Source organism: Halomonas sp. ND22Bw, assembly GCF_003011945.1.
Taxonomy (GTDB): Bacteria; Pseudomonadota; Gammaproteobacteria; order Pseudomonadales; family Halomonadaceae; genus Halomonas; species Halomonas halophila.
In genome coordinates this window covers 226,335-283,249 of sequence record NZ_PXWD01000003.1, presented here as the reverse complement: position 1 = coordinate 283,249, position 56,915 = coordinate 226,335, and the positions used below count along the sequence as shown (strand labels likewise).

53 protein-coding genes (2 of these 53 cut by a window edge) are annotated in these 56,915 nt (G+C 66.0%); 22 read left to right on the top strand and 31 right to left on the bottom strand.

What is annotated here, in order from left to right; all coding sequences use genetic code 11:
* Positions 1-1,523: the 3' portion of an MFS transporter gene (locus CVH10_RS06360; RefSeq protein ID WP_106488137.1), read on the top strand. 25 nt of this gene lie to the left of the window's left edge; only the last 1,523 of its 1,548 coding nucleotides appear in the window; its start codon lies beyond the left edge, outside the window; the stop codon is at positions 1,521-1,523.
* Positions 1,520-2,587, top strand: coding sequence for an HlyD family secretion protein (locus CVH10_RS06355; RefSeq protein WP_106488136.1), 1,068 nt, complete (start codon positions 1,520-1,522; stop codon positions 2,585-2,587). Before CVH10_RS06360 ends, CVH10_RS06355 begins: the two co-directional genes overlap by 4 nt.
* 104 nt (positions 2,588-2,691) lie before the next feature.
* Here the strand turns inward: CVH10_RS06355 and CVH10_RS06350 are convergent, their stop codons facing one another.
* The 18 genes from CVH10_RS06350 to argC form a co-directional block, all read right to left on the bottom strand.
* Positions 2,692-3,123 carry a F0F1 ATP synthase subunit epsilon gene (locus CVH10_RS06350; RefSeq protein ID WP_035594491.1) on the bottom strand — a complete coding sequence of 144 codons (432 nt, stop codon included), beginning with the start codon at positions 3,121-3,123 and terminating at the stop codon, positions 2,692-2,694.
* 24 nt (positions 3,124-3,147) lie between these two features.
* Positions 3,148-4,524, bottom strand: a complete 1,377-nt coding sequence (gene atpD, locus CVH10_RS06345; RefSeq protein ID WP_016854219.1) for a F0F1 ATP synthase subunit beta — start codon at positions 4,522-4,524, stop codon at positions 3,148-3,150.
* Between the two features lie 66 nt (positions 4,525-4,590).
* The gene (atpG, locus tag CVH10_RS06340; protein ID WP_035594494.1) at positions 4,591-5,472 is read right to left on the bottom strand and encodes a F0F1 ATP synthase subunit gamma; all 882 of its coding nucleotides are present in this window, start codon (positions 5,470-5,472) and stop codon (positions 4,591-4,593) included.
* Between the two features lie 71 nt (positions 5,473-5,543).
* Positions 5,544-7,088, bottom strand: coding sequence for a F0F1 ATP synthase subunit alpha (gene atpA / locus CVH10_RS06335; protein ID WP_035594496.1), 1,545 nt, complete (start codon positions 7,086-7,088; stop codon positions 5,544-5,546).
* Positions 7,089-7,104: 16 nt separating this feature from the next.
* A complete protein-coding gene (locus CVH10_RS06330; RefSeq protein ID WP_035594498.1) occupies positions 7,105-7,644 on the bottom strand; it encodes a F0F1 ATP synthase subunit delta in 540 nt (179 codons plus the stop codon).
* 14 nt (positions 7,645-7,658) lie between these two features.
* Complete coding sequence (locus CVH10_RS06325) at positions 7,659-8,129, bottom strand: F0F1 ATP synthase subunit B (RefSeq protein WP_026068332.1); 471 nt, start codon at positions 8,127-8,129, stop codon at positions 7,659-7,661.
* 75 nt (positions 8,130-8,204) lie between these two features.
* Positions 8,205-8,432, bottom strand: coding sequence for a F0F1 ATP synthase subunit C (gene atpE, locus CVH10_RS06320; protein WP_016854214.1), 228 nt, complete (start codon positions 8,430-8,432; stop codon positions 8,205-8,207).
* A gap of 58 nt (positions 8,433-8,490) precedes the next feature.
* The gene (atpB, locus tag CVH10_RS06315; RefSeq protein ID WP_035594500.1) at positions 8,491-9,315 is read right to left on the bottom strand and encodes a F0F1 ATP synthase subunit A; all 825 of its coding nucleotides are present in this window, start codon (positions 9,313-9,315) and stop codon (positions 8,491-8,493) included.
* Positions 9,316-9,329: 14 nt separating this feature from the next.
* A complete protein-coding gene (locus tag CVH10_RS06310; protein ID WP_369335743.1) occupies positions 9,330-9,677 on the bottom strand; it encodes an ATP synthase subunit I in 348 nt (115 codons plus the stop codon).
* A gap of 254 nt (positions 9,678-9,931) precedes the next feature.
* Entirely contained in the window at positions 9,932-10,858 is a 927-nt protein-coding gene (locus CVH10_RS06305; protein WP_035594505.1) for a ParB/RepB/Spo0J family partition protein, read from the bottom strand.
* Positions 10,859-10,895: 37 nt separating this feature from the next.
* Positions 10,896-11,666, bottom strand: a complete 771-nt coding sequence (locus tag CVH10_RS06300; RefSeq protein ID WP_035594508.1) for a ParA family protein — start codon at positions 11,664-11,666, stop codon at positions 10,896-10,898.
* A gap of 64 nt (positions 11,667-11,730) precedes the next feature.
* A complete protein-coding gene (rsmG, locus tag CVH10_RS06295; RefSeq protein ID WP_035594510.1) occupies positions 11,731-12,384 on the bottom strand; it encodes a 16S rRNA (guanine(527)-N(7))-methyltransferase RsmG in 654 nt (217 codons plus the stop codon).
* On the bottom strand, positions 12,381-14,276 hold the full coding sequence (gene mnmG / locus CVH10_RS06290) for a tRNA uridine-5-carboxymethylaminomethyl(34) synthesis enzyme MnmG (protein ID WP_035594513.1): 1,896 nt from the start codon (positions 14,274-14,276) through the stop codon (positions 12,381-12,383). The genes rsmG and mnmG overlap by 4 nt, the downstream gene beginning before the upstream one ends.
* A gap of 536 nt (positions 14,277-14,812) precedes the next feature.
* Complete coding sequence (locus tag CVH10_RS06285) at positions 14,813-15,586, bottom strand: amino acid ABC transporter ATP-binding protein (protein ID WP_046078872.1); 774 nt, start codon at positions 15,584-15,586, stop codon at positions 14,813-14,815.
* 14 nt (positions 15,587-15,600) lie between these two features.
* Positions 15,601-16,272 (bottom strand): amino acid ABC transporter permease, encoded by a 672-nt coding sequence (locus CVH10_RS06280; RefSeq protein WP_035594515.1) that lies wholly within the window; start codon positions 16,270-16,272, stop codon positions 15,601-15,603.
* A gap of 95 nt (positions 16,273-16,367) precedes the next feature.
* Positions 16,368-17,126 (bottom strand): transporter substrate-binding domain-containing protein, encoded by a 759-nt coding sequence (locus CVH10_RS06275; RefSeq protein WP_035594518.1) that lies wholly within the window; start codon positions 17,124-17,126, stop codon positions 16,368-16,370.
* 114 nt (positions 17,127-17,240) lie between these two features.
* Positions 17,241-17,594, bottom strand: a complete 354-nt coding sequence (gene erpA, locus CVH10_RS06270; RefSeq protein WP_035594520.1) for an iron-sulfur cluster insertion protein ErpA — start codon at positions 17,592-17,594, stop codon at positions 17,241-17,243.
* A 129-nt stretch (positions 17,595-17,723) separates the two neighbouring features.
* Positions 17,724-18,758: an N-acetyl-gamma-glutamyl-phosphate reductase gene (argC, locus tag CVH10_RS06265; RefSeq protein WP_035594523.1), complete on the bottom strand. Its 1,035-nt coding sequence runs from the start codon at positions 18,756-18,758 to the stop codon at positions 17,724-17,726.
* Positions 18,759-18,887: 129 nt separating this feature from the next.
* Here argC and CVH10_RS06260 point away from each other — a divergent pair, with 129 nt between their 5' ends.
* The 9 genes from CVH10_RS06260 to CVH10_RS06220 all read left to right on the top strand — a co-directional run bounded on the left by CVH10_RS06260 (position 18,888) and on the right by CVH10_RS06220 (position 28,357).
* Positions 18,888-20,663: a chloride channel protein gene (locus CVH10_RS06260; protein ID WP_035594525.1), complete on the top strand. Its 1,776-nt coding sequence runs from the start codon at positions 18,888-18,890 to the stop codon at positions 20,661-20,663.
* A gap of 8 nt (positions 20,664-20,671) precedes the next feature.
* Entirely contained in the window at positions 20,672-21,103 is a 432-nt protein-coding gene (gene hemJ, locus CVH10_RS06255) for a protoporphyrinogen oxidase HemJ (protein WP_035594529.1), read from the top strand.
* Entirely contained in the window at positions 21,103-21,954 is an 852-nt protein-coding gene (locus CVH10_RS06250) for a hydroxymethylpyrimidine/phosphomethylpyrimidine kinase (RefSeq protein ID WP_106488135.1), read from the top strand. The genes hemJ and CVH10_RS06250 overlap by 1 nt, the downstream gene beginning before the upstream one ends.
* Before the next feature lie 197 nt (positions 21,955-22,151).
* Positions 22,152-23,441, top strand: a complete 1,290-nt coding sequence (gene hemL / locus CVH10_RS06245) for a glutamate-1-semialdehyde 2,1-aminomutase (protein WP_106488134.1) — start codon at positions 22,152-22,154, stop codon at positions 23,439-23,441.
* A 36-nt stretch (positions 23,442-23,477) separates the two neighbouring features.
* Positions 23,478-24,713, top strand: coding sequence for a bifunctional aminoglycoside phosphotransferase/ATP-binding protein (locus CVH10_RS06240; protein WP_106488133.1), 1,236 nt, complete (start codon positions 23,478-23,480; stop codon positions 24,711-24,713).
* A gap of 566 nt (positions 24,714-25,279) precedes the next feature.
* Positions 25,280-26,419 carry a hypothetical protein gene (locus CVH10_RS25595; RefSeq protein ID WP_181244368.1) on the top strand — a complete coding sequence of 380 codons (1,140 nt, stop codon included), beginning with the start codon at positions 25,280-25,282 and terminating at the stop codon, positions 26,417-26,419.
* 102 nt (positions 26,420-26,521) lie between these two features.
* On the top strand, positions 26,522-26,908 hold the full coding sequence (locus tag CVH10_RS06230; protein WP_146142910.1) for a hypothetical protein: 387 nt from the start codon (positions 26,522-26,524) through the stop codon (positions 26,906-26,908).
* 49 nt (positions 26,909-26,957) lie between these two features.
* Positions 26,958-27,671 (top strand): C39 family peptidase, encoded by a 714-nt coding sequence (locus CVH10_RS06225; RefSeq protein ID WP_081945802.1) that lies wholly within the window; start codon positions 26,958-26,960, stop codon positions 27,669-27,671.
* A 23-nt stretch (positions 27,672-27,694) separates the two neighbouring features.
* On the top strand, positions 27,695-28,357 hold the full coding sequence (locus CVH10_RS06220) for a hypothetical protein (protein WP_106488131.1): 663 nt from the start codon (positions 27,695-27,697) through the stop codon (positions 28,355-28,357).
* A gap of 233 nt (positions 28,358-28,590) precedes the next feature.
* On the opposite strand, the gene CVH10_RS06215 is transcribed toward CVH10_RS06220, so the two are convergent.
* The 3 genes from CVH10_RS06215 to CVH10_RS06205 all read right to left on the bottom strand — a co-directional run bounded on the left by CVH10_RS06215 (position 28,591) and on the right by CVH10_RS06205 (position 32,117).
* The gene (locus CVH10_RS06215) at positions 28,591-29,667 is read right to left on the bottom strand and encodes a transporter (RefSeq protein WP_052052415.1); all 1,077 of its coding nucleotides are present in this window, start codon (positions 29,665-29,667) and stop codon (positions 28,591-28,593) included.
* A 218-nt stretch (positions 29,668-29,885) separates the two neighbouring features.
* Positions 29,886-31,316 (bottom strand): sigma-54 dependent transcriptional regulator, encoded by a 1,431-nt coding sequence (locus CVH10_RS06210; RefSeq protein ID WP_106488130.1) that lies wholly within the window; start codon positions 31,314-31,316, stop codon positions 29,886-29,888.
* A gap of 126 nt (positions 31,317-31,442) precedes the next feature.
* Entirely contained in the window at positions 31,443-32,117 is a 675-nt protein-coding gene (locus CVH10_RS06205) for a LuxR C-terminal-related transcriptional regulator (protein ID WP_035594550.1), read from the bottom strand.
* A 385-nt stretch (positions 32,118-32,502) separates the two neighbouring features.
* Between CVH10_RS06205 and CVH10_RS06200 the strand changes: the two genes are divergently transcribed.
* The 4 genes from CVH10_RS06200 (at position 32,503) to CVH10_RS06185 (ending at position 35,951) form a co-directional block, all read left to right on the top strand.
* Positions 32,503-33,111: an XTP/dITP diphosphatase gene (locus CVH10_RS06200; RefSeq protein ID WP_106488129.1), complete on the top strand. Its 609-nt coding sequence runs from the start codon at positions 32,503-32,505 to the stop codon at positions 33,109-33,111.
* Positions 33,108-34,274 carry a radical SAM family heme chaperone HemW gene (gene hemW, locus CVH10_RS06195; protein WP_106488128.1) on the top strand — a complete coding sequence of 389 codons (1,167 nt, stop codon included), beginning with the start codon at positions 33,108-33,110 and terminating at the stop codon, positions 34,272-34,274. The genes CVH10_RS06200 and hemW overlap by 4 nt, the downstream gene beginning before the upstream one ends.
* Positions 34,275-34,359: 85 nt before the next feature.
* Complete coding sequence (locus CVH10_RS06190; RefSeq protein ID WP_035594558.1) at positions 34,360-35,031, top strand: OmpA family protein; 672 nt, start codon at positions 34,360-34,362, stop codon at positions 35,029-35,031.
* Between the two features lie 74 nt (positions 35,032-35,105).
* On the top strand, positions 35,106-35,951 hold the full coding sequence (locus CVH10_RS06185) for a 23S rRNA (adenine(2030)-N(6))-methyltransferase RlmJ (protein WP_106488210.1): 846 nt from the start codon (positions 35,106-35,108) through the stop codon (positions 35,949-35,951).
* Between the two features lie 127 nt (positions 35,952-36,078).
* Here CVH10_RS06185 and mnmE read toward each other — a convergent pair whose 3' ends face one another.
* From mnmE to rpmH, 4 genes are all read right to left on the bottom strand, one after another.
* Entirely contained in the window at positions 36,079-37,449 is a 1,371-nt protein-coding gene (mnmE, locus tag CVH10_RS06180) for a tRNA uridine-5-carboxymethylaminomethyl(34) synthesis GTPase MnmE (protein WP_106488127.1), read from the bottom strand.
* A gap of 111 nt (positions 37,450-37,560) precedes the next feature.
* A complete protein-coding gene (yidC, locus tag CVH10_RS06175) occupies positions 37,561-39,246 on the bottom strand; it encodes a membrane protein insertase YidC (protein ID WP_035594564.1) in 1,686 nt (561 codons plus the stop codon).
* A gap of 204 nt (positions 39,247-39,450) precedes the next feature.
* Positions 39,451-39,846 (bottom strand): ribonuclease P protein component, encoded by a 396-nt coding sequence (rnpA, locus tag CVH10_RS06170; protein WP_081945803.1) that lies wholly within the window; start codon positions 39,844-39,846, stop codon positions 39,451-39,453.
* A gap of 13 nt (positions 39,847-39,859) precedes the next feature.
* Complete coding sequence (rpmH, locus tag CVH10_RS06165) at positions 39,860-39,994, bottom strand: 50S ribosomal protein L34 (RefSeq protein WP_008959105.1); 135 nt, start codon at positions 39,992-39,994, stop codon at positions 39,860-39,862.
* Between the two features lie 516 nt (positions 39,995-40,510).
* Here rpmH and dnaA point away from each other — a divergent pair.
* From dnaA to gyrB, 4 genes are all read left to right on the top strand, one after another.
* Positions 40,511-41,977, top strand: a complete 1,467-nt coding sequence (gene dnaA, locus CVH10_RS06160; RefSeq protein ID WP_035594567.1) for a chromosomal replication initiator protein DnaA — start codon at positions 40,511-40,513, stop codon at positions 41,975-41,977.
* 64 nt (positions 41,978-42,041) lie between these two features.
* Entirely contained in the window at positions 42,042-43,145 is a 1,104-nt protein-coding gene (dnaN, locus tag CVH10_RS06155; RefSeq protein WP_035594570.1) for a DNA polymerase III subunit beta, read from the top strand.
* A 4-nt stretch (positions 43,146-43,149) separates the two neighbouring features.
* On the top strand, positions 43,150-44,265 hold the full coding sequence (recF, locus tag CVH10_RS06150) for a DNA replication/repair protein RecF (protein ID WP_106488126.1): 1,116 nt from the start codon (positions 43,150-43,152) through the stop codon (positions 44,263-44,265).
* Between the two features lie 11 nt (positions 44,266-44,276).
* Positions 44,277-46,697, top strand: a complete 2,421-nt coding sequence (gyrB, locus tag CVH10_RS06145; RefSeq protein ID WP_106488125.1) for a DNA topoisomerase (ATP-hydrolyzing) subunit B — start codon at positions 44,277-44,279, stop codon at positions 46,695-46,697.
* Between the two features lie 197 nt (positions 46,698-46,894).
* Here gyrB and gmhB read toward each other — a convergent pair whose 3' ends face one another.
* The 3 genes from gmhB to glyQ all read right to left on the bottom strand — a co-directional run bounded on the left by gmhB (position 46,895) and on the right by glyQ (position 50,804).
* Positions 46,895-47,479 carry a D-glycero-beta-D-manno-heptose 1,7-bisphosphate 7-phosphatase gene (gene gmhB / locus CVH10_RS06140; protein WP_035594580.1) on the bottom strand — a complete coding sequence of 195 codons (585 nt, stop codon included), beginning with the start codon at positions 47,477-47,479 and terminating at the stop codon, positions 46,895-46,897.
* Positions 47,480-47,791: 312 nt separating this feature from the next.
* On the bottom strand, positions 47,792-49,858 hold the full coding sequence (gene glyS, locus CVH10_RS06135) for a glycine--tRNA ligase subunit beta (RefSeq protein ID WP_106488124.1): 2,067 nt from the start codon (positions 49,856-49,858) through the stop codon (positions 47,792-47,794).
* Position 49,859: 1 nt separating this feature from the next.
* Complete coding sequence (gene glyQ, locus CVH10_RS06130) at positions 49,860-50,804, bottom strand: glycine--tRNA ligase subunit alpha (RefSeq protein ID WP_035594586.1); 945 nt, start codon at positions 50,802-50,804, stop codon at positions 49,860-49,862.
* A gap of 272 nt (positions 50,805-51,076) precedes the next feature.
* On the opposite strand from glyQ, the gene rfaD reads away from it, so the two are divergent.
* On the top strand, positions 51,077-52,033 hold the full coding sequence (gene rfaD, locus CVH10_RS06125) for an ADP-glyceromanno-heptose 6-epimerase (protein ID WP_035594590.1): 957 nt from the start codon (positions 51,077-51,079) through the stop codon (positions 52,031-52,033).
* Positions 52,026-53,039, top strand: a complete 1,014-nt coding sequence (waaF, locus tag CVH10_RS06120; RefSeq protein WP_106488123.1) for a lipopolysaccharide heptosyltransferase II — start codon at positions 52,026-52,028, stop codon at positions 53,037-53,039. Before rfaD ends, waaF begins: the two co-directional genes overlap by 8 nt.
* Positions 53,040-53,046: 7 nt before the next feature.
* On the opposite strand, the gene CVH10_RS06115 is transcribed toward waaF, so the two are convergent.
* From CVH10_RS06115 to CVH10_RS06105, 3 genes are read right to left on the bottom strand one after another with little or no spacing between them, the layout of a single operon-like run.
* Positions 53,047-54,630: a sulfatase-like hydrolase/transferase gene (locus CVH10_RS06115; RefSeq protein WP_181244365.1), complete on the bottom strand. Its 1,584-nt coding sequence runs from the start codon at positions 54,628-54,630 to the stop codon at positions 53,047-53,049.
* A gap of 43 nt (positions 54,631-54,673) precedes the next feature.
* Positions 54,674-55,441, bottom strand: coding sequence for a glycosyltransferase family 2 protein (locus CVH10_RS06110; protein WP_035594596.1), 768 nt, complete (start codon positions 55,439-55,441; stop codon positions 54,674-54,676).
* Positions 55,438-56,526, bottom strand: coding sequence for a glycosyltransferase family 9 protein (locus CVH10_RS06105; protein WP_035594598.1), 1,089 nt, complete (start codon positions 56,524-56,526; stop codon positions 55,438-55,440). The genes CVH10_RS06110 and CVH10_RS06105 overlap by 4 nt, the downstream gene beginning before the upstream one ends.
* Positions 56,527-56,562: 36 nt before the next feature.
* Between CVH10_RS06105 and CVH10_RS06100 the strand changes: the two genes are divergently transcribed.
* On the top strand, positions 56,563-56,915 hold the start of the coding sequence (locus CVH10_RS06100; protein WP_369335742.1) for a glycosyltransferase family 4 protein. 790 nt of this gene lie beyond the right edge of the window; 353 of the gene's 1,143 nt are visible here — the first part of the coding sequence; it begins with the start codon at positions 56,563-56,565; the stop codon falls past the right edge of the window.

Genomic DNA, 56,915 nt, shown 5'->3' with positions numbered 1-56,915 from the left:
TGGTAGGCATGCTGCTGGCCTGTATCGGCGCGGATATCAACCAGGAAGCGACCTCGCTGGCCCTGGCGGATATCCGCGGCGCCTTCGGATACAGTGTCGATCAAGGCAGCTGGTTTACCACCCTCTACAGTATCGGTGCCGCCATGGGCATGCTGGTCGCGCCGTGGCTGGCCATGACCTTCTCGGTACGCCGCTTCGCCGCCGTGGCCGCCGTCTCGCTGGGCCTGCTCGGGCTGGCCTGCGCCGCCACCGAGTCGCGCTCGCTGCTGCTGATGCTGCGCTGGTGCCAGGGGCTCACCACGGGCTTTCTCATCCCGCTGCTGATGATGGTCGCCCTGCGCTTCCTGACCCCGGCGCTCAAGCTGTTCGGCCTCGCCGCCTACGGCCTGACGGCCACCTTCGCGCCCAACATCGCCATGCCCGTGGTCGCCTGGGCCCACCACGGTCCGGGCATCGGCTTCGTGTTCTGGGCGGTCCTGCCGCTGTGCCTGGTGGCGTCGGGGCTGATCCTCCATGGCCTGCCGCAGGATCCGCCGCGCCTGGCGCGCTGGCGGCAGTTCGACTGGCTCGGCTGGGGGCTGGGCTGGGCACTGTGTGCCAGCGTCGTGACCCTGTTCGCCCAGGGCGAGCGCCTGGACTGGCTTCACTCGCCGCTGATCCGCGGGCTGGCCCTGGCCAGCCTGGTGCTGCTGCCCCTGTTCCTGTGGCGCTGTGCGTTCGGGCCTGCGCCGCTGATCCGTCCGCAACTGCTCAGACGCGTCAATTTCGGCTTCGGCGTCTGCATGCTGGTCGGGGTGATCGCCCTGGGCGCCTCCAGCGCCTCCCTGCCCGCCGAGTTTCTCGCCGAGGTCCAGGGCTATCGCCCGCTGCAGAGCCTGCCGGTGACGCTGGCCGTCGCGCTGCCGCCGCTGATGATCCTGCCGCTCGCGGCCTTGGTGTTGAATGTCGAGCGCATCGACTCGCGCTGGATCATGGCATCGGGGCTGCTGCTGATGGCGGCGGCCAGCTGGTCGAACAGCCACGTCACCCTGGCGTGGATGCGGGAGCAGTTCTACGTCGCCCAGGTGGTCTTCGCGATTGGACAGTCCATGGTCGTGGTCGGCCTGCTGATGACCGCCACGGCGGTCGTCGATCCCATGGAAGGCCCCTTCGCCTCGGCGACGATCAACACCTCCCGGGCGCTCGCCGGGCCGGTGGCCGGCGGCCTCATCGGGCACTACCTCGCGGTCGCCATCGATCGCCACGCCCATGCCCTGATGGAACGGCTGGGCACGATGCGCTTCTCGCTGATGCAGTCGGCGCCGCTGAGCGGCCACGGCCGCGAGGCGTTGAGCTGGCCCATGGGAGGCCCAGGCGGCGAGGCCTTGCTGCAGCTTCATGAACGAATCGATGCGCAGGCGACGGTCCTGGCCTATGCCGATGCCTGGCGCCTGATGGCGCTGCTGGCCCTGCTGCTGGTGCCGCTCTGCCTGCTGCCCAAACGCACCCACGCACCGCGGTTCAACCGCCCCCGACCGATATGACCGATACCCAGACGCCCCAAGCCCCTTCCCGCTCCCTCGCCCCACGCCTCATCGGCGCCGCCGCGCTGCTGTGCGTGACCCTGGGGGGCGCCTTCCTGACCGCCCCCTGGTGGATGAACGACGGCCGAGCCTGGACCAACAATGCCAAGCTGGATGCCGACTATACGGTCATCTCGCCGCGCGTCGACGGCGATATCGTCGCCGTGCACGTCGAGGATCACGAGACGGTGTCGCGAGGCGACGCCCTGATCGACATCGACCCGCGCGACTATCGTGCCGCCGTCGATGCCGCCGAGGCCCGGGTGGCGTCGGCGCAGGCCAGGCTGGCGGAGATCGAGGCCGAACTGGCCAGGCAGCCGTCTCGAATTCGCCGCGCCCAGGCCGTGGTGGACGAGGACATCGCCAACGTCGACTACGCCCGCCTCGACGCCGAGCGCTACCGCCGCCTGCGTCATGACGGCAATGCCTCGCAGCAGAACGCCCAGCAGGCCACCGCCAACGCCTCGGCACTGGACGCCCGCCGCCAGGCGGACCAGGCCAGCCTGGACGACGTGCGTCATCAGACTCAGGTCCTGGAAGCGCGGCGGGCGAGTGCGCAGGCGACGCTGGCCCAGGCCCGGGCCGAGCGTGAGCAGGCCCGTCTCTCGCTGTCTCACACCCGAGTGACGGCGCCTCGAGACGGCATCGTGGCCGAACAGGCCGGTCGCGTCGGCGCCTGGACCGAGGCCGGCGGGGCGCTGATGGCGATCGTGCCGACCGATGCGATCTACGTCACCGCCAACTATCGGGAGGTCGAGATCACCGAGGTTCGCGTCGGCCAGCCGGTGACGATCTCGGTGGATGCCTATCCCGGGATGACGCTCGAGGGCCACGTCGACAGCCTCGCCCCGGCCACCGGCACCACCTTCTCGCCGATCTCCCACGACGATGCCTCGGGGAACTTCACCAAGATCGTCCAGCGCCTGCCGGTGCGCATCGCCATCGAACCGGATCAGCCCGGGCTCGACCGGCTCAAGGTCGGCCTCTCGGTCGAGACGACCATCCATACCGACGCCGACGGCTGAGCCTCGCAGAGCCTTCCCGCCGCCATCGCCCCGCCTGCCGACCAAAAAAAGCGCCCCCCGACTGAGTCGGGGGGCGCTTTCATCGCACGGGGCGTGGCGCGACCTTAGCCGCTGCGACCCACCTTGCGACGCAGCTGCTGGATGGTCCGCAGCTGGGCCGCAGCCTCGGCCAGTTCGGCCGTGGCGCGGGTGTAGTCCATCTCGGCGGACTTGTCCTGCATCGCCTTGAGGGCCTGCTGGCGGGCCTCCTCGGCGGCGGCCTCGTCCAGGTCGTCGGCGCGCACGGCGGTATCGGCGAGCACGGTGACGACCTCGGGCTGGACCTCGAGGAAGCCGCCCGAGACGTAGAAGTGATCCTCTTCACCTCCGCCACGGACGATGCGCACCGGGCCGGGGGCCAGTTCGGTGAGCAGCGGCGTGTGCCCCGCCAACACCCCGAGATCCCCCGCGCGACCGGCTGCCACGACATGCTCGGCTTCGCCGGAGAAGATCGACGCCTCGGCGCTGACGATCTCGCACTTGAAGGTTTTCGTCATGATGACGTCTCCCAGGTGGAGGGATTACTTCATCTGGTTGGCTTTCTCGACGGCCTCGTCGATGGTGCCGACCATGTAGAAGGCCTGCTCCGGCAGCTCGTCGTACTCGCCGTCGAGGATGCCCTGGAAGCCACGGATGGTTTCCTTCAGCGACACGTACTTGCCGGGGGCGCCGGTGAAGACCTCGGCGACGAAGAACGGCTGCGACAGGAAGCGCTGGATCTTACGCGCCCGGGACACGGCCAGCTTGTCCTCGTCGGACAGCTCGTCCATGCCCAGGATGGCGATGATGTCCTTGAGCTCCTTGTAGCGCTGCAGCACGCCCTGCACGCCGCGAGCGGTCTTGTAGTGCTCCTCGCCGACGACCAGCGGATCCAGCTGACGAGAGGTGGAATCCAGCGGGTCGATGGCCGGGTAGATACCCAGCTCGGCGATGGAACGCGCCAGTACCACGGTCGCGTCGAGGTGCGAGAAGGTGGTGGCCGGGGACGGGTCGGTCAGGTCGTCCGCGGGCACGTACACCGCCTGCACGGAGGTGATGGAGCCGGTCTTGGTGGAGGTGATGCGCTCCTGCAGGACGCCCATCTCCTCGGCCAGGGTCGGCTGGTAACCCACCGCGGAGGGCATGCGGCCCAGCAGTGCGGACACCTCGGTACCGGCCAGGGTGTAGCGGTAGATGTTGTCGACGAACAGCAGCACGTCGCGGCCTTCATCGCGGAACTTCTCGGCGATGGTCAGGCCGGTCAGGGCCACGCGCAGACGGTTCCCGGGCGGCTCGTTCATCTGGCCGTAGACCAGCGACACCTTGTCGAGAACGTTGGACTCCTGCATCTCGTGATAGAAGTCGTTGCCCTCACGGGTACGCTCACCGACACCGGCGAACACGGAGTAACCGCTGTGCTCGGTGGCGATGTTGCGGATCAGCTCCATCATGTTGACGGTCTTGCCGACACCGGCGCCGCCGAACAGGCCGACCTTGCCGCCCTTGGCGAACGGGCACACCAGGTCGATGACCTTGATGCCGGTCTCCAGCAGCTCGCTGGTGGCCGCCTGGTCGGCATAACCCGGTGCCTTGCGGTGGATCGGCATGCGCTCTTCTTCGCCGATCTCGCCCGCCTCGTCGATGGGCTCGCCGAGCACGTTCATGATCCGACCCAGGGTCTCCTTGCCGACCGGCACGGAGATGGCGGCCTGGGTGTTGGTGACGTCCATGCCACGCTTGAGGCCCTCGGTGGAGCCCATGGCGATGGTGCGCACCACGCCGTCGCCCAGCTGCTGCTGGACTTCGAGAACGGTCTCGGCATCCGAGACCTTCAGCGCGTCGTAGACCTTGGGAACATCGTCCCGCGGAAACTCTACGTCAATCACCGCGCCGATGATTTGTACGATACGTCCGCTCATCTTGGTTCCTCTCAAATACCTGCAAATGAAACCCGGTTGCCGGAAGGGATTCGCCCTTCCTCGGCGTTATACGGCGGCGGCGCCACCGACGATCTCGGAGATTTCCTGGGTAATGGCCGCCTGACGGGCCTTGTTGTACACCAGCTCCAGGTCGTCGATCAGATTGCCGGCATTATCGGTGGCGCTCTTCATGGCGATCATCCGCGCGGCCTGTTCGCAGGCCACGTTCTCGACCACCGCCTGATAGACCTGCGCCTCGACGAAACGCACGAGCAAGCTGTCCAGCAGCTCCTTGGCATCCGGCTCATACAGGTAGTCCCAGTTTCCGGGACGCTTGTTTTCTTCGTTCTGCTCTTCGGCACCCATCTCGGGCGACAGGGGCAGCAGTTGGCGAACCACCGGCTTCTGCGTCATGGTGTTGACGAATTCGTTGAACACCACGTACAGACGATCCAGCTTGCCCTCGTCGTAAGCGTCCAGCATCACCTTCACGCTGCCGATCAGCTCGTCGGCTTCCGGCGCCTCGCCCAGGCCGCTCTTGGCCGCGACCAGGCTGCCGCCGTACTTGCGGAAGAAGCTGGTGGCCTTGCTGCCCAATGCGCAGAAATCCAGCTCGGCGCCACTGTCGCGCCAGGCCTTGGCCTCCTTGACGACGGCCTTGAACATGTTGACGTTCAGGCCACCGCACAGGCCGCGGTCACTCGACACCACGATGTAGCCGACCCGCTTGACCTCGCGATCCAGCATCCACGGATGCTTGTACTCGGGGTTGGCGTCGGCGACGTGGCCGACCACCTTGCGGATCTGCTGGGCGTAGGGCTGGCTGGCCTTCATCCGGTCCTGCGCCTTGCGCATCTTCGACGCAGCGACCATCTCCATGGCACTGGTGATCTTCTGCGTGTTCTTGATGCTGCCGATCTTGGTGCGTATCTCTTTTGCAGCTGCCATAGCGATCTACTCCGTTCGTGGCCCTCAGAAAGCTCCAGGGCCCGCTCCCCGGGAGGAGCGGGCCGGCGGGGTCACCAGCTCTGAGTGGCCTTGAACTTGTCGAGACCGGCCTTGAGGCCGCTCTTGATGTCGTCGCTGTAGTCGCCGGACTCATTGATCTTGTCGAGCAGCTCGGCGTGCTCGGCCTTCATGTAGTCCTGCAGGGCACGCTCGAAGTCCAGCACCTTGCTGACCTCGACGTCTTCCAGGTAGCCCTCGTTGGCGGCGTACAGGGAGACGGCCATCTCGGCCACGGACATCGGCGCGTACTGGTTCTGCTTCATCAGCTCGGTGACGCGCTGACCGTGCTCCAGCTGCTTGCGGGTGGCCTCGTCCAGGTCGGAGGCGAACTGGGCGAAGGCCGCCAGCTCACGGTACTGGGCCAGGGCCAGACGCACGCTGCCGCCGAGCTTCTTGACGATCTTGGTCTGGGCGGAGCCACCGACACGAGACACCGAGAGACCGGCGTTGATGGCCGGACGGATGCCCGAGTTGAACAGATCGGTCTCGAGGAAGATCTGACCGTCGGTGATGGAGATCACGTTGGTCGGAACGAACGCGGAGACGTCGCCACCCTGGGTCTCGATGATCGGCAGCGCGGTCAGCGAGCCGGTCTTGCCCTTGACTTCGCCGTCGGTGAACTTCTCGACGTAGTCGGCGTTGACGCGCGCGGCGCGCTCGAGCAGACGGGAGTGGAGATAGAAGACGTCACCCGGGAAGGCTTCACGGCCCGGCGGACGACGCAGCAGCAGGGAGACCTGACGATAGGCCACGGCCTGCTTGGACAGATCGTCATAGACGATCATGGCGTCTTCACCGCGATCGCGGAAGTACTCGCCCATGGTGCAGCCGGAGTAGGCGGCCAGGAACTGCATCGGGGCCGGATCGGCGGCGCCGGCGGCGACCACGATGGTGTGCTCCATGGCGCCGTGCTCTTCGAGCTTGCGCACCACGTTGGCGATGGTCGACTGCTTCTGACCGATGGCCACGTAGACACAGGTGACGCCGGTGCCTTTCTGGTTGATGATCGCGTCGATGGCGATCGCGGTCTTGCCGATCTGGCGGTCGCCGATGATCAGCTCACGCTGGCCGCGGCCGATCGGCACCATGGCGTCGATGGACTTGAAGCCGGTCTGGATCGGCTGGTCGACGGACTGACGGGTGATGACGCCCGGGGCGACCTTTTCCACCGCGTCGGTCTTGTCGGTGCCGAGGTCGCCCTTGCCGTCGATCGGGTTACCCAGGGCGTCGACCACGCGACCGCGCAGCTCGGGGCCCACCGGCACCTCGAGGATGCGGCCGGTGCACTGGGCGGTCATGCCCTCTTCGAGCTGCAGGTAGTCGCCCAGCACCACGGCGCCGACGCTGTCGCGCTCGAGGTTCAGCGTCATGCCGTAGATGCCGCCGGGGAACTCGATCATCTCGCCGAACATCGCGTCGGTGAGGCCGTGGATCTGCACGATACCGTCAGACACGCTGACGATGGTGCCCTGGTTGCGGGCTTCGGTCGCGACATCCAGCTTCTCGATACGCTGCTTGATGATGTCGCTGATCTCGGAAGGATTCAGTTGCTGCATGCCATGTCCCTCAGACTCAGGCGGAAAGGGCCTCGTGGAGGCGGTTCAGTCGACCGCGCACCGACCCGTCGATGACGGTGTCGCCGGCGCGCAGGATGACGCCTCCCAGGAGGGTGGAATCCACCTGAGTGGTAATGGAGATTTCGCGGTTCAGACGCTTGGCCAGCGCGCTCGCGAGCTTGTCCTGCTGCGCTTCGTCCAGCGGGAAGGCAGAGACGATGTCGACGTCCATGCGCTTCTCCTCCTGGGCCTTGAGCAGCTCGAATTGCTCGGCGATGACCGGCAGGGCCGTCAGGCGACCCTGCTGGCCGACCAGACGCAGGAAGTTGCGCACGTCGTCGTCGACGGCATCGCCGCAGATCTCGACGATCGCATCCACCTTCTGTGCGCTGGAGAGTCGCGGGTTGCCCAGCACTCGACGGCGCATGTCGTCGTCTTCGACGACATGCGCCACGGTGGTGAGCATGCCGGACCAGTCCTCGAGCGCCTTACGTCCGACGGCGTGTTCGAAGGCCGCCTTGGCGTAGGGGCGAGCGACGGTAGACAGTTCCGCCATGGGTCACCTCCTCCTCAAAGCTCTTCGGCAAGTTGGTCAACGAGCTTGCCGTGCTGCTTCTCGTCGATGGAGGCTTCCAGGACCCGCTCGGCGCCGACGATGGCGAGCCGCGAGACCTGGCCACGCAGCTCTTCCTTCGCGCGGTTCACTTCCTGGTCGATCTCGGACTTGGCCTGGGCGATCATGCGCTCGCCTTCCTGGCGGGCCTGATCGCGCGCCTCGTCGATCATCTGGGTGGACCGCTTGTGGGCCTGCTCCAGGATTTCGGCCGCTTGCTCCTTGCTTTCACGCAGGGTCTCGCTGGCCTGCTGTTCGGCCAGTTCGAGGTCGCGAGAAGCACGGCTGGCAGCATCCAGGCCATCGGCGATCTTCTTCTGGCGCTCATGGAGCGCATTGCTGATCGGCGGCCACACGTACTTGGTGCAAAACCAGACGAAGATCGCGAAGGCGATCATCTGTCCGATAAGCGTCATGTTGATATTCACAGGGGCGTACCTCTGACAGATTCGTGGCGACCGGAAACAAGCAAACCGAGCGCAGCGCGCTCGGTATGCCAATCGTTAGCCGGCGACGACGAAGATCAGGTACATCGCGATACCAACGCCGATCATCGGCACGGCGTCCAGCAGGCCGGCCATCAGGAAGGTCTTGGTCTGCAGCTGGTTGCCCAGCTCCGGCTGGCGAGCGGTGGTCTCGAGCAGCTTGCCGCCCAGCAGAGCGAAGCCGATGCCAGTACCCAGAGCGCCCAGGCCGATCATGAGGGAAGCGGCGATGTAGACGAGTTCCATGATGATACTCCTTACGAGTTGAGGTTAAGTTTCAAGGGTTTATCGGGTATTACGCGATTCAGTGATGCTCGTGAGCAGCGTTCAGGTAGACCACCGTCAGCACGGTGAAGATGAACGCCTGCAAGGTGATGACCAGGATGTGGAAGATGGCCCAGGGAACGTTGAGGGTCCAGGACACCCAGAACGGCAGCAGGGCGATCAGGATGAAGATCACCTCGCCGGCAAACATGTTACCGAAGAGACGCAGGCCAAGGCTGAGCGGCTTGACGAGCAGGCCGATGATTTCCATCACCAGGTTGAAGGGGATCAGCAGCCAGTGGTTGAAGGGCGTCAGCGACAGCTCCTTAGCGAAACCACCGAGGCCCTTGACCTTGATGCTGTAGTAGATGATCAGGCAGAACACGCCCAGCGCCATGCCCAGGGTGGCATTGGGGTCGGTGGTCGGCACGAGCTTCATGTACTCGACCCCGAAGCGGGCGAACAGGGCGGGCGCGAAATCGACCGGCACCAGCTTGAGCAGGTTCATCAGGAAGATCCACACGAACAGCGTCAGCGCGATCGGGGCGATCAGCGGGTTCTTGCCCTTGAAGGCGCCGCGTACGGTGGATTCGATGAACTCGAAGACCATCTCGATGGCGTTCTGCAGCTTGCCGGGCACGCCGGTGGTCGCGGCCTTGCCGACCTTGCGGAACAGCCAGATGAACAGCGCGCCCATGGCCAGCGACCAGCCCATGGTATCCAGGTGAATGGCCCAGAACCCCATGTCCTGAGCCTCGGCAGCGGAGTGCGCGATGGACCAGCCGTTCTCGGGGTGGTAGCCATATGTCAGGTTTTGCAGATGGTGCTGGATATACTCCACAGGAGTCGGGTTATTGCCTGCCATGAGCTGCCTCGATTTCAGTGGGGTAATGGTCGCGTGCCCAGCCAGGCGGCCAGCCAGTGAACGAACAGCATCACCACATAAACGCCAAAGAATAAAGCATGATTTGAGGGGGGCACTGCGATGAACACCACCGCGAACAGAGCCACCGTCAAACCAAACTTACCCGCCTCCGCCTGATAGAGGCCGCTTACCATCCGGCGCGCCTGGCGGCCGCCCCGGTGACGAAACATTCGCCAGGCGAAGTAGCCGTTGGCGATCAGCGCCACGCCGCCACCCAGCAGGATCGAGACCGCATCTCCCGGGCTTCCCAGAAGCCATCCCAGGCCGGACAGCGCACCGAGCATAGCAACCTGCGCGGCCATCAACCATCCGAGAATCGGGCGCCTGTACCTGGCTGCCATGGGATCTCCGTGCACGTTGCCGACATTGGGGCCGACGTCGGCGTCCCGTTTCCTCGCGCTCTGCCGTTGGCGGTAGCCAATGGCGAGCCCGGCGCGATTATAGGGAACCCCCTCGATGCCTTCAACCGATCGCGGCCCGATATCGCGCGAAATCGCCCCAGCTTACGACTAAAAGTCGATAAGTTTCGAAAAACTGTTTAGCACCCTAACAGGGTCTACTTGATGTGGCCGAGGATGCCGTCCAGCTCGTCCAGGCTCGAGTAGCGAATGGTCACCTTCCCCTTCCCGCCGCGGCCGTGCTGGATCTTCACCGGTGCCCCGAGCAGGTCGCCGAGACGCGACTCCAGGCGCGCCACGTCGGGGCTCGCGGCCGGGGCCTCCGCCTTGGCCGGCTGCCCCTCGGCGAGCCGCTTCACCAGCGCCTCGGTGGCGCGCACCGTGAGGTCCTTGTTGACCACCTCATGAGCGGCCTGGCGCTGTTTGGGGCCCGACAGCGCCAGCAGCGCCCGGGCGTGCCCCATGTCCAGGTCGCCGCGTTCGAGCAGCGTCTGCACTTCGGGGTCCAGCGCCAGCAGGCGCAGCAGGTTGGCCACCTGGGCTCGTGAACGGCCCACCGCATCGGCGGCCTGCTGCTGGGTCAGCTCGAACTCGTCGAGCAGCCGCTTGAGCGCCAGCGCCTCCTCGATGGGATTGAGGTTCTCGCGCTGGATGTTCTCGATCAGGGCCAGGGCCAGGGCGACTTCGTCGGTGACCTCGCGGATCACCGCCGGGATGACGTCGAGCTCGGCGAGCTGGGCGGCCCGCCAGCGCCGTTCGCCGGCGATGATCTCGTAGCGCTGCTCGCCGATCGGCCGCACCACGATCGGCTGCATCACGCCCTGGGCGCGGATCGAGTCGGCCAGCTCCTCGAGGGCCTCGGGCTGGATGTCGCGGCGCGGCTGGTACTTGCCGCGGGACAGCTGTCCCAGCGGGAGGCGCTCGAGTCGCTCGTCGGCGGCGGGAGCCAGCGGCTCGGCGCCGTTGAGCTCGCCCTCCTCCGTCGCCTCCTCTGCCCCGGGCAGATCCAGGCTTTCGCGGCGGCGAGCGCCGGCGCCGATCAGGGCATCCAGCCCGCGTCCCAGAGCGCGTTGTTTGCGCGTCATCGAGTTCCCCTCATCGGTAAGCACCAAACGGTGTCGGCTACAGCGACAGGCGGCGAATCAGTTCCTTGGCCAGCACCCGGTGCGCCTGGCTGCCCCGCGAGAAGCGGGCGTACTTGGTGACCGGCAGGCCGTGGCTGGGCGCCTCGGCGACCCGCACGTTGCGCGGAATGGTGGTCTTGAGCAGGGCGTCGCCGAAGTAGTCGCGCAGCTGCTTGCTGACATCGCGGGTCAGGCTGTTGCGGCCGTCGAACATGGTCCGCAGGATGCCATGGATCTCGAGGCCGGGATTCACGCTGGCCTTGATCTGCTCAACGGTATCGAGCAGCGCCGAGAGCCCTTCGAGGGCGTAGAACTCGCACTGCAGCGGGATCAGCACGCCATCGGCGGCGGTCAGGCCGTTGACGGTCAGCATGTTGAGCGACGGCGGGCAGTCGATCAGCACCACGTCGTATTCGCCGGCGACCTCGCCCAGCGCCTTGACCAGGCCCTGCTCGCGCCCTTCCTCGCGGTCGAGCAGCTCGACCTCGGCGGCGGTCAGGTCGCCGTTGCCGGGCAGCAGCGCGTAGCCGGCCTCGGGGCAGTCCAGGATCACCTCGGTGGCCCGCTTCTCGCCCAGCAGCACGTCGAGCACGCTGCCGTCGAGGGCATGCTTGTCGACGCCGCTGCCCATGGTGGCGTGGCCCTGGGGGTCCAGGTCGACCAGCAGCACGCGCCGCTCCAGGGAGGCCAGGCTGGCGGCCAGATTGACGGCGGAGGTGGTCTTGCCCACGCCGCCCTTCTGGTTGGTCAAGGCGATAATCTTGGTCACGGCGACATCCTTGCGTTGGGAGACAGGGTTCACGGCGGCGCCCGGCGGCCTCCCCGGGCGCGGCTCAGCGCTCGCCGGGGGCGCGTTCGAGGATCACCAGGCGGCGATCGCCCACCGAGAAGGGCACCCTCAGCGTATGGCGGGCCACCGCCGCGATCCCTTCCGGCAGGCCGGCGAGCTCGTCCTCCACGGCGGGCCCCTTCATCGCCAGCCACTGTCCCCCCTCCCCCGGCAGCTCCCGGCTCAGGGCGAGGAAGTCCTCGAGGCTGGCGAAGGCCCGCGAGATGACCTGATCGAAGCCGCCGGCGGGGGCCTCGAAAGCCTCCACCCGGGCCTGGACGGGCGTGACCCGCGCAAGGCCCAGCTCCATCACCGCCTGACGCTGGAAGCGCACCTTCTTGCCGTTGCTGTCGAGCAGCGTGACGTCGAGCTCGGGCGCGAGAATCGCCAGCACCAGCCCCGGCAGGCCCGGGCCGGCGCCCACGTCGAGCAGGCTCGGGCCGGTCACGAAGGGCAGCACGGCGGCGCTGTCGAGCACGTGCCGGGCGACCATCTCCTCGGGATCGCGTACCGCGGTGAGGTTATAGGCGCGATTCCACTTGTGCAACAGCCCCACCAGCGCCACCAGCCGCTCGCGGCGATCCGCCGGCACATCGAGGCCGAGCTCGGCCAGGCCGCGCTCGAGGCGGTCGTTCAGGATCGTATCGTTCGGGGTCATCCGTTGGCCACTCGGGTGTCGTCCAGCAGGCGTCGCTTCTTGAGGTGGATCAGCAGGATCGAGACCGCCGCCGGGGTCACGCCGGAGATGCGACCGGCCTGGGCCAGGGTCTCGGGGCGCGCCTCGATGAGCTTCTGACGGATCTCGTTGGACAGCCCCTCGACCTGCTCGTAATCGAAGTCGTCGGGCAGCCGGGTGGCCTCGTGGCGCTTGAGCTTGTCGATCTCGTCCTGCTGACGGTCGATGTAGCCCTGGTACTTGGCCTGGATCTGCACCTGTTCGGCGATGCGCTCGTCCTCGACCGGCTCACCGACCAGGCCGGCCACGTCGGCGTAGCCGAGCTCCGGACGCTTGAGCAGGTCCAGCAGGTTGTATTCGCGGGCCAGGGGCTGGCCGGTCTTCTCGGCCACGCGGTCGGCGGCCTCGGTCTTGGGCTGCACCCAGCTGGCCTTGAGGCGCGCGCTCTCGGCCTCGATGCCCTCGCGCTTGGCGCTGAAGGCGGCCCAGCGGCGGTCATCGATCAGCCCCAGCCCCCGGGCGGCCTCGGTCAGGCGCAGGTCGGCGTTGTCCTCGCGCAGCAGCAGGCGATATTCCGCCCGCGAGGTGAACATCCGGTAAGGCTCCTTGGTGCCCAGGGTGATCAGGTCGTCGACCAGCACGCCGAGGTAGGCCTCGTCGCGCCGCGGCCACCAGGCCTCGAGCCCGCTGGCCCGACGGGCCGCGTTGAGGCCGGCCAGCAACCCCTGGGCGCCGGCTTCCTCGTAGCCGGTGGTGCCGTTGATCTGCCCGGCGAAGAACAGGTTGTGGATAAATTTCGTTTCCAGCGAGTGCTTGAGGTCTCGCGGATCGAAGAAATCGTACTCGATGGCGTAGCCGGGACGAGTGATGTGGGCGCTTTCCAGGCCCTTCATCGAGCGCACGACCTGCAGCTGAACGTCGAACGGCAGCGAGGTCGAGATGCCGTTGGGATACAGCTCGTGGGTATCCAGCCCTTCCGGCTCGATGAAGATCTGGTGGCTCGCCTTGTCGGCGAAGCGGTGCACCTTGTCCTCGATGGACGGGCAGTAGCGCGGCCCGACGCTCTCGATGGTGCCGGAGAACATCGGCGAGCGATCCAGGTTGGCGCGGATGATCTCGTGGCTGCGCTCGTTGGTCTGGGCGATGTGGCAGCTGATCTGGCGCGGATGCATCTCGCGGCTGCCGAGATAGGACATCACCGGCGTCGGGGTATCGCCCGGCTGCTCCTCGAGCGCCGAGAAATCGACGCTCTTGGCATCGATGCGCGGCGGGGTGCCGGTCTTCAGGCGATCGACCCGGAACGGCAGCGCACGCAGGCGCTCGGCCAGGGCGTTGGAGGGCGGATCCCCGGCGCGACCGCCACGGCTGTTGTCCAGCCCGATGTGGATCACCCCGCCGAGGAAGGTACCGGTGCACAGCACCACGGTCTCACCCATGAACCGCACGCCGGTCTCGGTGACCACGCCACGCACGGTGTCGCCGTCGACGATCAGGTCGCCGGCGGCCTGCTGGAAGATCGTCAGGTTGGCCTGGTTCTCCAGCATGCCGCGGATCGCCGCCTTGTAGCGCACGCGGTCGGCCTGGGCACGGGTGGCGCGAACGGCGGGACCCTTGCGGGAATTGAGTACCCGGAACTGGATGCCGCCCATGTCGGTGGCGAGTCCCATGGCGCCGCCCAGCGCATCGATCTCCTTGACCAGATGACTCTTGCCGATCCCGCCGATGGCGGGATTGCAGGACATCTGACCGAGGGTCTCGATGTTGTGGGTCAGCAGCAGGGTCCGGCAGCCCATGCGAGCCGAGGCCAGGGCGGCTTCGGTCCCGGCATGGCCACCGCCGATGACGATGACGTCGAAGCGGTCGGGGTACTCCAAGGTTCACCTCGATCGGCGCCGTCGCGCCGAATGTTGCGGTTCAGGGGTCGAATCAGCCCGCCAGTATAACCCCCTTGTGGGTAATCGTCAGGGTTTTCCACACCCGTTCCGGCCGATCCGCCTTCCTTCCGCCGAGACTTAAATAAAAAAACATATAGATAAAAAGAAGTTCTGTTGTGGTAGTGATTACTGGTGTGGACATTTCTCGTGGATAACTGATTTTACAGCTTACTTATCAACATCTTGTAATGTTGACCGAAGCAAGGACAAGGCGCGGACCGCCTGCGGAGGGCATGTTCGGGGCCTGTGGGTAACACCTCGGGTTACCCACAAGCCAGCGCGAACACGGCTTGTCCACCGAGTTCTTCCGGGCTTGTCACCGCGGCTGTGAACAACCACCTCGTTCTGTCCCCAGCCCCGGCATGGCCCGCGTGAGCGACGAATGGCGAAGAATCTTGTCCACAGGCCGAAAAACGCCCAAAAAAAGGCCCTGTCGCTGACGACAGGGCCCTTTGAGGCGGGAGGCATGGCGCTTGTCAGTGCTTGAGCACCCGGGACAGGAACTGCCGGGTGGGCTCGGCCTGAGGCGAGTCGAAGATCGTCTCCGGTGGCCCTTCCTCGGCGATCTCGCCCTTGTGAATGAAGATCACCCGGTCGGCCACCTCACGGGCGAAGCCCATCTCGTGGGTGACGATCAGCATGGTCATGCCCTCGTTGGCGAGCTCGCGCATGGCGTCCAGCACCTCGCCGATCATCTCCGGGTCCAGCGCCGAGGTCGGCTCGTCGAACAGCATCAGCCGCGGTTCCATGGCCAGCGCCCGGGCCAGTGCCACGCGCTGCTGCTGGCCGCCGGAGAGCTGGGTCGGATACTTGGCGGCCTGATCGGCGATGCCGACCCGGTCGAGCAGGCGCTCGGCGGTATCGGTGGCCTCATGGCGGCCCAGACCCCGCACCTTCATCGGCGCCAGGGTGACGTTGTCCAGCACGCTCAGATGCGGAAACAGGTTGAACTGCTGGAACACCATGCCGACCTCGGTGCGGATCTTCTGCAGCGCCTGGGTGGCCTTGCCGTGGGGCTTCAGGGGATTGCCGTCGACCTCCAGCTCGCCCTGCTGGAACTCCTCCAGGCCGTTGATGCAGCGGATCAGGGTCGACTTGCCGGAGCCACTGGCACCGATGATCACCACCACCTCGCCGGGAGTGACCTCGAGATCGATGTTCTTCAGCACGTGCAGGTCGCCGAAGGACTTGTTGAGCTTCTCCATGCGGACGATGCGCTCGCCGCCGGAGGGGGACGTCGGTTGGTTCATGTGCGTGTCTTCCTTCATTGTCCGACCAGGCCCTTGCGCTCGAGCAGGCGCAGCGCCGCCGAGAGCGACAGGGTGATGACCAGGTACAGCATGGCCACCATCAGATAGACCTCCAGGGCGTTGAAGGTGGTGGCGATATAGACCTGGCCCTGGCGGACCAGCTCGCCCACGCCGATCACCGAGAACAGTGAGGTGTCCTTGATGCTGATGATGCCTTGGTTGCCGAGCGACGGGATCATGCGCCGCAGCGCCTGGGGCCAGATGATGTAGCGGAAGGTCTGGCGCCGGGACAGGCCCAGCGACAGCCCCGCCTCGCGCTGGCCGCGCTCGATGGACTGCACGCCGCCGCGGACGATCTCCGAGATATAGGCACCGGAATTGACCGCGATGGCGGCGATGCCGGCCACCAGGGCGTTGATGGGGCCGCCGAGCAGCTGCGGCAGGCCATAGAAGATGAACAGCACCTGCACCAGCACCGGCGTGCCGCGGAAGACCTCGATGTAGGCCACCGCGGGCACCCGCAGCCAGCGCGACGGGCTGATGCGCAGCAGGCCGAACAGGATGCCGATCAGGAAACCGATCGCCAGGCCGGCGAAGGAGATCAGCAGCGTATAGGGAATCCCCGTGAGCAGATGGGGAATGGAGGCGAAGGCCGCCTGCCAGTCGAATTGAAAGGTGACGTCCACGTGGGAACTCCGTCAGGATGCGCAGGAGAGTGACGAGCCGAAATGCAACGGGGCCGGGTCATGTGACCCGACCCCGTTCAGGCGTTGGGCGACGATTACTCGCCGCTGGCGCTGCCGAACCACTTGCTGTGGATCTCGTCGTAGGTGCCGTCTTCCTTCATCGAGGCCAGGGCCTCGTTGACGGGCTCGACCCAGTCGCTGCCCTTGACCAGCACGATGCCGTACTGCTGGCCCTCGTAGAGCGGGCCGACGACCTTGGCTCGGCCCTCGCCCTGGGTCTGGGAGAAGTAGCCGACGTTGGGCGCGTCGTAGAAGACCGCGTCGACGCTGCCGCCGAGCAGCGCCATGTACATGTCGCTGGAGCCCGGATAGGGGGTGATGTCGGCGTCGTCGCCCAGGTTCTCCTGGAGATAGTCGTAGCTGGTGGAGCCGATCTTGGTGCCGACCGACTTGCCTTCCAGGTCCTCGATGGACTGGATGCTGTCGTCGTCGGCGTTGACCAGCAGGCGCAGGCCGCTGTCGTAGTAGGGATCGGAGAAATCGACGATCTCGGCGCGTTCGTCGGTGATGGTGATACCGGCGATGGCGATGTCGACGTTACCGGTCTGGACGGCGGGGATGATGCCGTTGAAGTCCATGGTGCGCAGGTTGTACTCGAACCCGGCCCGCTCGGCGACTTCGGCGACGATGTCCATGTCGAAGCCGACCATCTGGCCGGTTTCCTGGTCCATCATCTCGAAGGGCACGAAGCTCGGGTCGGTGACGACGTCCAGGGTCTCCTGGGCGTGGGCCGAGGTGGCGAGGCCCAGGGCGAGACAGGACGCCAGCGAGGCGACCGTGAATTGACGCTTCATGTGCTTCTCCATTGGAGTGATTTGTTGTGGAGTACAAATCAACCATGGCGAGTTGCCGTGAGAGCGTCAAGTCTCGGCAAATGTTGCGGCGGGGCTGGTCGTCAACGCTGCGGTTCAGACCATGAAGGAGGCGCCACAGCCGCAGGTGGTGGTGGCGTTGGGGTTCTGGATCAGGAAGCGCGCGCCGGCCAGACCTTCCTCGTAGTCGACCGTGGAGCCGACCAGGTACTGGTAGGAGAGCGGGTCGACCACCAGCGCCACGTCGCCGAACTCGATCAGGGTGTCGTCGTCGGCGATGTCCTCGGCGAGGTCGAAGCCGTACTGGAAGCCGGAGCAGCCGCCGCCGGTCACGTAGACCCTCAGCGTGAGCCCGGACTTGCCTTCCGCCTCGCCGAGGGCCTTGAGACGGGCCTTGGCGCTGTCGGAGAGCAGCAGAGGGGTAGGAACGAAGGATGCGGCACCGCTCATGGGTGACCTCCCCGGAAATCGATGAATGTCGTGCAGGACGACGATTATCCATAACCCTTAGCAAAAGGGTCAACTATTGAGGAGGGAGCTCTGCCCCCGGCGCGATGGCGACGGGGGCAGGCGATGGCCTCAGGGCATCATCGCCGGGGCGTCGAGGCCGGCGAACTCGTCGAGGCCGAACATCAGGTTGAGGTTGTGCACGGCCTGGCCGGAGGCGCCCTTGACCAGGTTGTCGATCACCGACAGCACCACCACGGTGTCGCCGTCGCCGGGGCGATGCACGGCCATCCGGCAGACGTTGGCGCCCTTGACGCTGCGCGTCTCCGGGTGGCTGCCCGCGGGCATGACATCGACGAAGGGCTCGTCGGCGAAGCGTTGCTCGAACAGCGCCTGCAGGTCGCCCGGCTCCCCTTGCAGGCGGCCGTAGAGGGTGGCGTGGATGCCGCGGATCATCGGCGTCAGGTGCGGCACGAAGGTCAGCCCCACCGGGCCGTTCGCGGCATCGCCCAGGCCCTGGCGGATCTCGGGCAGGTGGCGATGGCCGGAGGCGCCATAGGCCTTCATCGACTCGCTGGCCTCGGCCAGCAGCGACGGCACCTTGGCGCCGCGGCCGGCGCCGGTGACGCCGGACTTGCAGTCGGCGATCACGTGATCGGCGTCGATCAGGCCGGCCTCCAGCAGCGGCAGCAGGCCGAGCTGCACGGCGGTGGGGTAGCAACCGGGCACGGCGATCAGGCGCGCCTGACGAATCCGCTCGCGGTTGACCTCGGGCAGGCCGTAGACGGCCTCCTCGAGCAGTTCGGGCGCGCCGTGGGGCTGGCCGTACCAGGCGGCCCACTCGTCGGCGTCGCGCAGGCGGAAGTCGGCCGACAGGTCGATGACCCGGGTGCCGCGCTCGAGCAGATCAAAGGCCAGGGCGTGGGCCACGCCGTGGGGGGTGGCGAAGAACACCGCATCGCAGGCTGCCAGGCGCGCCGGATCGGGCTCGCTGAAGCGCAGCGCGTCGTAGTGGCCGCGCAGGTTGGGATACAGTTCGCTGACCCCGAGCCCGGCTTCGCTGCGCGAGGTGATGGCCTCGACGCTGACCTCCGGGTGGCGAGCCAGCAACCTGAGCAGTTCGACGCCGGTATAACCGGTGCCGCCGACGATTCCGACCTTGATCACGATGGGGCTCCTCGATGGTGGACGCTGGGACCTGAGTGGGAGGATATGATACACAAGAGGAAGGGCTCCCACCCAGCCTCGCAGGGGCCAGGGTTGAAATAGGGGCCGGGGTCTAACAGGAAGGACACCTTGCCGCGTTTTCCACTTCCCCGCTTCAGTCTCGATCGTTTCCGCCGCCAGCTGGCCAGCGTGGATGCACTGCCCCAGCTCTGCGTGCTGGGACTGGTCTCCGGCCTGATCACCGGCGGTCTGATGGTGCTGTTCCGCCTGGCGCTCCAGCTGGGCGCCATGATCTTCCTGCCGGGTGGCAATCCCGAGAACTTCGAGGCGCTGTCGCCGCTGACGCGTGCCCTGCTGCCACTGCTGGCGGTGACGCTGATCGGTGCCTGGCTATGGTGGTTGCGGCCCGCCGGCCGACAGATCGGCATCGCCCACGTGATCGAGCGACTGACCTACCATCAGGGGCGCTTCCCGGTGCGCAACTGGTTCACCCAATGGTGGGTGGGCCTGATCTCGGTGCTGGGCGGGCTCTCGGCGGGGCGCGAGGGGCCTGCCATCCATCTGGGCGCGGCGGCCTGCAGCGGACTCGGCCAGCGCCTGCGCCTGCCGCACAACAGCCTGCGCGTGCTGGTGGCCTGCGGCACCGCGGCGGGCATCTCGGCCTCGTTCCATACGCCGGTCGCCGGTGTCATCTTCGCCATGGAGGTGGTGATGATGGAGTACACCATCACCGGCTTCATGCCGGTGATCCTGGCCTCGACCATGGGCGCCGTGGTGTCCCAGGCGGTGTTCGGCTTCGAGCTGCCTTTCGAGGGCACCGGTCTCGCCCTGGGGTCGCTGCTCAACCTGCCCTGGATCGTGCTGAGCGCACTGGGCATCGGCCTGCTGGCCGGCGGTTTCGTGCGCGTGGCGCGTGCCGGCGATCGCCTCAAGCGCGTGCCCTTCGCGCTGCGCTTCGCCCTCGCCGGAGGCGTGGTCGGCGCCATGGCCTGGTGGTACCCCCAGGTGCAGGGCATGGGCTACGACACCCTGGGGCTGACCATCGGCGGCTCGCTGAGCCTCGACGTGCTGCTGGCGGTCGCCATCGGCAAGCTGTTGATCACTGCCTTCACCGTGGCCTGCGGCATCCCGGTGAGCATCATCGGCCCGGTGGTGGTGGCCGGCGGAGCGGCCGGCGCCCTGTGCGGCCTGCTCGGCGCCCAGCTGCTGCCGGATCTTGCCGCCGGCCCCGCCGTCTACGCCATGCTGGGCATGGCCGCGATGATGGGGGCCGTGTTGCAGGCGCCGCTGGCGGCGCTGATGGCGCTGCTGGAGCTGACCCATAACCCCAACCTGATCCTGCCCGGCATGCTGGCGGTGGTGGTGGCCGGTCTGACGTCGCGTCAGCTGTGCGGCTGCGACGGCTTCTTCATCAGCGTGACCCGCCACGGCCTGCATCCGCTGCAGCAGCCGCTGATGCAGGCCCTCAGCCGGGTCTCGGTGCCGGCGGTGATGGAGCGCGATCTGGTACGCTCGCGCCGTCGGGTGACCCTCGACCAGGCCAGTGCCCTGCTCGTGGCGAAGCCGGTGTGGATCGTGATCGAGCGCTCCAGCGATGCCAAGCCGACCCTGGCGCTGAAGGCGGCCGATCTGGCGCGCTGGATGCTCGAACATGACGAGACCGACAAGCTGATCGACAAGGAGGGCCGCCTGGACCTGCTGGAGATCCCCGGGCAGCGCCTCGACCTGGCGCCGATCCACCTGCAGGCGACGCTCTCCGAGGCCTTCTTGCGGCTCAATACCAAGCATGCCGACGCCCTCTACGTGGAGCACGGGCATCGGCCGAAGCAGAAGCGGATTTCCGGTATCATCACCCGCGACGCCATCGAGCGTTACTATCGCTACAGCGATGCACCCCCCGGCTAGGAGTCGACATGTACCTCTGGATCAAGGCCCTGCACCTGGTGGCCGTGGTGACCTGGTTCGCCGCCCTGTTCTATCTGCCGCGCCTCTACGTCTACCACGCCATGGCCCGGGATCGCGGCGAGTCGCAGGCCATCGAGTATTTCAAGACCATGGAGCGCAAGCTCTACCGGGGCATCATGACGCCCTCGATGATCGCCGTGCTGGTGTTCGGCGGCGGGCTGCTGGCGCTGAATCCGGGCTGGCTGTCCCAGGGCTGGATGCACGCCAAGCTGACCCTGGTGGCGGCGCTGGTGGCCTATCATCACGTGTGCCTGATCTATCTCAAGCAGTTCGCCGACGGTCGCTGCAGCCGCAGCCATCGCTACTTCCGGATCTTCAACGAGCTGCCGGTACTAGCCCTGCTGGCGATCGTCCTGCTCGCCGTGCTGAAGCCGTTCTGATGACAGGGGATGCGCAGACCCACCCCCATCTGCCGGCGGTACTGGTGCTGGCCGGCCACGATCCCACCGGCGGCGCCGGCCTGGTGGCCGACAGCGAGGCGGTGGCCGCCTGCGGCGGCTGGGCGCTGACCGTGCCCACGGCGTTGACGGTGCAGAACTGCCGCGACGTCGGCGCCGTGCAGCCGGTGGACGGCGCGCTGATCCGCGACGCCGCCGCAGCGCTGGAGGACATCGAGATCGCCGCCATCAAAGTCGGCCTGCTGGCCTCCGAGGCGGCCCTCGACGCGGTGGTGGAGATCATCCAGCGCCGGCCGGGCGTGCCGGTGGTGGTCGACCCGGTGCTCAGGGCCGGCGGCGGACATGAGTTGTCCACACCCACCTTGATCGAGACCTTTCGCCGGCGCCTGCTTCCCCTTGTGGATATCCTGACGCCCAACCGCCGGGAGCTGGCCCGACTGGCCGGTGGCGCCTGCGCCGACGACACCGAGCGTGCGGTCGAACTGATGCACCTGGGCTGCCAGGCGGTGCTGGTCACCGGTACCGACGATCCCGAGGAGCGGGTGCCCGCGGGGCGGGTACGGCACACCCTGCACGTGCCGGACGGCGATCGCCAGTGGACCTGGACGCGGCTGCCAGGCGTGTTTCACGGCTCCGGCTGCACCCTGGCGTCGTCGCTGGCGGCGCGGCTGGCCCAGGGAGAATCGCTGGTGGCGGCCTGCGAGCAGGCCCAGGCCTACACCTGGCAGACGCTGTCCCATGGCTGGCGCCCGGGTCACGACGACGGCGACGATCAGTGGCTGCCGAGGCGCCTGTGGCGGCTGCCGGTGGCTCGCTTCGAGCAGGACGCCTAGGCCCCGGACTGGTCATCCACGGCCCAAGCATCGAGAATGAGGCCATGACCGAGACATCTTCGCGGGGATGAGCGACGTTCACCGGGGAATCACCGCTCGCCCAGAGATTGTCCAGAGATTTATCCACAAGCCGAACGCCGTGACCGCGCGGCTCCGGCGTGATACGAAGCTTACTTTCAACAGCTAATGAGGTTGACATGACCACATCCGCCCAGCTCTTCGAACGGGCCTGCCGCCATATTCCCGGAGGCGTCAATTCGCCGGTGCGTGCCTTCAAGGGCCTGGAACGTCCACCGGTGTTCATGGAGCGGGCGCAGGGCGCCTACCTGTTCGACGTAGAGGGCAAGCGCTATGTGGACTACGTCGGTTCCTGGGGGCCGATGATCACCGGCCATGCCGACCCGGAGGTACTCGGCGCGGTGCGCGAGCGCCTCGACAGCGGCCTCTCCTTCGGCACGCCCACGGCCATCGAGACCACCATGGCCGACCTGATCTGCGAGATGATCCCCAGCATCGAGATGGTGCGCATGGTCAACTCCGGCACCGAGGCCACCATGTCGGCGATCCGCCTGGCCCGCGGCTATACCGGACGCGACAAGATCGTGAAGTTCGAGGGCAACTACCATGGCCACTCCGACTCGCTGCTGGTCAAGGCCGGTTCCGGCGCCCTGACCCACGGCGAGCCCAGCTCGCCGGGCGTGCCGGCGGCCCTGGCCGAGCACACCGTGACCCTGTCGTACAACGATCCGGATGCGGTCGAGCAGTGCTTCGAGGAGATCGGCGACCAGGTGGCCTGCATCATCGTCGAGCCGGTGGCCGGCAACATGAACTGCATTCCGCCGCAGCCCGGCTTCCTCGAGACCCTGCGCCGGGTCTGCGATCGCCATGAGAGCGTGCTGATCTTCGACGAGGTGATGACCGGCTTCCGCGTCGCCATGGGCGGTGCCCAGGCGCATTACGGCGTCGAGCCCGACCTGACCTGCCTGGGCAAGATCGTCGGCGGCGGCATGCCGGTGGGCGCTTTCGGCGGCCGCCGCGGCATCATGGAGAACATCTCGCCGCTGGGGCCCGTCTATCAGGCCGGCACCCTGGCGGGCAATCCGCTGGCCATGGCGGCGGGCATCGCCCTGCTCAACAAGCTGCGCGAGCCGGGCTTCCACGACGCTCTCAGCCAGCGCGTCGAGACCCTGTGCCACGGCCTCCAGGAGCGGGCCGATGCCGCCGGCATCAACATGATCACCCAGCAGGCCGGCGGCATGTTCGGCGTGTTCTTCACCGGGCAGAGCCGGGTCGATAACTTCGCCCAGGCCACCGCCTGCGACGGCGACGCCTTCCGCCGCTTCTTCGCCAGCATGCTCGAGCAGGGCGTCTACATGGCGCCTTCCGCCTTCGAGGCCGGCTTCATGTCCAGCGCCCATGCGCCCGAGGACATCCAGCTGACCCTGGACGCGGCCGAGGTGGCCTTCGCCGCCATGCGCCAGGACTGACGGCACCCGACAAGACCGCGTGAACGGAGAAGAACGATGAACCAGCGACACGCCCCCGGAAGTCCGACCCGAGATGTCACCCTGGAGACGCTGGTCGAGCGCCTGAGCGCCTGGCATGCCGATCACGCCACCGACGAGGCCACGCCCCTGCATGAGGCCGTTCAGCGGCGCGTGGCCGCCGAGACGCAGGCCCTGACGGCGCTGGTGGTCGCCGACGAAGACCGCCAGCGACTGCAGGCCCTGAATCGCTGGCTGGAGGAGAACCTGTCCCGCCTGGCGCCCGTCTTCAAGACGCGCGAGGCCCGGCGGCTGCCGCGCAGCTGGGCCTGCGAGCACCCTGACAGCCGGCTGCTGGACGAAGGGCGCGTGGTGATGGTCAATGCCATCGATCGCGACCTTCAGGGCCACGGCGCCGAGGTCGTCCAGGATCCGGCCGCGGACCTGGCCTCGCTGCTGGTGGGGCTCGAGGTGCGTGACGAGCCGCGGCTGGCACGGCTGGCGCTGGACGGGTACCTGCGGCTCAGTGGTGACTACCAGGCCGCCCGGCTGCTGTCGGTGTTCCGGGTGCTCGAGTGCCTGGCCGGCGCGCGTCGCGCCCTGCGTCGGTTGGAGGCGGCCGAGGGCGACGACGAGCGCCCTGCCCTGCGGGCGGAGACCATGGGCGCCTGCCGCCGCTATCTGGAGCTGGCGGAACGCCATGCGGAGTTCCGCTTTCCGCCGCTGGTCATCGGCGTCGGGGTGTCGGGCAGTGGCAAGAGTCGCTTCACCCGCAACCTGGTGACTCGCCTGGGCGCGGTGCGGGTGGCATCCCATGCTGAGCGGCGTCGCCTGCATGGACTTTCTCCACAGGCGGTGGAGGGCGAAGCGTCTGTGGATATCTTCGATGCCTCGACCACAGAGCGTACCTATCAGCGGCTGGCGCAGTGTGCCGGCCACCTGCTGGATGCCGGCCTGCCGGCCTGCATCGACGCGACCTGCCTGACCCGGGCGCAGCGCGACTGGCTGCGGCATCAGGCCGAGAGCCGGGGGCTGCCGGTGCTGCTGGTCAGCTTCGAGGCGGATCAGGCGACCCTGACGCGGCGCATCACCAAGCGAGCCGGACGCCATGGCGTGACCGCGGAGGAAGGTCTCGCGGTGCTGTCGCATCAGCAGGCGGCCTTCGAGCCCTTCTCCGACGAGGAACGCTTCCACCTCGTGCGGCTGGACACGACGGCGGACAACGCCGGCGAAACGCTGGCCGGGCTGATCCAGGAGCATATGCACTGGAGCTAGTGCCTGCCGAGACCGGCTGCCAGGGCCGGTCTCTCCGCTATCTATTTCCTTCTCTCGTTACCCTCCACTTCTCCCTCTTGCATGCTCCCGAGTGTTACGTCGGCTTGGCACCCTGTCCTGCGGTTCGGTGTTAGCTGATATGGCATAATATATTGAAAATTAAGGACAAATATTAAGGTGTGACGACAGTGTCAAGACTGCAACAGGTTTGTACCTAATATGTTTCAGTATGTTAAAACACTGTTTTTAAGGATTTTATTCTCTCATGGCCGCTCTATGATCGAAGCCACTGTTTCATCAGCCTGACACTCCGCTCGGCAATATCCCGCCACTGTCCTTCCTGCCCCTCCCCATACCCGACGTCTCACGATTTCTTCGTCCGCACTATCAGACGGTTAGCGAAAACTGGCACGCCCCGTGCTCTAGGTTTCATGCCTGCGAGTGGGATCTTCAAGGGTTCACGAGAGACCTCCGGCTCAGCAGGCCGTGACACCGACGCCGGCAGCGATCCGAGGATCGTCCGGCAAGACGCAAGGGATTCTGTCGAATCGAACGGGAGTGTGATCATGAGTACCAAAGCATATGCAATCGCGGGAACTTCCCTGCTGGCGCTGGTCATGGCGATTTCCACTGCCCAGGCCAACCCGACCGCCAATGGCGATAATGCCTTCCAGTTGGTGGATTCCGATGCACAGGCAACTGGCGGCGCTGGGGGCAGCAGTAGTGGCGGCTCCGGCAACGGGTTTGGTGCAGCCAATTCCGAAGCCAATGGCACCGGTAGCGGTACCGGCATCCTCGGCTTTGGCGAAGGCAAGGGGAAAGGCGGTAGCGCGGCTGCTACCGGGCTTGGCTATGGTTACGGCGGTGCCGGCGGGCCGGCCGGTGACGGCGGCGATGCCTGGGCGATGAGTGAGTCCTACAACACCGCCGTCAGCGTGATCTCCGAGCAGAGCATGACGTCGAGCGTCACTGGCTCTCCCATTACTGTCATTGGTGGCACAGGAGCAGCGGGTGCTACTGGTGGGCAAGGCGGCATCAACGCAGCGGTTAGCGTCGGCGCTGGTATCGGCGGTAGTGGTGGTTCCGGTACCGGTGGTGCTGGCGGTGGTTCCGGTGCCTTGGGTGCAGGTGCTGGCCAAGGTGGTGCCGGCACCGGCGTAGGTGCCGGCGTAGGTGCCGGCCAAGGTGGCAGCTCTGGTGCTGGTGCTGGCTCTGCCGCTGGTAACAACGAAACCGGCGGCGCCGCTGGTACCGGTATCGGTGCCCTGGTCGGTCTCGGACTTGGGTTGGCCGATGATTCATCCGGTGACCAGAACGCCAAGGCAGGCTCCACTCACGCAGATTCCGCGGCCGGCGACGGTAGCGGTGCTGGCTTCGGTGCCGGTTCAGGCACCGGTGGTAATGGCAGTGGCAGCGGCTGGGCCGGTGCAGTGGCCGGCGATGGCGGCGATGGCTACGGCGGCGGCGGCGGCGGCGGCCAAGGTGTCGGTGGTAACGCCTATGCCGCAGGGGCCAACGGCGGTGCCGGGGGCAACGGGGGCAACGGCGGCGCAGCCGTCCTGCGCACCGGCGCTTCCAGCATCTCCGTGGCGGCCGGCGGCGTCTACGGCGGCGTGTCCAACATGAACAGCTCCAGCGGGTTCTACAACTCGCAGCTGTCCGGCACCAGCATCTCCGCCCACAGCGGCGTGAGCATCGGCAACTGATGGCTCGGGCCTCGTGAGAGGCCCGTTTGCCCAATCGGGAACTGGCGGACGAGGCTCCGCCAGTTCCTTCACTGTCCGTTTATAGTCAGTGGAGGCAGAGCGATGAAAGGTTCAGTGCAGTGGCTCGCCGCGGGTGCCATCATATTGTCTGCCGGCATGGCGTCGAGCCTGCAGGCCGACGATGCCCGAATGGCCGACGGCTTCGGGTCGATGCAGGAAGTCTCGACGGATGTTCTGGAGCAGGCACGGGGTCGAGACGTCAACGTGCATCTCGATCAGGTAACGGTTCAGAGCATTCAGGACATGGACGCGGCCAGTTTCGGATCGAGCTTCAAGGTGGTCAACGGCGACATGGTGACAGGCAATATCACCTTCGAAGGCGGTTCGATGGGCCATTACAGCGGTACCGGCATCTTCAACAACGTGACCGGGAATGCCAATGCGATCAACAACGCCATCGGTATCAGTGTCTATGTCGCCAACCCATGAACGACACCCCAAACGGTGAGAGTGCCGTTCGGTGTCAGGGGGCTCGATCATGCGTAAGCAGCTGAAAGGTGCTGCCCTGTTCGCCGTCATGATGCTGTCGGCGTTCGAGTCGTTCATCCCGCCTGCCGAGGCGGGAACGGTAAGAATTTCCAATCCCTTCGGCCACTTCGAGGTCGAAGCCAAGAGTCTGGCGGAGCTCAGCTGGGAAGGTGTTGTGCGCCAGCAGTACGACTACAGCTGTGGATCCGCGGCCGTCGCCACCCTGATGACCTACCACTATGACCGCCCCACCACCGAGGGCGAGGTCTTCGAGGCCATGATCCGACGTGGGGATCGCGAGCAGATCGAGACCTACGGCTTTTCCATGCTGGACATGAAACGCTTCCTGGATGACAGGGGGCTCAATGCCGACGGCTTCGAGATCGCATTGGATGACTTCATCCGCATCGGCGTTCCGGCCATCACGCTGGTCAATACCGGGGGGTACAAGCACTTCGTGGTCGTCAAGGGAATGGATGCCGACAACGTGCTGGTGGGCGATCCGGCAGCCGGAACGGTCGTGGTGCCCAAGGATATCTTCGAGACGTTATGGAGCAACAAGGTGCTCGGTGTGCGCAACGAAATCGAGGTGGCACGAGCGAACTTCAACAGTGAACGGGACTGGCGCGTGCGGCCCCCCTCGCCGATCGAGTCAGGGGTTCGACGCACCAGCGTGGGATCGTATCTGCTGACACTGCCGGGCGCCAACGAGCTGGGCAGGTGATGATCTCGCAGGAGTGACCAACCATGAGCATGCAGCATGCAGGAAATGTGATGGGGGGAAGCCGGTGGAGAGGCTGCCGGCGGGGCATCAGCCTCCTGGTAGCGTCGGTTTCTCTGGCGGTGGCGTCGGCATCCCCGGCCGCGACATCACCCTCGGGCATCCTGTCGGCGGGAACGCACGATATTTACTATCGCGGGGAAGTGCTGCCTGACGAAGGCATGGCAGAGCTTCGTGGCGGCTTTCGGCTGGCGGGGATGGATCTCAACTTTGGCGCCAAGCTGACCACGGCCATCAATGAACGGGTTCGTTACATCACCCAGGTGGCCTTCGACAATGCCGGTGCCAGGGTGCTGTCCAGCACCCTGGAGCAATCGGGTTCCGAGCCCGTCACTCAGGTGGGTGGGCCAGGCGGCGTCGATGCGGCGAGTATCGGCGGCAAGATCGATCTCACCGGGCTTTCCGACTTTTCCGGTGTCCTGATGAGCGATGGCAAGGGGGGGATGACGGCGGCGCTGCACAATATCACGCGCGATGCAATCGTCAGCAGCCTGTCGACGACTGCCAGCGGGCAGAGCATCAGTAACGAGATCGACGTCAGCGTGCAGGTCATGAATATCGGCGAGATGCGCTCTTTCCGCCAGAGAGGTGCGATTCTCAACTCGCTGCAGGGGATTCTTCCTCGCTGACCGATAGCGATAGAACGATACACAAAGAAGGCTGCCCGTTCTTTGGGCAGCCTTTTCTCGTTAGGCAATGTCTGAAAACTGTCTGTGCTCGGCTATACGGCGTTAAAAATCAGCTCGGGCGCGAGTCCGATCAAAATGCTCATTTACCGCTCGTAAACTCCGTTCTTTCACTGATTTTTTCCTTGTTTATCCTTCGCTCGTCGACTTTTCAGACAAAGCCTAGTCATCGTTTGTCAGAAGACATTCAGCCCGAAGGGAGTCCGCAGGGTGAGGGTGGTATCCGGGGCGTCTTCCGTCACGCCGAATTCCAGCCCCAGGTTGAACACCGAGTCGTCGGACATCTGGTAGGACCAGCCGAGCAGCATGGAGCCCACGTTCAGCGAGCGGCCGCTTTGGGTGACGGTACTGCCGGTATCCGGATTGACGAAGGTGGTATCGGTCTCCTGGATGAAATCGTTCTTGTAGCCCAGCGTGAAGGACGACCGTGGGTTGATCGAGTACGACATGCCGAGGCTCATACGTACGGCATCCCCCGGATCGACCTCCTTGACTCTGACCCCACCGATCGTTTCGTTGACATCGTCCTCGAGGTTGAACAGATAGCCCAGGTTGGCGAAGTAGACCGCCGGTGCGGACGGAAGCAGCACGGTCAGGCTGGGCTCAATCGAGTGGAAGCCAGAACCGGTGGCCAGTTCCCGCTCGATGCCATTGCTGTCGCGATCGACGTCGAAGGGGCCCGTACCGGTGGTCGACTTGTAGCGCAGGTTACCCACGAAGAAAGGGCCGCCCCCCTGGCCGCTGTTGATCTGATAGTGGGCGGCCAGCTCGATATCCCCCAGTCCATCCCCGGACTGGCTTCTATCGAGATCGAAAGGCTCGTTGGCTTCGTTGACGCTGAAGCTTGCCGTATCGTCCCGGTACAAATAGGGCACGCGCAGTTCCAGTTCGAGCCGGTCGGTTACCCCGAGCCGGCCGGTGACGGAGGTGGTGAAGGTATCGCGATCGATATCCTCGGCGGCCAGCACGCCGATCTGCAGCGTGCTGAGTATCTCGACGCCGCGGAAGGTCAGTCGATTGACGCTGGCGTGGGAGTACTGGAACTCGGGCTCGATGACGAGGCGCCCCTTGGGGGTCAGAACGCCGCCGATATCGGGGATGGCCTGAATCTCCGGAGCCTCTTCCGCGGGGGGCGGTCGCTGCCCCACGGGATCGATGGCACCGTCACTGCCCGTCTGGGCCCAGGCATGTCCGGCCATGGCGAGTGGTGCCAGACCACAGGCCAGCGTGAAACCTCTTTGGATCAGTTTCATGACGTTGTCCCTTTTGTCCCTTTTTTCAAGGCCTTGCGCTATCGCGCCCCATGGCTTTCACGCCATCGGGCCTTTTTGAGTGATACTCGTGGAGAGCATAGACCAACCTGTCTTCGTGCTGGGGGAAATCCTGGTGATTCCGGCTAACGTTGTGTGTCCTCCGATGCCGGTCGGAGATCGAAGGCAATCAATGATGTCGGGCATCAAAGCTGGAGGATTTATTTAACTCTATTGAAATTCAATACGTTAGGTTCTTTCGAACCTGTTTGCTCGGCGTGATTGGCAATGTCATCCCCCTGGCCTTCACGATGTATCTTGTGCTTTTCCATCAGACGGTAGAGCGTGACTCGGGAAATCCCCAGCTCTCGTGCGGCGTGCAGAATATTGAAGGAATGGCGTGTCAGAGATGCCATGACGACACCGCGTTCTGCCAGGTCTCTCGCTTCCTCCAGGCTTGATGCGTAACGAGCGTCCAGCACTCGACGCTCCAGCCCAAGATCGCTGGGGCGAATCAGTGGATGCTCGCTCATGACCATCGCCCTTCTCACACGATTGATCAGTTCTCGAATGTTGCCCGGCCACTCATAAAGCTGCATGACGGACAGACTGTCCTTGCTGAACCCGCTGACGATGGAAGATTTTTCCATGGAGAACTTGTTGAAGAAGTAATGAGCCAGGGTGGCGATGTCATCGCCTCTCTCGCGCAGAGCAGGTACTCGAATCTGAAGGACATTGAGGCGGTGAAAGAGGTCTTCCCTGAATTTTCCTTCGCTTACTGCCTTTTCGAGGTCCACGTGCGTTGCGGCCAGAACACGAACATCGACCTCGATTTCCTTGAGGCCCCCTACCCTCTGGATCGTATGGTTTTCCAGGAACCGTAGCAGGTTGACCTGCATGTCCAGGGGGAGGTCGCCGATCTCATCCAGGAACAGCGTGCCGCCATCCGTGTTCTCGATGATGCCAATCTTTTTCTGTGATGCACCGGTAAAGGAACCCTTCTCGTGACCGAACAGTTCCGACTGGATAAGATTGCTCGGCAAGGCACCGCAGTTGATGGCATTGAAGGGAGACTTCGCGCGAGCGGACGCCCGGTGAATGGCCTTGGCCGCCAGCTCCTTGCCCGTGCCGGACTCTCCTTGAATAAGAACGGGGGCATCGACGGCACCCACCTTTTGAATGGACCTGAATAGCGTCTTGATGACGGGGCTTTCACCGACCATCTGGCATTCATGTCTGCCTCTGTGGCCACCTTCCTCTTGAATATCTTTATCCAGATTGATGACCGACAAGAGGTTTTCAAGTGCATGATGGAGCCTCGCCGTATCGATCGGGAGGCGATGATAACCAAAGAAGAGACGGGCTATCCCTTGATGGTGACGAAGGTTATCGAAAACTTCCTGGTGGCTGATGGCTATCAGTCTTGTGTCAAGCCTGTTGGCAGCATTCTCGAATATCGTGGCGTCATCGAGATCTTCTTGTGTCAGAAAAACGATGCCGACATCATGGCCCGGGAGGTTTTCTGTGAAGGGAAGGCTGTCCAGTCTTTCAATATGCGTAATATCCCAGCCACACTCTTTCAGCTCCCCGATGAGTTTTTCGCTACCTTCTAAAGGCTCACTAATGAAGAGTAGCTTGTTTTTGGGTTTCATCGCACATCCCTGATGTTCTATAGAACGATTGGTTGCGAATAAACGGAATTAACCGCTGTCCTGCACGGGCTGAAATCTAGCATTCGGCTCGAGAAAAATTCACATGAATTTTCTAGTCTCGATGACCTAGCCGTGATGAGATTTCTGGGGGACCGGAGGGGGAGCGCCGAGGTTATGTCGTGCCCAGTTGACAGCCTGGAGGCGGTTATGCACATCGATTTTCTTGAATATATTATAAAGATGTGACTTGACGGTATGTTCGCTGACAAAGAGGCGATCGGCGATTTCCATGTTGGAAGCACCCGATCCCAGCAGGCCGATGATCTCGAGTTCGCGTTGTGTCAGGCCACAGGCCGGTCGATAGGCGTTGATCTGGTGGCGCCGGTAGAACTCCAGCATTCGGCCCATCAGGGAGCGCGACATCCATAGCTGCCCTTCCTGCAGGGTGCGCAGTCCTTTGCAGATGAGTGGCAGGCTGTCGTCACGGTAGAAGATTCCCCTGACATGCATGCAGGACAATATCTCGACGGCATGGTCCTCATCCCTGAGATTGAAGCTTGCCAGGGAGGTCTCAGGCCGCTCTGCGACATGGGATTGCCAGGCCTGCATCGCGGCGTCGTCCATATGGTCGGCATCAAGCAGGATGAGGGTTTCCTCATTGTCCGCTTTGGGTTTGCGCGTACTGGAAGGTGTCAGGATGGATACCTGGCAGTCGAGCTGCTGGCGCAGGTAGTCAGCGAACAGCTGAGACTGGGGCGTATTTTCTGTGACCAGCTGTATTAGCCGATTATTGCTTTTCATAACCAGACCTCGACGAAATATCTGACATGCTCGCCCCTTATTCCTTACGAGTAATGGGATCAGAGTAAGGCCTTATCCAGTCTCGTTCGCATTGTAATATAATGTAACTAATTAATGGCTATAAGGAATCTTGTTTATTATTCTTTTTTGTCATTGAAGAATCTTGGTTTTTAATCAATGAGTTGGAGGTTTCTCGTCTCCCAGGCCTGTGTTTGCCGTCATTGAGTATGAGAAAAATCAGTCTAATGGCTCGTCGCTGACGTGGTTCGACTAAGTTGTTGACTCATATGTAGGGCGTGGATCGGCTGAGGGTCTTCGTGTTTCATTCGCTTCGGGGGGCGCTTAGAATGCCGCCGCAACGATAGTGACCAATCGAGATGATGAAATGACGACAACTGTTGTGCTGGCCAGCGGCAATGCCGGCAAGCTGCGCGAATTCGGCCAGCTGCTCGCGCCCTTGGGCATGGACGTTCGCCCTCAGTCGGACTTCGACGTGACGGAGGTCGAGGAGACCGGGCTGACCTTCGTCGAGAATGCCCTGCTCAAGGCGCGCGAGGCGAGCCGCATCAGTGGCTTGCCGGCCATGGCGGATGACTCGGGGCTGGCCGTGGATGCGCTTCAGGGACGTCCGGGCATCTATTCCGCGCGCTTCTCCGGCGAGCCCAAGGACGACGCTCGTAACAACGCTTACCTGCTCGAGTCCCTGGCGGATGTTCCGGCAGGGCAACGGACGGCCCGCTACTGGTGCGTGCTGGTGCTGCTCCGTCACGCGGAGGACCCGGTGCCGCTGATCGTGCAGCAGAGCTGGGACGGCGAGATTCTCACCGAGGCTCGCGGCGAAGGTGGCTTCGGCTACGATCCGCTGTTCTGGGTGCCGGAATCCGGCAAGACCGCCGCCGAACTCTCATCCGACGAGAAGAACCGTCTGAGCCATCGGGGGCGCGCCCTGCAGGCCCTGGTGGCGCAGCTCGACGGCGAGTCATTCTCCTCATGAGCCATTCACTGCCGCCCCTGGCGCTTTATATCCACGTGCCCTGGTGCGTGCGCAAGTGCCCCTACTGCGACTTCAACTCCCACGGTGTCGGGGCCGGAGCCAGCCTGCCCGAGGAGGCCTATCTGGCGGCGCTGATCGCCGACCTGGACGCCGATCTTCCGCTGGCGGCGGGGCGGGATCTGGTCAGCATCTTCATCGGCGGCGGCACGCCAAGCCTGATGTCGGCCGGCTTCTACCGCCGTCTGCTCGAGGCGGTTTCATCTCGCCTGCCCTTCGCCGACGATATCGAGATCACCCTGGAGGCCAATCCGGGGACCGTGGAGCGAGGCCGCTTCGCCGGCTATCGCGCCGCGGGCATCAACCGGCTGTCGATCGGCGTGCAGAGCTTTCAGGACGCACAGCTGTCCGCGCTGGGCCGCATCCACAGCGGTGAAGAGGCCCGACTGGCCGTTGCCGAGGCCCGCGAGGCCGGGTTCGATAACCTCAACCTGGACCTGATGCATGGCCTGCCGGGCCAGACGCCGGCGCTGGCCCTCGATGACCTGGATCAGGCTCTGGCGCTCGCGCCCGAGCACATGTCCTGGTACCAGCTCACCCTCGAGCCCAACACCGAGTTTCACTCGCGCCCGCCCGAGCTGCCCGAGGAGGAGGCCCTCTGGGACATCCAGGAGCTCGGGCACGAGCGCCTGGAAGCCGCCGGCTTCGCGCGCTACGAGATTTCCGCCTATGCCCAGCCAGGCCGCCCGGCGCGCCACAATCTCAACTACTGGCGATTCGGCGACTATCTGGGCATCGGGGCCGGCGCCCATGGCAAGCTGAGCGCTCACGACGATGACGGCTTTCACGTCGAGCGTCGCTGGAAGACCCGCCAGCCCGAGGCCTACCTGCGCCGGCATGATGACCCGCGCGGCTTCGTGGCCGGTCGCGAGCCGATTTCGTCCGAGGAGCTGCCGCTCGAGTTTGCCATGAACGCGCTGCGTCTCGTCGAGGGCGTGCCGCTGTCGACCTGGTCGGCCCATACCGGCCGGCCGGTGGGTCGGCTGCAGGCAAGTCTCGAAGCGGCGAGGAAAAAAGGACTTCTGGTGGAAGATGGCGAAAGGCTTCAAGCCTCCCCCCAGGGTCTATTATTCTTGAACGAGCTGCTGGCCCTGATCGACGCCTGAAAGAAGGTCCTGGTGAATCCCTTGGTAACCTGGGAAGAGAGGGGCCGGCCGGAATGCCATTCGTCAACACGGAGTCGACGACGCTATGACCAAGACCGTTCGCATGATCGCGCCGCTCGCGGCCGCCGCCCTGCTGGTGGGCTGCACCACGACCAACCCGAACACCGGTGAGACCCAGCGCAGCCAGACCGGCACCGGCGCCACCATCGGCGCGGTGGTCGGTGCCGCCGCCGGTGCGCTCAGCGGCGACGGCAGCACCAGTCGTCGCGACCGCGCGCTGATCGGCGCCGCCGTGGGGGCCGCCGCCGGTGGCGGCATCGGCGCCTACATGGACAAGCAGGAAGAGCAACTGCGCCAGAGCATGGAAGGCACCGGCATCGGTGTCGAACGTCAGGGCAACGACATCATTCTCAACATGCCCAGCAGCGTGACCTTCGGCTTCGATTCCAGCGAGCTGACCATGCAGGCGCGCAACGCGCTGAACGATGTCTCCTCGGTGCTGACCCAGTACCCCGAGACACGTGTCAACATCGCCGGCCACACCGACAGTACCGGAGACGCCAGCTACAACCAGCGTCTCTCCGAGCGTCGTGCCCAGGCGGTCGGCAGCTACCTCTCGCAAAGCGGTGTGGCTTCCAACCGTCTCTACATGAACGGCTACGGCGAGAACCAGCCGGTGGCCAGCAACGAGACCGAAGCCGGCCGTGCTCAGAACCGTCGCGTGGAGATCACCCTGACGCCCATGTCCCAGGGCTGATCGGGTTCCCACGCTTGCCGGGCCCGCCCCTGTCAGGGGCGGGCCCTTTTCTTTCCCATGACATGACCACCGCCATGCTTTCCTATCAGCACGCCTACCATGCGGGCAATTTCGCCGACGTTCACAAGCATCTGATGCTTTACGCCGTCGCCGATCACTTGTTACGTAAAAAATCATCTATTACGTATATCGATACTCACGCCGGTCGCGGGCTCTATCCGCTGGCCGCCGCCGAGACGGCACGGCTGCAGGAATACCAGCAGGGCGTGGCCAGGGCGTGGGCGAAAAGGACGGGGCTGTCGAAGGCCTCCTCGCTGCTGGGCGACTGGCTGGCGGCGGTGGGCGAGGTCCAGCAGGGCGGCGGGCTTGACCACTATCCCGGTTCGCCCTGGTGGCTGTCGCATCGCCTGCGCGAGCAGGACCGGCTGCGGCTGTTCGAGCTGCACCCGGGCGAGCACGGCCACCTGGCCGACCAGGCCTTGCCGGAGGCGGTGAAGCGCATCCAGGGCGATGGCCTGGTTGGGCTGCTGAAGGCGCTACCGGTGAAGACGCCGCGGCTGTGCGTGCTGATCGATCCCAGCTACGAGCGCAAGGCGGAATACGACGAGGTGGCCGACACCGTGCTGTCGGCCATGCGCAAGGCGCGCCACGCCGTGGTCATGATCTGGTATCCGATGCTGCCCGCCGGACGCCATCAGGCGCTGCTGGAAGGCCTTCGCGACGGCGGCCTGCGCAAGATCTGGCGCAGCGAACTGACGCTGGGCGACCCCGGTGAGGGCCATGGCATGTACGGCAGCGGCATGCTGGTCGTGAACCCGCCCTGGGGCCTCGATGAGCGCATCCATGAGGCCATGGCGGCACTGCTGCCGCTGTGGGGGCCCACCGCCCGCCATCGCGGTGACTGGTGGGTGGGCGAGTAGGAAAGGGCTCAGGAAAGTCTCTACGGCTCGACGCAGAGGCACCTGATGCCTTGCTCGCCGCCATTTATCGCGAAGATCTTACCCGGCGGGGTGATGGATAGCCGGTGCGGGCGCCGATTGCTGCGCCCTATTTGCCGATACAGAAACTGCCGAAGATCTCACCCAGCAGATCGTCGGCACTGAACTCGCCGGTGATCTCGCCCAGCGCTTGCTGGGCGTCGCGCAGGTCCTCTGCAAGCAGTTCGCCGGCGCCGTAGCCGGCCAGCTGGGCCTCGCCGTTGACGAGCGCCTGCTCGGCGCGATCCAGGGCGTCCAGATGGCGTCGCCGGGCCGAGAAGCGGCCCTCGGTGGTGGCCGAGAAGCCCATCACCGCCTTGAGATGCTCCTTGAGGTTATCCACACCCTCACCGGTCTTCGCCGACAGCCGCACTACCGGCGTGGCTGTGGACAAGTCGAGTCCCGGCGTTTCCTGGCTGGTATCGACCTTGTTGCGCACCAGCGTCAGCCGCGACGGATCGGCCAGGCGCTCGACGAATTCCGGCCAGATCGCCATCGGGTCGAGGGCATCCGTGGTGGCGGCATCGACCATCAGCAGCACCCGGTCGGCCTTCTCGATCTCGCTCCAGGCCCGGGCCACGCCGATCTGTTCCACCGCGTCCGGCGTGTCGCGCAGGCCGGCGGTATCGATCACGTGCAGCGGCATGCCGTCCAGATGGATGTGCTCGCGCAGCACGTCCCGGGTGGTGCCCTCGATATCGGTGACGATGGCGGTCTCCTGCTCGGTAAGGGCATTGAGCAGGCTGGACTTGCCGGCATTGGGACGCCCGGCGATCACCACGCTCATGCCCTCGCGCATCAGCGCGCCCTGGGCCGCCGCCGCTCGCACCTCACCGAGTTCGCCGCGGACCTCGGCCAGCTTGGCGGCCACGTGGCCGTCGGCCAGGAAGTCGATCTCCTCCTCGGGGAAATCGATGGCCGCCTCGACGTACATGCGCAGCTCGATCAGGCGCTGCACCAGCCCCTCGACCCGCCGCGAGAACTCGCCCTGCAGCGAACGCAGGGCGTTCTCGGCGGCGCCCCGGGAGCTGGCCTCGATCAGGTCGGCGATGGCCTCGGCCTGGGCCAGGTCGAGCTTGTCGTTGAGGAAGGCGCGCTCGGAGAACTCGCCGGGGCGGGCCAGGCGGGCGCCGAGCCGCACGCAGCGCTCCAGCAGCAGGTCCATGAGCACCGGGCCGCCGTGGCCCTGGAGCTCCAGCACGTCCTCGCCGGTGAAGGAGTTCGGGCCCTCGAAGAACAGCGCGATGCCCTCGTCGATCATGCCCTGGTCGCCCCTGAACGGCCCGTAGAGGGCGAAGCGCGGGGCAGGGCAGTGCCCCAGCAGGCTGCTGGCGATCGACCGGCAGGCAGGCCCTGAGACGCGAATGATGCCGACGCCGCCGCGCCCCGGGGGCGTGGCCAGGGCGGCGATGGTGTCCTGGGAATAGAGGCTTTCGGCCATCGGTGGCTCCTCGGTGAGACGTGGCTATTGTCCGGTGACGGCCCCGCAAACGCCAGACCCCCGCCGAAGCGGGGGTCTGGAGCGGGAGGGAAGACCTGTGACGGGGAACCGTTACTTGGTCTTCATGCCCTTGCCGACGTTGGGGTCGGCCTCGATCTTGCGCGTGATGAAGTACTGCTGGGCGATCGAGGTGATGTTGTTCACCACCCAGTAGATCACCAGGCCGGCCGGGAACCACAGGAAGAAGAAGGTGAAGACCACCGGCAACAGCTTCATGATCTTCGCCTGGGTCGGGTCCGGCGGCGTCGGGTTGAGCAGCTGCTGCACGAACATCGAGGCGCCCATCAGGATCGGCAGCACGAAGAACGGATCCTTCACCGACAGATCCTGGATCCAGAACATGAAGGGCGCGTGGCGCAGCTCCACGGACTCGAGCAGCATCCAGTACAGGGCGATGAACACCGGCATCTGTACCAGGATCGGCAGGCAGCCGCCCAGAGGATTGATCTTCTCCTTCTGGTAGAACTTCATCATCTCCTGGGACATCTTCTGGCGATCGTCGCCGTACTGCTCCTTGAGCCGCTGCATCTCCGGGCCGAGCTTGCGCATCCGGGCCATGGACTTGTAGGCCTTGGCGGAGAGCGGGAGCAGGGCGGCCTTGACCAGCAGGGTCAGGATGACGATCGACCAGCCCCAGTTGCCGATCACGTTCTGGATGTGATCCAGCAGCCAGAACAGCGGGTTGGCGATGAACCACAGCCAGCCGAAGTCGACGGTCAGTTCCAGGTGCGGGGCCACGGCCTCGAGGCGCTCCTGGATCTTGGGGCCCATGTAGAGGGTGGCGCCCAGGGTGGCGGAGCCGCCCGCGGCCACGTTCTCGGTCGCGCCGGCGAAGGCGGCCACGTTGCGGTTCTGGGAGTCGGTGGTGGCGTAGTAGAGGTTCTGCTGGTCCTGGGGCGGGGCCCAGGCGGAGGTGAAGTAGTGCTGGATCATGGCGACCCAGCCGCCTTCGACGTCGCGGTTCTCGAAGCTGCCTTTCTTGATCTCGTCGAAGTCGACCTTCAGGTACCTGTCGTCCGGCGTCGAGTAGGCGGCGCCCAGATAGGAACTCATGCCCATCTTGGGCCCGGTCGACGGGTCGGCGCTGTCGTCGCGGACCAGCTGACCGATGAAGCGCGCGGTGAGCGGCGTCTCGCTCTGGTTGTCCAGCAGGTAGTCGACCTTCACCGCGTAGCTGTCGCGATCGAAGGTGAAGCGCTTGATGACGTCCACGCCGTCGACGCTGGCGGAGAGATCCACCTGCAGCGCGTCTTCGCCCTCGGTGAGACGGTATTCGGTCTGTTCGGAAGCGAAGGTCAGGCGGCCCTGGTGACCTTCCAGCTGCAGGCCGGAGCGGGCCACGTAGCTGCGCGTCTGGTCGTTGGACAGCAGCACGAAGGGCTGTCCGGAATCGAGCGCGAACTGGTGCTGGGGCAGGGCGGCGTAGACGATGTCGCCGCCCTGCGGATCGATGCGCACGTCCAGCACGTCGGTGGAGACGGCCACCAGGTCACGGCTGTTGCCGGACGGTGCCTGACCGGGAATGTTGCCGGCCATGTCGTCGGGTGCCGTGTTCCGGGTCGGTACCGAGAGGTCGTCACCGCCGGCGTCCGGGGAAGAGGACGTCGGATTCTCGCTGGTGATGGTCGGGGCCTGGGGGGCGGTGGCCACCTGACCGTAATCCTGATTCCACTGCACGACGATCAGGTAGGCGAGGACCGCCAGGGGAATCAGCAGTAGTAGTCGTTTTACATCCATGAGGGGTCTGCTCGATGGGTGGTGAACAATCCGGTGGCGCGATGCCGCTCGCCGGCCCGACATACGCGAAAGCCTGCCGGGGGCAGGCTAGCGTTGGCTCGCCGAGCGTCCCTTGGGAACGCGACGAGGTCAAGCGGGATGGCGTCTGGCGTGATCACGCGCATGCAGGCTCCGGGCGGTGCCAACAGCGACGGGCAGTCGGCGTCATCGACGCTCTGCCTCAGGTGAGTCGCTCGTGGCCGCCTTGTTCGCTTCGCGTTCCAGACGTTTCCACATGCCGTGCAGCTGACGGTGGACGGTGGCGTTGTCCAGATCCTGAACGCCGCGTCTGGCGAGCAGCACGATATCCACAGCGGGAAGTCGGTGTTGGCGAAGACGAATGGAGTCGCGCGCGATGCGCTTGAGGCGGTTGCGGTCGACGGCCCGACGCACGTTCTTCTTGCTGAAGATCAGTCCGAGGCGGGGATGCCCCAGATCATTGGGGGAGGCCAAGGCCATCAATCCCTTGCCATGGACCTTGAAGGCAGCGGTGTCGAAGACGCGTCGGTAGTCCCCGGCAGTCAGCAGGCGCAGCTGCCGGGGAAAGCCCTGACTGGACACGCGAGGTCCGCGATCAGGCGCTCAGGCGCTTGCGGCCCTTGGCGCGACGACGCGCCAGGACGGCACGACCGTTCTTGGTGGCCATGCGAGCACGGAAACCATGCGCGCGCTTGCGCTTGAGAACGCTAGGTTGAAATGTGCGTTTCATAACTCGTTATTCCCACGTGGTTTTTGGAACAAATCGGCGATTCAGAGGCGCCCGGGTTCCGGTGGGGAATCCGGGTAGATTCGGCTCAGGACCGGAAATTGTAGTGATATCGGGCCTCGGGCGCAATTTTTCCTTGCGACTTTTCGACGGGTCGTTCTCTCGTGAGCCCTGATGGATCCACTATCATTACTAGTATGGGTTTTCTATTACACCCTGTGATTATTGGTGGGGAAAAGATTTGTGGATAACTAATATATTGCCTTTCTCATCAATACGCTGTGGGTATCATAATCGTGTGGACACCCCGTTGGCGATCGGCGGGTAACCGGTGGATGAAGGGTGGATGGAATCGCGAGTCATCCACAGGGCCACTCAAGTGCTCAGATTCCTCGCAGGATCTTCCTACCTCCCCGGGCAGGTTTTCCACAGCGATGTCCGCAGGCGTCATCCATGTGGATAACCTGCGGGTGGCACGATACAATATTCGGTCGTTCTTCAACCGAATGGTGAGGTCGCGTGTCGCTCGCTCTCTGGCAACAATGTCTGGATACCCTGCAGGACGAACTGAGTTCCCAGCAGTTCAACACCTGGATTCGCCCCTTGCAGGCGGAGGAAGGGGAGGCCAACCAGCTGCGGCTGCTGGCCCCCAACCGCTTCGTGCGCGACTGGGTCAGTGACAAGTACGCCAAGCGGATCAGCGAACTCATGCGCGAACTGTCGCCGGCCAAGCCGCCCAAGGTGGTGGTGACCGTGGGCAGCCGCCGTGCCGCGTCGCCGGCACCGCAGACCCGCGAACTGGGTGACCCGGTCTCCGCCGCGCCTCGCGCCCCGGCGGTGCAGACGCCACCGCGTGGCGACGTGGCCGACGAGAGCGAGATCGACCAGCTGCGCGACGAGGGAGCGGAGGCGCCCCGCCGGCCTGGCAGCGAGCGCCAGGTACAGGTGGAAGGCAGCCTCAAGCACAACAGCGGCCTGAATCCGAGCTTCACCTTCGAGACCTTCGTCGAGGGCAAGTCCAACCAGCTGGCCCGGGCCGCCTCCCGCCAGGTCTCGGAAAATCCCGGCGGCGCCTACAACCCGCTGTTCCTCTATGGCGGCGTCGGCCTCGGCAAGACCCACCTGATGCATGCCGTCGGCAATGCCCTGGCCGGTCGACGCGAGAACGCGCGGGTGGTCTATCTGCACTCCGAGCGCTTCGTCGCCGACATGGTCAAGGCGCTGCAGCTCAATGCGATCAACGACTTCAAGCGCTTCTATCGCAGCGTCGATGCGCTGCTGATCGATGACATCCAGTTCTTCGCCGGCAAGGAGCGCTCCCAGGAGGAGTTCTTCCACACCTTCAACGCCCTGCTGGAGGGCGGCCAGCAGATGATCCTGACCTCGGACCGCTATCCCAAGGAGATCAGCGGCGTCGAGGAGCGCCTCAAATCGCGCTTCGGCTGGGGTCTGACGGTGGCCATCGAGCCGCCGGAGCTCGAGACCCGGGTGGCGATCCTGATGAAGAAGGCCGACCAGGCCAAGGTCGATCTGCCCCATGACGCTGCCTTCTTCATCGCCCAGAAGATCCGCTCCAACGTCCGCGAGCTGGAGGGCGCCCTGAAGAAGGTCATCGCCGACTCCCACTTCATGGGGCGGCCGATCACCCAGGACTTCATCCGCGAATCGCTCAAGGATCTGCTGGCCCTGCAGGACAAGCAGGTCGGGGTCGACAACATCCAGCGCACCGTCGCCGAGTACTACAAGATCAAGCTCGCCGATCTGCTCTCCAAGCGGCGTTCACGCTCGGTGGCACGCCCCCGCCAGGTCGCCATGGCCCTGGCCAAGGAGCTGACCAACCACAGCCTGCCGGAGATCGGCGATGCCTTCGGCGGGCGCGACCACACCACCGTGCTGCATGCCTGCCGCAAGGTGCAGGCGCTTCAGGAAGAGAACGCGGACATCCGCGAGGACTACAAGAATCTGCTGCGTCTGCTGACCAGCTGATTGCCCGAATGCGAAGGGCCGGGCCCGGCCTCAATTCCTCCAGGACAAGAGAAGTGGAGTCGACATGAAATTTTCCATCTCCCGTGAAGCGCTGCTGCGCCCGCTGGCGCTGGTCGCCGGCGTGGTGGAGCGTCGCCAGACCCTGCCGGTGCTGTCTAACGTGCTGATCCAGGTCGAGCAGGACCAGGTCTCGCTGACCGGCACCGACCTCGAGGTCGAGCTGATCGGGCGGACCGTGGCCAGCCAGGTCGAGCAGCCGGGCGGCATCACCGTGCCGGCGCGCAAGCTGATGGACATCTGCAAGTCGCTGCCGGACCAGTCCGAGATCCAGCTGTCGCTGGAAGAGGGGCGCGCGGTGCTGCGTAGCGGCCGCTCGCGCTTCACCCTCTCGACCCTGCCGGTGGCCGAATTCCCGAGCATCGAGGACGGCCAGAGCAGCGTCGAGCTGAGCCTGCCGCGCGGCACGCTCAAGCACCTCATCGACTCCACCTCCTTCGCCATGGCGCAGCAGGACGTGCGCTACTACCTCAACGGCATGCTGCTGGAGTTCGCCAGCAACCTGGTGCGCGCGGTGTCCACCGACGGCCACCGCCTGGCGGTCTGCTCGCGCCCGGCCGAGATCCAGGTCGAGCCGTCGCAGAAGCTGATCGTGCCGCGCAAGGGCATTCTCGAGCTGGTACGCCTGCTCGACGACAGCGACGAGCCGGTCAGCCTGACCCTCGGCGCCACCCATATCCGCGCCCACACCGGCGACTTCACCTTCACCTCCAAGCTGGTGGACGGCAAGTTCCCCGACTACGAGCGCGTGGTGCCGCGCAACGGCGACAAGGTGTTCATCGCCGAGCGCTCCGAGCTGCGTCAGGTACTGTCGCGTACCGCTATCCTCTCCAACGAGAAGTATCGCGGCGTGCGCCTCAACCTGGAGGAGGGCAACCTGCGGGTCATGGCCAATAACCCCGAGCAGGAAGAGGCCGAGGAGAACGTGGCCATCGAATACTCCGGGCCGGCCATGGAGATCGGCTTCAACGTCGGCTACCTGGTGGACGTGCTCAACGTGCTCGACCAGGAGCGGGTGCAGATGACCCTGGCCGATCCCAACAGCAGTGCGCTGATGGAAGAGACGGGCGGCGGCGACGCCCTCTACGTCGTCATGCCCATGCGTCTCTGACGGGATGCCCCTCGATCGTCTCGCCTTCCAGGGCCTGCGCAACCTGCAGGCCCTGGAGCTCACGCCCGGGCCGGGGATCAATCTCTTCGCGGGCGCCAACGGCAGCGGCAAGACCAGCCTGCTCGAGGGCATCCACGTGCTGGGCATGGGGCGTTCGTTTCGCACGCGCCGCTTGCCCAATGCCATCGCCCACGATGCCGAGAGCCTGACCCTCCACGCCCGCCTGGCGGGCGATCCCCCGGTGCCGCTCGGCGTCCGCCGCCGGCGCGATGCCGAGGAACTCGAGCTGCGGCTGGGCGGCGAGCGCCTGGACCGCCTCTCGGGGCTGGTCGAGGTGCTGCCGCTGCAGCTGATCAATCCCGACGCCTTCCGCCTGCTCGAGGGCTCGCCGGCTGGTCGCCGCGAGTTTCTCGACTGGGGCGTGTTTCACGTGAAACATGATTTCCTCGACGCCTGGCGGCGCTATCGTCGCGCCCTCAAGCATCGGAATGCCCTGCTCAGGCATGGTAGAATGCACGATGCTTCACTGGATGCCTGGGAGCAGGAACTGGTGCTGTGGGGCGAGCGACTGGACACCCTGCGCCGTGACTGGATGGCGGACTTTCAGCCGGTGTTCAGCGAGACCCTGGCCGGGTTGATCGAGCTGCCGGGCTTGACCCTGCGCTATTCGCGGGGCTGGGACCGCAAGCGCTCCCTGGCCGAGGTGCTGCAGCAGGGGCGGGACACCGATCGCCAGATGGGGTTCACGCAGCAGGGGCCGCAGCGGGCCGACCTGGGTATTCGCCTCGGCCGACGGCCGGCCGTGGAGGTGCTTTCACGGGGCCAGCAGAAACTGGTGGTGAGCGCCTTGAAGCTGGCCCAGGGGCGTCTGCTGGAGCAGGCCACGGGCCAGTCCTGCGTCTATCTGATCGACGATCTTCCCGCCGAGCTGGACGAAGCGCACCGCCGGGTCTTCTGCGCCTGGCTGGAGGAGATGCGCTGCCAGGCTTTCATCACCAGTGTCGACCCGGAGGCGCTGGCCGGCGCCTGGGATTCGCGGACGCCGGTGGCGATGTTTCACGTGAAACGCACCGAATCGGGGCAGGGGCAGCTGCTGCCAACGGACAGACAGACTTCATGACGGAGTAGTCAATGAGCGAACAGGCTTACGACTCATCGAGCATCAAGGTTCTCAAGGGCCTGGATGCGGTACGCAAGCGGCCCGGCATGTACATCGGCGACACCGACGATGGCACAGGCCTGCACCACATGGTGTTCGAGCTGGTGGACAACTCCATCGATGAGGCCCTGGCCGGCTATTGCAGCGAGATCCGGGTGATCATCCATCCGGACGAGTCGATCACGGTCAGCGACAACGGCCGCGGCATTCCGACCGACGTGCACGAGGAGGAGGGCGTGTCGGCGGCCGAGGTGATCATGACCGTGCTTCACGCCGGCGGCAAGTTCGACGACAACTCCTACAAGGTTTCCGGTGGCCTGCACGGCGTCGGGGTCTCGGTGGTCAACGCGCTCTCCGAAGAGCTCAAGCTGACCATCTGGCGCAACGAGCAGGTCCACGAGCAGGTCTACCGTCACGGCGTACCCGTGGCGCCGTTGTCGGTGGTTGGCAAGACCGAGCAGAGCGGCAGCCGGGTGCACTTCAAGCCCTCGCCCGAGACCTTCCACAACATCGAATTCCACTACGATGTGCTGGCCAAGCGGTTGCGCGAGCTGTCCTTCCTCAACTCCGGCGTCGCCATCCGGCTGATGGACGAACGCACCGGCAAGGAAGAGCTGTTCCACTACGAGGGCGGCCTCAAGGCGTTCGTCGACCACCTGAACACCAACAAGACGGTGCTCAACCCGGTCTTCCACTTCAACGTCGAGCGCGAGGACGGCGTCGGCGTCGAGATCGCCATGCAGTGGAACGATACCTTCGCCGAGAACATCTTCTGCTACACCAACAACATCCCCCAGCGGGATGGCGGCACCCACCTGGCCGGTTTCCGCGCCTCGCTGACGCGCACGCTGAACCACTACATCGAGGCCGAGGGCCTGCTCAAGAAGGCCAAGGTCAGCACCTCCGGCGATGACGCCCGCGAGGGCCTGACCGCGATCATCTCGGTCAAGGTGCCGGACCCGAAGTTCTCCTCCCAGACCAAGGACAAGCTGGTCTCCTCCGAGGTCAAGACCGCGGTGGAGCAGGAGATGGGCCGGCAGTTCGCCGAGTATCTGGTCGAGAAGCCGAACGAGGCCAAGTCCATCGTCAACAAGATGCTGGACGCGGCCCGCGCCCGCGAGGCGGCCAGAAAGGCCCGCGACATGACCCGCCGCAAGGGGGCGCTGGACATCGCCGGCCTGCCCGGCAAGCTGGCCGACTGCCAGGAGAAGGACCCGGGCCTCTCCGAGCTGTTCCTGGTCGAGGGCGACTCGGCCGGCGGCAGCGCCAAGCAGGGCCGCGACCGTCGTACCCAGGCGATCCTGCCGCTCAAGGGCAAGATCCTCAACGTCGAGAAGGCGCGCTTCGACAAGATGCTGTCCTCGGCCGAGGTCGGCACCCTGATCACCGCGCTCGGCTGCGGTATCGGGCGCGAGGAGTTCAACCCCGACAAGCTGCGCTACCATTCCATCATCATCATGACCGATGCGGACGTGGATGGCTCGCACATCCGGACCCTGCTGCTGACCTTCTTCTTCCGCCAGATGTCGCAGCTGATCGAGCGCGGTCACGTGTTCATCGCCCAGCCGCCGCTCTACAAGATCAAGCGCGGCAAGCAGGAGAGCTACCTCAAGGACGAACAGGCGCTCACCGACTACCTGACCACCACCGCCCTGGACGGCGCACGCCTGCACGTGAGTGCCGATGCCCCGGGCATCGGCGGCGAGCACCTGCAGTCGCTGGTGGATCAGTATCGTGACGTGATGCGTCGCATCGAGCGCCTGTCGCGGGTCTATCCGGACGTGGTATTGCGCAAGATCGTCCACGCCGCTCGCGTCGAGGGCGAGGAGAGCCTGCGCGACCGTGTCGCCATGCAGGGCTGGATCGACTACCTGCAGCGTGAGATGGATGCCCTGGTCGACTACGAGGGCGGTCCGCGCTACAGCTTCCGCCTGGAAGAGGACAGCGAGCGTGGCTTCTACCTGCCGGCGGTGACCCTGCTCGCCCATGGTGTCACCACCGACTACGTGTGGGGCGTCGATTTCTTCACCAGCGCCGACTACCGCGCTATCGCCGGTCTCGGCGAGACGCTGGACGGTCTGGTCGAGGAGGGCGCCTTCGTGGCTCGTGGCGAGCGTCAGCAGCCGATCGACAGCTTCTACGACGCCCTGGAGTGGTTGATGAACGAGGCCCAGCGCGGCCTGTCCATCCAGCGCTACAAGGGCCTGGGCGAGATGAACCCGGAGCAGCTGTGGGAGACCACCATGGATCCCGAGACACGCCGCCTGCTGCGCGTGTCCATCGAGGATGCCGTGGCCGCCGACATGATGTTCAACACCCTGATGGGCGACGAGGTCGAGCCGCGCCGCGACTTCATCGAGCGCAACGCCTTGGTGGCCAACCTGGACATCTGATCGCCCGGCGCGATGTTTCACGTGAAACATCGCGCCGGCGCAGTGGCCCGTATCCCCGCCGCCAGCCACATGAAAAAGCCCGCCATCCTGAGATGGCGGGCTTTTTCTATTCAGGACCCGAGAATGTCTCGATCCCTGGGGCAGGGCCGGCGAACGATGGCGTTGGAGAGCGTTCTTCGGATGGCGCGGCGGGCGGGCTATCGGGACGCGTCGCCGGCCAGCAACCAGTCGACGAAGGCGGCCAGGTCGTCGAACACTTGGGTCCGATCGTCACTGGTCCGCTCTGGGTGCCTGGCCAGGGTGCGCTCGCCCTTGCCGGTGCGCACCAGCACCGGCCGACAGCCGACCGCTTCGCCGGCTTCCAGATCGCGCAGGCTGTCGCCGACCATCCAGCTGCCCTCGAGGCTCTCGATCCCGAGCTTGGCGCCGAGCTGCTTCAGCAGCCCGGGCAGCGGCTTGCGGCAGTCGCAGCCGTCGTCGGGCCCGTGGGGGCAGTGCACGATCTGGGCGATCTTGCCGCCAGCCTCGGCGACGAGCGCATCCAGGTGATCGTGCATCGTCGCCAGCGTCGCCTCGTCGTAGTAGCCGCGGGAAATGCCCGACTGATTGGTGGCTACCGCGACCGTCCAGCCGGCCCTCGACAGGCGGGCGATGGCGTCGATGGCCTGGGGATAGGGCAGGAACTCGTCGAGCGACTTCACGTAGTCGTCGGAATCCTGATTGATCACGCCATCCCGGTCGAGGATGACTAACTGGGCGGCAGGCTTCTCGGCACGCGGCATGACGGCTCCGGGCAGGATGGATCGAAAGCGGCAGTGTTTCACGTGAAACAGGCGATGCCAAGCGGGCAGGTCCTGGTGACGTCAGTGGGTTGGCGCCCTGACTGGACGAGTGTTCCACGTGAAACATCGGCGACCGGTGAGAGGTGACAAGGGAGAGGAGCAAAGGGAGAGGAGATAGTAGCGAGTCGCGGGGAGGGGAGGCTGGTCATCAGTGCCGGCGCCTTGATCGGAGCGATGTTCCACATGAAACATCGGCACAAAAAGAAGGGCCGGCGAGTCGCCTCGCCGGCCCTTTCGCGTCGCTCGCTTTGCTTAGTGCTGGAGCTCGGCGATGTCCGCGACCTCGAGGAACAGCGCCTGGAGGCTGGCCAGCAGGGCCAGACGGTTGCGCTTCACGGCCTCGTTATCGGCCATCACCATGACGTCGTCGAAGAAGCGGTCGACCGGCTCGCGCAGAGTCGCCAGCACGTCCAGGGCATCGCTGTAGCGTGCCTCGGCGAACAGCGGGGCGACTTTCTGGTGGCAGCTGCTCAGCGCCTCGGCCAGGGCCTTCTCGGCGTCTTCCTGCAGCAGGCCGGCGTCGACCTCGACGGTCACGTCGCCGCCCTGCTTGGCGAGGATGTTGGAGACCCGCTTGTTGGCGGCGGCCAGGGCAGCGGCTTCCTCGCGGCGGGCGAAGGCGTTCACCGCCTGCAGGCGACGGGCGAAGTCCAGCGGCTTGTTGACCGGGCGGGTACGCACGGCCAGGTAGACCTCGGCGCCGATGCCTTCGTCCTGGGCCCAGGCGCGGAAGCGGTCGAGCATGTAGCCCAGCACCTCGTCGACCAGGCCGTCGGCGTAGGGCAGTTCCTGATGCTGGGCGGCGGCCAGCTCGAGCAGCTCGCGCAGGTCCAGATCCAGCTCGCCCTGGATCAGGATGTTCAGCACGCCGATGGCGGCGCGGCGCAGGGCGAACGGGTCCTTGGTGCCGGTGGGGCGCTGGCCGATGCCGAAGATACCGGTCAGGGTGTCGAGGCGGTCGGCCAGGGCCAGGGCCTGGCCGGTGCGGGTCTGCGGGATGGCGTCGCCGGCGAAGCGTGGCAGGTACTGCTCCTCGAGCGCCTGGGCGACCTCGGCGTCCTCGCCGTCATGGGTGGCGTAGTAGCGGCCCATGATGCCCTGCAACTCGGGGAACTCGAGGACCATCTCGGTCACCAGGTCGCACTTGGCCAGTTCGGCGGCGCGGCGAGCCTGATGCACGTCGCCGTCGATGCGACCGGCGATGAAGGCGGCCACGGCGGCGTTGCGGTGGGACTTGTCGCCCAGCGAGCCGAGCTTCTGCTGGAAGACCACGCTGGCGAGGCCCTCGACGCGAGCGGCCAGCGGCTGCTGGCGGTCGGTCTCGTAGAAGAAGGCGGCATCGGCCAGACGCGGGTGGATCACCTTCTCGTTGCCGCGGATCACCTGCTCCGGCTCGGCACTGTCGATGTTGGAGATGGTGATGAAGCCGGGCTTGAGGTTGCCCTCGGCGTCCAGCAGGTGGAAGTACTTCTGGTTGGCCTTCATGGAGGAGACCAGGCACTCGGCCGGCACTTCGAGGAAGCGCTCGTCGAAGCCGCCGGCCAGGGCGACCGGCCATTCCACCAGGCCGCTGACCTCGACCAGCAGCTCCTCGTCGATCACCGCCTGGGCCTCCTGGACCTCGGCCTCGGCCAGCACCTGCTCGCGGATGCGCTCGCGGCGCTTGTCGCGGTCGGCCAGCACCCAGGCCTGTTCCAGCGCCTCGAGGTAGTCGTCGGCGTGGGCCAGCTCGAGCGGCTCGGGGGCGTGGTAACGGTGGCCGCGGGTGGTGCGGCCGGCGCTCAGGCCGAGGGCGCTGGCCTCGACGACGTCGCTGCCGTAGAGCATCACCAGCCAGTGGGCCGGGCGGGAGAACTCGATACGCGAGGCGCCCCAGCGCATGTTCTTCGGCACCGGCAGGCCGGCGATGGCCTTCTCGACGATGGCGGGCAGCAGGGCGGTGGTGGCCTCGCCCTGCTGCTGCTCGCGGTAGCCGAGCCAGGTGCCCTTGTCGGTCTCGAGGTGGATCAGCTGGTCGACCTCGACGCCGCAGGAGCGGGCGAAGCCCTGGGCGGCCTTGGTCGGCTCGCCTTCCTTGAAGGCGGCGGCCAGCGCGGGGCCGCGGCGCTCGACCTCACGGTCCGGCTGCTTGTCGGCAAGCGCCTCGACGCGCACGGCCAGGCGACGCGGGGAGCCGTAGGCGGTCACCTCGCCGTGGGCGATGTCGGCGTCGGCCAGCCCGCGGGACACGCCCTCGGCCAGGGCGTCGGAGAGTTTGTCGATCGCGCCCGGCGGCAGTTCCTCGACGCCCAGTTCGACCAGAAAGCTATCGGCTGCCATCTCAAGCGTCTCCTTCGGCAAGCAGTTCGCGGCGCAGGGCTTCGGGGGCCAGCGGGAAGCCGGCGGCCTTGCGCGATTCGTAGTAGGCGTGGGCCACGTCACGGGCCATGGTGCGCACGCGCAGGATGTAGCGCTGGCGTTCGGTCACCGAGATGGCGTGGCGGGCGTCGAGCAGGTTGAAGGTGTGCGAGGCCTTGAGCACCTGTTCGTAGGCGGGCAGCGGCAGGCCGGCCTCGATCAGCTTGCTGCATTCGCCTTCCTGATGGTCGAAGGCGGCGAACAGCGCCGGCACGTCGGCGTGCTCGAAGTTGTAGGTCGACTGCTCGCGCTCGTTCTGCAGGAAGACGTCGCCGTAGGTGACCTTGGTGCCGTCGGGGGCGACGGTCCACACCAGGTCGTAGACGCTGTCGACGTCCTGGACGTACATGGCGATACGCTCGATGCCGTAGGTCAGCTCGCCGGTGACCGGGTAGCACTCCAGGCCGCCGGCCTGCTGGAAGTAGGTGAACTGGGTCACCTCCATGCCGTTGAGCCACACTTCCCAGCCCAGGCCCCAGGCACCGAGGGTCGGGGATTCCCAGTTGTCTTCGACGAAGCGGATGTCGTGAACCAGCGGGTCGAGGCCGAGACGCTTGAGCGAGCCCAGGTACAGCTCCTGGAGATTGGCCGGGGACGGCTTCATCACCACCTGGAACTGGTAGTAGTGCTGCAGGCGGTTGGGGTTCTCCCCGTAGCGGCCGTCGGTGGGACGGCGGGAAGGCTGCACGTAGGCGGCATTCCAGGTCTCGGGACCGATGGAGCGCAGGAAGGTCGCCGGGTGGAAGGTCCCGGCGCCGACCTCCATGTCCAGGGGCTGGAGGACCACGCAGCCCTGTTCGGCCCAGTACTGCTGCAGGGCCAGGATCAGGCCCTGGAAGGTTGTCACGTCTGGCGTCGACTGTGTCATTGCGGAAGCACCGTTGGCCATGAATTCACGAGCGGTCAAGTATACAATCACGGGCAGATCGGTTATAGGCGCAGCCCGGAATACCTGGGGCCATCGTCGTCGGGCGAGGGCTCGGGGCTGATCCGTCGACGGAGCGGCGAGAGGGCGCTGTACCCCCTCCCTGGGCGCTACCGACGCCATCCATGGCGTAGGACCCTCTCTTCGCTCCGTCCCCGGCGCCCCTCATCATCGGCCCAACCGCGGTGGCTCCACCCGCATAGAGAGGAATCCCCATGATCGTAGTGACAGGCGGAGCCGGCTTCATCGGCTCGAATCTGGTCAAGGCACTCAACGAGCGCGGCCGCAACGACGTGATGGTGGTCGACGACCTGAGCGACGGCACCAAGTTCGTCAATCTGGCCGACTGCACCCTCGGCGACTACCTGGACAAGGACGACTTCCTGGCCCGGGTGAAGGCCGCCCTCAACGGCGAGACCTCGCACCTGCCGCCCATCGAGGCGATCTTCCACGAGGGCGCCTGCTCCGACACCACGGAGTGGGACGGCCGCTTCATGCTCGAGAACAACTTCGAGTACTCCAAGGAGCTGCTGCACTTCTGCCAGCTCAAGGGCATTCCCTTCATCTATGCCTCCTCCGCGGCCACCTACGGCGGCAGCGAGGTGTTCCGCGAGGAGCCCGAGCACGAGAAGCCGCTCAACGTCTACGGCTACTCCAAGCTGCTGTTCGACCAGTATGTGCGCGCCCGCCACGACGAATTCGAGAGCCAGGTGGTCGGCTTCCGCTACTTCAACGTCTACGGCCCCCGCGAGCAGCACAAGGGCAAGATGGCCAGCGTCGCCTACCACCACCACACCCAGATCAGCGGCGGCCAGGACCTCAAGCTGTTCGGCGCCTGGGACGGCTACGAGGCCGGCATGCAGAGCCGCGACTTCATCTACGTCGGCGACGTGGTCGACGTGAACCTGTGGTTCCTCGACCATCCCGAGGCCTCCGGCATCTTCAACCTCGGTACCGGCCGTGCCGAGCCGTTCAAGGCGATCGGCGAGGCGGTGGTCGACTACTACGGCAAGGGCAAGATCGAGTACATCGACTTCCCCGACGAGCTCAAGGGCCGCTACCAGAGCTACACCCGGGCCGACATCGCGCGGCTGCGCGAGGCCGGCTACGACCGCGAGTTCCACACCGTCGCCGAAGGCGTGAAGGCCTATCTGGAGTGGCTGAATGCCTGACCCGGGCGAGCGCATCCTGGTCGTCGGCCCGTCCTGGGTCGGCGACATGGTCATGGCCCAGAGCCTGTTCAAGACGCTCAAGGAACGCGACCCGGCGGCGACCATCGGCGTGGTGGCGCCGGCCTGGTCGCGGCCGATCCTCGAGCGGATGGAAGAGGTCGACGAGGTGGCCGCGCTGGAAGTCGGCCACGGCGAGTTCGGCTTGGCCGCGCGGCGCAAGCTGGCGGCCTCGCTGCGCGGGCGCTTCGACCGCGCCATCGTGCTGCCGCGCTCCTGGAAGTCGGCACTGGTGCCCTTCCTGGCGCGCATCCCGCGGCGTGTCGGCTTCCACGGCGAGCAGCGCTACGGGCTGCTCAACGAACGCCGCCGCCTCGACAAGGCCGTGCTCGACCAGACCGTGAAGCGCTTCGTGTCGCTGGGGCTGCCGGCCGGCGAGGCGGCACAGGGCGACTTCCCGGTCCCGCGCCCGGCGCTGCGGCGTGACGACGCCAATCTGGCATCGCTGCACGCCTCGCTCGGTATCGGGAGCCGCCCGGCCATCGCCATGATGCCCGGCGCCGAGTACGGCCCCGCCAAGCAGTGGCCGCTCGAGTACTTCCGCCGCCTGGCCGAGGCGCTGATCGCCGAGGGCTTCGAGGTGCGGGTGATGGGCGGCCCCAAGGACGAACCCGCCGGCGAGACCATCGCCGGCGGGCTCGAGCATGCGCATAACCTGTGCGGCAAGACGCGGCTGGCCGACGCGGTGGACCTGCTCGCCGACTGCCGCCAGGCGGTGACCAACGACTCGGGGCTGATGCACGTGGCCGCCGCCGCGGGCACCCGCATCCAGGCGATCTACGGCTCCTCGTCGCCGGCCTATACGCCGCCGCTCACCGGCGACGCCGAGATTCACTACCTGGCGCTGGACTGCTCGCCCTGCTTCGAGCGTACCTGCCCGCTGGGTCACACCAACTGCCTCAAGCAGCAGCCGCCGGAGAAGATCCTGTCGGCCATCCTGGCCGGCTAGCCGCGGCCTACGGCGCTTCGTCCGAACGCTCCGCCCGGACCGACGCCGGCTCCGGGCGGGGCAGGTCGAGCCCCTCCCACAGCCGGCGCTGCAGGGCGGTCTCTTCCTTGAGCCGGGCATTGATCGCCTCCAGCCCGTGGCGCTCGACCAGCGTCGGTTCCCGCGACAGCAGCGAGACGCCGAGCCCCGCGCGGTGGTGCGCGATGCGAAAGCCCATGGCCTCCAGCACGGTGGGCAGCACGTCGAGCGTCGACCCCTCGCGGTCGAGACGGCGCGGAATCAGGTCGTTGTGCAGCAGCATCAGGGTATTGGCGCGGGGGCCGGCGATCAGTTGCTCCCAGGCCGAAACGCGCATGGTCAGGTGATCGCTGGCGATCACCACCAGGGTGTTGGCCAGCAGCCCCTCGGCCTCCAGCCGTTCCACCAGCCGCTTGGCCAGCCAGGCCGAGCATTCCACCGCATAGAGGATGTCCTCGCCGTCGTGATCGCCCTGGCGCGCCTCGCAGGCCCGGGCCGGGTAGCCGGCGGGCGGATGGGTGCCGAGGCTGAGCGCGATCACGCCCCAGGGGCCGCCCTCCGCCTCGCGGCGGCGGATCTCCTCCCGGGTGAAGGCATAGAGGCTGTCGTCGTACAGCCCCCAGCTGTTGAGATAGTCGGGGTCCTCGAGCCGTGGGGCCAGGGTCTCGCGGCCGCGCACCCGTGTGACGCCGTGGCCGGTGTAGAAACGGCCCTTGCCGGCGAAGCGGGTGCTGGCGCCGCCGAGATAGCTCAGGGCATAGCCCTGGGCCGACAGCAGGTCGCCCAGGCAGTCGACGCCCGGCACGACCCGGTCCAGGGGCTCGAACTGGCTGTCATGCAGCAGTCCCGCCGGCATCAGCGGCGTGCCGCACTGGCTGGCGATCATCCCGGCCATGGTCCAGCCGGTGTTGTCGAGCTGGCGGATTCCCTCGAAGACCACGCCGCGTCGGCCCAGCTCGGCGAGCGGCCCGTAGGCGTCGCCGAAGCGTTCGCGGTCGGCATAGGTGCGTTCCAGGCTCTCCAGGTAGAGCACCAGCAGGTTGGGCGGATCGGCCGGCGCCGCCTGGATCACCGGCGGCACGTAGCGGCGATCCAGCCAGGCGCCGTCCTCGGTGACGAAGGCCATGCCGCGCTGGCCGAGCCCCAGTAGCATCGGATTGCCGAGCAGCAGCACCGCGGCCAGCAGGCGTTCATGGCGAGCCCAGCGGCCGTCGCGCCGCACCAGCCAGGTGAAGGCGGCCAGTACTGCCAGCATGGCGAGGGTATAGAGCACGGCGGCGACCAGCCGCTCGCCGCCGCCGTGATCGCTGATGCCGGCCTGCAGGTGGAAGAACACCGCCCCCAGGTCGACATCGCCGAAGCTGTCGGCCAGATAGACGTAGATGCCCCACAGGCTCAGCGGCAGCAGCGACCAGGGCCAGCGGCGCCGCGGCATCGGTGCGGCCGCGTCGTCGCCCCAGCGCAGGCGATGGGCCAGCCACAGCCAGCCGGCGGCGATCGGCCACAGCGCCAGGGCCGGCAGCCGGGTCACGGTGACGACGGCAAAGCCCAGGGCCACGCCTAGGGTCAGCAGCGCCCATCCGCGCGGCCGCTTCAGGCGGGCGGGGATGGCATCTTCAGCGTTCGTTCTGTTCCGCACGCTCGTTCTCGTAGAGCTCGTTGAGTTTGGCGTACTTCATGTAGGCGTGGAATGCCGTGGTCATGGCCACGGTGAAGCCGTCCGCGCCCTGGAAGAGGCCGCCCTTGAGGATCAGCTTGCGAAAGGTGGCGGTGGCCGCATGCAGTGCCGGCCGCACGGCCGAGGGCCGTTTGCCACGTTCCTTCATTGCCCAGGCATCGCGGCTGGAGAGCGCGTCGATGCGGCTGATCCAGTGTGACAGGTCACGATAGGTGAAGTGGCGGAGATGGGCGTCCAGATCCGTCACCGAAGGCGCCTGCACCGAGGAGTGCGCCTTCTTGGGCAGATAGCCCGAGGTGGTGCGGTTGTAGAGCCGGGTGACCGGGTCGGGGTAGAAGCCCGCGGCGCGGATCCAGTGGCGGCCGGCAAAGTTGCGGCGCCTGAAGCGAAAGGCCTGCTGCGGATCGTCCAGCGCCAGGCCCTGGATCGCCGCGACGGCGTCGTCGTCGAGGCGTTCGTCGGCGTCCAGCGCCAGGATCCAGTCATGGGCGGCCTGGGGCACCGCGAAGGCCTTCTGCGGGCCGTCGCCGAGATAGGGCTGATGAATCACCCGGGCGCCGGCGGCCTCGGCGAGCGCCACGGTGTCGTCCTGGCTGCCGGAGTCGACGACGATCACCTCGTCGCAGACCCGTTGCAGGGAGGCGATGCAGTCGGTGACGTTGTCGGCCTCGTTGAGCGTGATGATGATGCCGGAGATGGGCGTCATGGGCGGGTCTCGCTGATCGAAGGAGAGGTCAGGTGCGCGGCGATGGACTCGGCGGCGGCGGCCAGGTCGATGGCCGCCATGTCCGCCTCGTGGGCGCCCTCGGGCGGGCAGAAGGCCAGGCGCCGGGCCTCGGCGTTGCAGGTCTGCCAGCGTAGCGGCGTGGCCGAACGCCGCGCAGGATAGAAGCCGGCGGTGGGGCGGTCCAGGCAGGCGGCGACGTGCAGCGGTCCGGTGGAGCCGGCGATGAACAGGTCGGCGGCCACGAGGCTCCTGGCGAAGGCCTCGAGCCCCGGGCTCGGCGGCAGGCGCCTGGCCTCGAGTCCGGCCTCGCGCAGCGTCTCGCACAGGGCATCGGCGTTGTCGGTCTCCCCGGGGCCGGCGGTGATCACCCAGGCCGGTGTCTTGCCCGCCTCGCGCAGCCGGGCATCGACGTCGCGGGCCAGCCGCGCGTAGGCCTCGGGCGTGAGGTTGACCGCCGAGCCGCCGCTGCCGGGGTGAAGGAACAGCCACGGGCGGTCATCACCGAGCCCGGTAGCCTCGGCCACGAGTGAGCGCTGGCGCGCGTGCTCGCCGTCATCCAGCGGCCAGCAGGGCGGCGCCGGCCGCGTCGGCACCGCGATGCCCAGCGCCTCGAGCAGCGCCTCGGCGAGCTCCAGGTTGTAGACGTACTCGGGTTTCTCCGAGCGCGACCTGCGCTGGGTGACGCGGCGGTTGTAGAATAGCTGGGCCCACTTGGTGGCCGGCGCCAGGCGCAGCGGAATGCCGGCGCGCCAGCCCAGCCAGCCGACGCGCGGCGTGGAGTAAAGCGTCAGCAGCGCATCGAAGCGCCCGGCCTTCAGCTCGGCCAGCAGTTCGCGCCGTCCCTCACGGCCGGCGTCATCGCCCGGGTCGAGGATCACCTCGTCGATCCACGGGCAGGCGCGGGCCAGCGGGGCGGTATAGCTCGGCACCAGCACGCTGACGTGGGGGCGCGGCGAGGCGGCCTTGAGGGCCGCCAGGGCCGGCCAGGCCAGCATGAAGTCGCCGAGCTTGTCGTTGCGAACCACCAGCAGGCGCGGCGGCCGTTGATCGGAGAAACTCGTCATGGGGCTCCCGAGCCCCGACACCGAATGGAGGATGCCTTGAGACCCAAGGTCATGCAGCTCTGCCTCTCGAACGGCTGGGGCGGACTGGAAATGTATCCTGCGCGGATTATACCCGAGCTGGCTCGTCAGGGGTGGGAGGCCCACGGCCTGGCGCTTGAAGGCTCGCGGGTGGCGGCGAGCCTCGAGGCCGCCGGCGTCACGCCGCTGACGGTGCCATCCCGCGGCCAGGCGCTGTGGCGGGTCGGTCGCATACTGGCCTATCTCAAGGCCCACGGCATCGAGGTCATCCACTGCCACAAGTCCAGCGACCTGCGCCTGGGTGCGCTGCTGGCGACCCTGCGCCCGGGGCTCAGGCTGTTCTTCACCGACCACATGGGCGTCACCCGGCC

Coding starts and splice junctions, on each gene's coding strand:
- CVH10_RS06355 (WP_106488136.1), top strand. CDS start 1,520: ATGACCGATACCCAGACGCCCCAAGCCCCTTCCCGCTCCCTCGCCCCA.
- CVH10_RS06350 (WP_035594491.1), bottom strand. CDS start 3,123: ATGACGAAAACCTTCAAGTGCGAGATCGTCAGCGCCGAGGCGTCGATC.
- atpD (WP_016854219.1), bottom strand. CDS start 4,524: ATGAGCGGACGTATCGTACAAATCATCGGCGCGGTGATTGACGTAGAG.
- atpG (WP_035594494.1), bottom strand. CDS start 5,472: ATGGCAGCTGCAAAAGAGATACGCACCAAGATCGGCAGCATCAAGAAC.
- atpA (WP_035594496.1), bottom strand. CDS start 7,088: ATGCAGCAACTGAATCCTTCCGAGATCAGCGACATCATCAAGCAGCGT.
- CVH10_RS06330 (WP_035594498.1), bottom strand. CDS start 7,644: ATGGCGGAACTGTCTACCGTCGCTCGCCCCTACGCCAAGGCGGCCTTC.
- atpE (WP_016854214.1), bottom strand. CDS start 8,432: ATGGAACTCGTCTACATCGCCGCTTCCCTCATGATCGGCCTGGGCGCT.
- atpB (WP_035594500.1), bottom strand. CDS start 9,315: ATGGCAGGCAATAACCCGACTCCTGTGGAGTATATCCAGCACCATCTG.
- CVH10_RS06310 (WP_369335743.1), bottom strand. CDS start 9,677: ATGGCCGCGCAGGTTGCTATGCTCGGTGCGCTGTCCGGCCTGGGATGG.
- CVH10_RS06305 (WP_035594505.1), bottom strand. CDS start 10,858: ATGACGCGCAAACAACGCGCTCTGGGACGCGGGCTGGATGCCCTGATC.
- rsmG (WP_035594510.1), bottom strand. CDS start 12,384: ATGACCCCGAACGATACGATCCTGAACGACCGCCTCGAGCGCGGCCTG.
- CVH10_RS06285 (WP_046078872.1), bottom strand. CDS start 15,586: ATGAACCAACCGACGTCCCCCTCCGGCGGCGAGCGCATCGTCCGCATG.
- CVH10_RS06275 (WP_035594518.1), bottom strand. CDS start 17,126: ATGAAGCGTCAATTCACGGTCGCCTCGCTGGCGTCCTGTCTCGCCCTG.
- erpA (WP_035594520.1), bottom strand. CDS start 17,594: ATGAGCGGTGCCGCATCCTTCGTTCCTACCCCTCTGCTGCTCTCCGAC.
- hemJ (WP_035594529.1), top strand. CDS start 20,672: ATGTACCTCTGGATCAAGGCCCTGCACCTGGTGGCCGTGGTGACCTGG.
- CVH10_RS06250 (WP_106488135.1), top strand. CDS start 21,103: ATGACAGGGGATGCGCAGACCCACCCCCATCTGCCGGCGGTACTGGTG.
- hemL (WP_106488134.1), top strand. CDS start 22,152: ATGACCACATCCGCCCAGCTCTTCGAACGGGCCTGCCGCCATATTCCC.
- CVH10_RS06240 (WP_106488133.1), top strand. CDS start 23,478: ATGAACCAGCGACACGCCCCCGGAAGTCCGACCCGAGATGTCACCCTG.
- CVH10_RS25595 (WP_181244368.1), top strand. CDS start 25,280: ATGAGTACCAAAGCATATGCAATCGCGGGAACTTCCCTGCTGGCGCTG.
- CVH10_RS06230 (WP_146142910.1), top strand. CDS start 26,522: ATGAAAGGTTCAGTGCAGTGGCTCGCCGCGGGTGCCATCATATTGTCT.
- CVH10_RS06225 (WP_081945802.1), top strand. CDS start 26,958: ATGCGTAAGCAGCTGAAAGGTGCTGCCCTGTTCGCCGTCATGATGCTG.
- CVH10_RS06220 (WP_106488131.1), top strand. CDS start 27,695: ATGAGCATGCAGCATGCAGGAAATGTGATGGGGGGAAGCCGGTGGAGA.
- CVH10_RS06215 (WP_052052415.1), bottom strand. CDS start 29,667: ATGAAACTGATCCAAAGAGGTTTCACGCTGGCCTGTGGTCTGGCACCA.
- CVH10_RS06210 (WP_106488130.1), bottom strand. CDS start 31,316: ATGAAACCCAAAAACAAGCTACTCTTCATTAGTGAGCCTTTAGAAGGT.
- CVH10_RS06205 (WP_035594550.1), bottom strand. CDS start 32,117: ATGAAAAGCAATAATCGGCTAATACAGCTGGTCACAGAAAATACGCCC.
- CVH10_RS06200 (WP_106488129.1), top strand. CDS start 32,503: ATGACGACAACTGTTGTGCTGGCCAGCGGCAATGCCGGCAAGCTGCGC.
- hemW (WP_106488128.1), top strand. CDS start 33,108: ATGAGCCATTCACTGCCGCCCCTGGCGCTTTATATCCACGTGCCCTGG.
- CVH10_RS06190 (WP_035594558.1), top strand. CDS start 34,360: ATGACCAAGACCGTTCGCATGATCGCGCCGCTCGCGGCCGCCGCCCTG.
- CVH10_RS06185 (WP_106488210.1), top strand. CDS start 35,106: ATGCTTTCCTATCAGCACGCCTACCATGCGGGCAATTTCGCCGACGTT.
- mnmE (WP_106488127.1), bottom strand. CDS start 37,449: ATGGCCGAAAGCCTCTATTCCCAGGACACCATCGCCGCCCTGGCCACG.
- yidC (WP_035594564.1), bottom strand. CDS start 39,246: ATGGATGTAAAACGACTACTACTGCTGATTCCCCTGGCGGTCCTCGCC.
- rpmH (WP_008959105.1), bottom strand. CDS start 39,994: ATGAAACGCACATTTCAACCTAGCGTTCTCAAGCGCAAGCGCGCGCAT.
- dnaN (WP_035594570.1), top strand. CDS start 42,042: ATGAAATTTTCCATCTCCCGTGAAGCGCTGCTGCGCCCGCTGGCGCTG.
- recF (WP_106488126.1), top strand. CDS start 43,150: ATGCCCCTCGATCGTCTCGCCTTCCAGGGCCTGCGCAACCTGCAGGCC.
- gyrB (WP_106488125.1), top strand. CDS start 44,277: ATGAGCGAACAGGCTTACGACTCATCGAGCATCAAGGTTCTCAAGGGC.
- gmhB (WP_035594580.1), bottom strand. CDS start 47,479: ATGCCGCGTGCCGAGAAGCCTGCCGCCCAGTTAGTCATCCTCGACCGG.
- glyS (WP_106488124.1), bottom strand. CDS start 49,858: ATGGCAGCCGATAGCTTTCTGGTCGAACTGGGCGTCGAGGAACTGCCG.
- glyQ (WP_035594586.1), bottom strand. CDS start 50,804: ATGACACAGTCGACGCCAGACGTGACAACCTTCCAGGGCCTGATCCTG.
- rfaD (WP_035594590.1), top strand. CDS start 51,077: ATGATCGTAGTGACAGGCGGAGCCGGCTTCATCGGCTCGAATCTGGTC.
- waaF (WP_106488123.1), top strand. CDS start 52,026: ATGCCTGACCCGGGCGAGCGCATCCTGGTCGTCGGCCCGTCCTGGGTC.
- CVH10_RS06110 (WP_035594596.1), bottom strand. CDS start 55,441: ATGACGCCCATCTCCGGCATCATCATCACGCTCAACGAGGCCGACAAC.
- CVH10_RS06105 (WP_035594598.1), bottom strand. CDS start 56,526: ATGACGAGTTTCTCCGATCAACGGCCGCCGCGCCTGCTGGTGGTTCGC.